This window comes from Salmonella sp. FC25216 (genome assembly GCF_057751355.1).
On record NZ_JBDGON010000002.1, the window covers coordinates 398,650 to 456,320 of the forward strand.

46 protein-coding genes and 7 pseudogenes (2 of these 53 only partly in view) are annotated in these 57,671 nt (G+C 48.9%); 35 read left to right on the forward strand and 18 right to left on the reverse strand.

The genetic code is table 11. The annotated features are described in order from the left end of the window. From AC3G3F_RS05325 to AC3G3F_RS05375, 11 genes are all read left to right on the forward strand, one after another. Positions 1-1,519, forward strand: partial view of a sugar phosphorylase gene (locus AC3G3F_RS05325; protein ID WP_023246473.1) — the 3' portion only. The gene continues 164 nt to the left of window position 1, outside the view; the window shows 1,519 of its 1,683 coding nt (coding positions 165-1,683); its start codon lies off the left edge, out of view; it ends in the stop codon at positions 1,517-1,519. Positions 1,520-1,532: 13 nt separating this feature from the next. Next, positions 1,533-2,825, forward strand: a complete 1,293-nt coding sequence (locus AC3G3F_RS05330) for an ABC transporter substrate-binding protein (protein WP_023246472.1) — start codon at positions 1,533-1,535, stop codon at positions 2,823-2,825. Positions 2,826-2,845: 20 nt separating this feature from the next. Further along, positions 2,846-3,727 carry a carbohydrate ABC transporter permease gene (locus AC3G3F_RS05335; protein WP_053511148.1) on the forward strand — a complete coding sequence of 294 codons (882 nt, stop codon included), beginning with the start codon at positions 2,846-2,848 and terminating at the stop codon, positions 3,725-3,727. Next, complete coding sequence (locus tag AC3G3F_RS05340) at positions 3,714-4,556, forward strand: carbohydrate ABC transporter permease (RefSeq protein WP_053511150.1); 843 nt, start codon at positions 3,714-3,716, stop codon at positions 4,554-4,556. Before AC3G3F_RS05335 ends, AC3G3F_RS05340 begins: the two co-directional genes overlap by 14 nt. 28 nt (positions 4,557-4,584) lie before the next feature. Then, positions 4,585-5,637 carry a D-guloside 3-dehydrogenase gene (ycjQ, locus tag AC3G3F_RS05345; RefSeq protein WP_063390487.1) on the forward strand — a complete coding sequence of 351 codons (1,053 nt, stop codon included), beginning with the start codon at positions 4,585-4,587 and terminating at the stop codon, positions 5,635-5,637. An 18-nt stretch (positions 5,638-5,655) separates the two neighbouring features. After that, positions 5,656-6,444 carry a 3-dehydro-D-guloside 4-epimerase gene (gene ycjR, locus AC3G3F_RS05350; protein ID WP_053511153.1) on the forward strand — a complete coding sequence of 263 codons (789 nt, stop codon included), beginning with the start codon at positions 5,656-5,658 and terminating at the stop codon, positions 6,442-6,444. Between the two features lie 10 nt (positions 6,445-6,454). Further along, on the forward strand, positions 6,455-7,510 hold the full coding sequence (ycjS, locus tag AC3G3F_RS05355; protein WP_488394590.1) for a D-glucoside 3-dehydrogenase: 1,056 nt from the start codon (positions 6,455-6,457) through the stop codon (positions 7,508-7,510). Next, on the forward strand, positions 7,507-9,777 hold the full coding sequence (locus AC3G3F_RS05360; protein WP_139816515.1) for a glycoside hydrolase family 65 protein: 2,271 nt from the start codon (positions 7,507-7,509) through the stop codon (positions 9,775-9,777). Before ycjS ends, AC3G3F_RS05360 begins: the two co-directional genes overlap by 4 nt. After that, positions 9,774-10,433, forward strand: coding sequence for a beta-phosphoglucomutase (gene pgmB / locus AC3G3F_RS05365; protein WP_053511155.1), 660 nt, complete (start codon positions 9,774-9,776; stop codon positions 10,431-10,433). Before AC3G3F_RS05360 ends, pgmB begins: the two co-directional genes overlap by 4 nt. Before the next feature lie 10 nt (positions 10,434-10,443). Further along, positions 10,444-11,523: an ABC transporter ATP-binding protein gene (locus tag AC3G3F_RS05370; protein ID WP_053511157.1), complete on the forward strand. Its 1,080-nt coding sequence runs from the start codon at positions 10,444-10,446 to the stop codon at positions 11,521-11,523. 75 nt (positions 11,524-11,598) lie between these two features. Continuing rightward, a complete protein-coding gene (locus tag AC3G3F_RS05375; RefSeq protein ID WP_023246462.1) occupies positions 11,599-12,504 on the forward strand; it encodes an OmpG family monomeric porin in 906 nt (301 codons plus the stop codon). Between the two features lie 30 nt (positions 12,505-12,534). On the opposite strand, the gene AC3G3F_RS05380 is transcribed toward AC3G3F_RS05375, so the two are convergent. Then, positions 12,535-13,545 (reverse strand): LacI family DNA-binding transcriptional regulator, encoded by a 1,011-nt coding sequence (locus AC3G3F_RS05380; protein ID WP_070801276.1) that lies wholly within the window; start codon positions 13,543-13,545, stop codon positions 12,535-12,537. Between the two features lie 151 nt (positions 13,546-13,696). Between AC3G3F_RS05380 and AC3G3F_RS05385 the strand changes: the two genes are divergently transcribed. From AC3G3F_RS05385 to tyrR, 3 genes are all read left to right on the forward strand, one after another. Continuing rightward, on the forward strand, positions 13,697-15,094 hold the full coding sequence (locus tag AC3G3F_RS05385) for a YcjX family GTP-binding protein (RefSeq protein WP_023246460.1): 1,398 nt from the start codon (positions 13,697-13,699) through the stop codon (positions 15,092-15,094). Further along, positions 15,091-16,152: a YcjF family protein gene (locus AC3G3F_RS05390; protein WP_053529024.1), complete on the forward strand. Its 1,062-nt coding sequence runs from the start codon at positions 15,091-15,093 to the stop codon at positions 16,150-16,152. Before AC3G3F_RS05385 ends, AC3G3F_RS05390 begins: the two co-directional genes overlap by 4 nt. 147 nt (positions 16,153-16,299) lie before the next feature. Further along, positions 16,300-17,841, forward strand: a complete 1,542-nt coding sequence (tyrR, locus tag AC3G3F_RS05395; RefSeq protein WP_053529025.1) for a transcriptional regulator TyrR — start codon at positions 16,300-16,302, stop codon at positions 17,839-17,841. Positions 17,842-17,922: 81 nt separating this feature from the next. On the opposite strand, the gene tpx is transcribed toward tyrR, so the two are convergent. After that, complete coding sequence (gene tpx / locus AC3G3F_RS05400) at positions 17,923-18,429, reverse strand: thiol peroxidase (protein ID WP_023246457.1); 507 nt, start codon at positions 18,427-18,429, stop codon at positions 17,923-17,925. A 115-nt stretch (positions 18,430-18,544) separates the two neighbouring features. Between tpx and ycjG the strand changes: the two genes are divergently transcribed. Then, complete coding sequence (gene ycjG / locus AC3G3F_RS05405; RefSeq protein ID WP_023246456.1) at positions 18,545-19,510, forward strand: L-Ala-D/L-Glu epimerase; 966 nt, start codon at positions 18,545-18,547, stop codon at positions 19,508-19,510. Here ycjG and mpaA read toward each other — a convergent pair. Next, positions 19,485-20,213, reverse strand: a complete 729-nt coding sequence (mpaA, locus tag AC3G3F_RS05410; RefSeq protein ID WP_023246455.1) for a murein tripeptide amidase MpaA — start codon at positions 20,211-20,213, stop codon at positions 19,485-19,487. The genes ycjG and mpaA overlap by 26 nt on opposite strands. A 398-nt stretch (positions 20,214-20,611) precedes the next feature. Here mpaA and AC3G3F_RS05415 point away from each other — a divergent pair, with 398 nt between their 5' ends. From AC3G3F_RS05415 to AC3G3F_RS05435, 5 genes and pseudogenes are all read left to right on the forward strand, one after another. Further along, positions 20,612-21,424 (forward strand): RICIN domain-containing protein, encoded by an 813-nt coding sequence (locus tag AC3G3F_RS05415; RefSeq protein ID WP_071891432.1) that lies wholly within the window; start codon positions 20,612-20,614, stop codon positions 21,422-21,424. A 16-nt stretch (positions 21,425-21,440) separates the two neighbouring features. Next, positions 21,441-22,268, forward strand: a complete 828-nt coding sequence (locus AC3G3F_RS05420; RefSeq protein ID WP_024149535.1) for a cytolethal distending toxin subunit B family protein — start codon at positions 21,441-21,443, stop codon at positions 22,266-22,268. After that, complete coding sequence (locus tag AC3G3F_RS05425) at positions 22,265-22,840, forward strand: RICIN domain-containing protein (RefSeq protein ID WP_023246452.1); 576 nt, start codon at positions 22,265-22,267, stop codon at positions 22,838-22,840. The genes AC3G3F_RS05420 and AC3G3F_RS05425 overlap by 4 nt, the downstream gene beginning before the upstream one ends. Positions 22,841-23,651: 811 nt before the next feature. Next, complete coding sequence (locus AC3G3F_RS05430) at positions 23,652-25,265, forward strand: peptide ABC transporter substrate-binding protein (protein ID WP_488394596.1); 1,614 nt, start codon at positions 23,652-23,654, stop codon at positions 25,263-25,265. 304 nt (positions 25,266-25,569) lie between these two features. Then, positions 25,570-26,440: pseudogene (locus AC3G3F_RS05435) on the forward strand (aldo/keto reductase). Between the two features lie 91 nt (positions 26,441-26,531). Here AC3G3F_RS05435 and AC3G3F_RS05440 read toward each other — a convergent pair. Beyond that, positions 26,532-26,741 (reverse strand): annotated as a pseudogene (locus tag AC3G3F_RS05440) (SDR family oxidoreductase); the annotation flags it as partial. Between AC3G3F_RS05440 and AC3G3F_RS05445 the strand changes: the two are divergent. From AC3G3F_RS05445 to AC3G3F_RS05455, 3 genes and pseudogenes are all read left to right on the forward strand, one after another. Next, positions 26,719-27,720 (forward strand): annotated as a pseudogene (locus AC3G3F_RS05445) (inverse autotransporter beta domain-containing protein); the annotation flags it as partial. The pseudogenes AC3G3F_RS05440 and AC3G3F_RS05445 overlap by 23 nt on opposite strands. A gap of 26 nt (positions 27,721-27,746) precedes the next feature. Beyond that, positions 27,747-28,572, forward strand: a pseudogene (locus tag AC3G3F_RS05450) (ZirS family two-partner secretion-like system exoprotein). 95 nt (positions 28,573-28,667) lie between these two features. Next, the gene (locus tag AC3G3F_RS05455) at positions 28,668-29,225 is read left to right on the forward strand and encodes a thiol peroxidase (RefSeq protein WP_023246446.1); all 558 of its coding nucleotides are present in this window, start codon (positions 28,668-28,670) and stop codon (positions 29,223-29,225) included. Positions 29,226-29,330: 105 nt separating this feature from the next. On the opposite strand, the gene AC3G3F_RS05460 is transcribed toward AC3G3F_RS05455, so the two are convergent. Beyond that, positions 29,331-29,678, reverse strand: coding sequence for an antibiotic biosynthesis monooxygenase family protein (locus AC3G3F_RS05460; RefSeq protein WP_023246445.1), 348 nt, complete (start codon positions 29,676-29,678; stop codon positions 29,331-29,333). Between the two features lie 26 nt (positions 29,679-29,704). Next, complete coding sequence (locus tag AC3G3F_RS05465) at positions 29,705-30,391, reverse strand: B3/B4 domain-containing protein (RefSeq protein WP_023246444.1); 687 nt, start codon at positions 30,389-30,391, stop codon at positions 29,705-29,707. Positions 30,392-30,434: 43 nt separating this feature from the next. On the opposite strand from AC3G3F_RS05465, the gene AC3G3F_RS05470 reads away from it, so the two are divergent. Then, positions 30,435-31,037 (forward strand): helix-turn-helix domain-containing protein, encoded by a 603-nt coding sequence (locus tag AC3G3F_RS05470; RefSeq protein WP_023246443.1) that lies wholly within the window; start codon positions 30,435-30,437, stop codon positions 31,035-31,037. 85 nt (positions 31,038-31,122) lie between these two features. On the opposite strand, the gene AC3G3F_RS05475 is transcribed toward AC3G3F_RS05470, so the two are convergent. After that, complete coding sequence (locus tag AC3G3F_RS05475; protein ID WP_053511180.1) at positions 31,123-32,154, reverse strand: mechanosensitive ion channel family protein; 1,032 nt, start codon at positions 32,152-32,154, stop codon at positions 31,123-31,125. 238 nt (positions 32,155-32,392) lie between these two features. Here AC3G3F_RS05475 and AC3G3F_RS05480 point away from each other — a divergent pair, with 238 nt between their 5' ends. Next, positions 32,393-32,647: a DUF2534 family protein gene (locus AC3G3F_RS05480; protein ID WP_023246441.1), complete on the forward strand. Its 255-nt coding sequence runs from the start codon at positions 32,393-32,395 to the stop codon at positions 32,645-32,647. 54 nt (positions 32,648-32,701) lie between these two features. Here the strand turns inward: AC3G3F_RS05480 and uspE are convergent, their stop codons facing one another. From uspE to ogt, 3 genes are all read right to left on the reverse strand, one after another. Next, on the reverse strand, positions 32,702-33,649 hold the full coding sequence (uspE, locus tag AC3G3F_RS05485) for a universal stress protein UspE (protein ID WP_001262140.1): 948 nt from the start codon (positions 33,647-33,649) through the stop codon (positions 32,702-32,704). Positions 33,650-33,800: 151 nt separating this feature from the next. After that, a complete protein-coding gene (gene fnr / locus AC3G3F_RS05490) occupies positions 33,801-34,553 on the reverse strand; it encodes a fumarate/nitrate reduction transcriptional regulator Fnr (RefSeq protein ID WP_000611914.1) in 753 nt (250 codons plus the stop codon). A gap of 195 nt (positions 34,554-34,748) precedes the next feature. Continuing rightward, entirely contained in the window at positions 34,749-35,264 is a 516-nt protein-coding gene (ogt, locus tag AC3G3F_RS05495; RefSeq protein WP_079796363.1) for a methylated-DNA--[protein]-cysteine S-methyltransferase, read from the reverse strand. 463 nt (positions 35,265-35,727) lie between these two features. Between ogt and smrA the strand changes: the two genes are divergently transcribed. From smrA to dbpA, 5 genes are all read left to right on the forward strand, one after another. After that, the gene (gene smrA / locus AC3G3F_RS05500) at positions 35,728-36,291 is read left to right on the forward strand and encodes a DNA endonuclease SmrA (RefSeq protein WP_079796364.1); all 564 of its coding nucleotides are present in this window, start codon (positions 35,728-35,730) and stop codon (positions 36,289-36,291) included. Positions 36,292-36,703: 412 nt separating this feature from the next. Beyond that, positions 36,704-37,861 (forward strand): methyl-accepting chemotaxis protein, encoded by a 1,158-nt coding sequence (locus AC3G3F_RS05505; protein WP_023246437.1) that lies wholly within the window; start codon positions 36,704-36,706, stop codon positions 37,859-37,861. 142 nt (positions 37,862-38,003) lie between these two features. Continuing rightward, positions 38,004-38,987 (forward strand): zinc transporter ZntB, encoded by a 984-nt coding sequence (gene zntB, locus AC3G3F_RS05510; protein WP_488394600.1) that lies wholly within the window; start codon positions 38,004-38,006, stop codon positions 38,985-38,987. A 275-nt stretch (positions 38,988-39,262) separates the two neighbouring features. Beyond that, positions 39,263-39,445, forward strand: a complete 183-nt coding sequence (gene ynaL, locus AC3G3F_RS05515) for a proline-rich small protein YnaL (protein WP_071891303.1) — start codon at positions 39,263-39,265, stop codon at positions 39,443-39,445. Positions 39,446-39,473: 28 nt separating this feature from the next. Continuing rightward, positions 39,474-40,847: an ATP-dependent RNA helicase DbpA gene (gene dbpA, locus AC3G3F_RS05520; protein WP_488394602.1), complete on the forward strand. Its 1,374-nt coding sequence runs from the start codon at positions 39,474-39,476 to the stop codon at positions 40,845-40,847. A 43-nt stretch (positions 40,848-40,890) separates the two neighbouring features. Here the strand turns inward: dbpA and ttcA are convergent, their stop codons facing one another. After that, entirely contained in the window at positions 40,891-41,826 is a 936-nt protein-coding gene (ttcA, locus tag AC3G3F_RS05525) for a tRNA 2-thiocytidine(32) synthetase TtcA (protein WP_080070200.1), read from the reverse strand. Positions 41,827-41,885: 59 nt separating this feature from the next. Then, positions 41,886-41,981, reverse strand: a pseudogene (locus AC3G3F_RS05530) (hypothetical protein); the annotation flags it as partial. 36 nt (positions 41,982-42,017) lie between these two features. Between AC3G3F_RS05530 and AC3G3F_RS05535 the strand changes: the two are divergent. Both AC3G3F_RS05535 and AC3G3F_RS05540 read left to right on the forward strand, forming a co-directional pair. After that, positions 42,018-42,125, forward strand: a pseudogene (locus AC3G3F_RS05535) (integrase core domain-containing protein); the annotation flags it as partial. Positions 42,126-42,562: 437 nt separating this feature from the next. After that, a complete protein-coding gene (locus tag AC3G3F_RS05540; protein ID WP_488394603.1) occupies positions 42,563-45,982 on the forward strand; it encodes a DUF4765 family protein in 3,420 nt (1,139 codons plus the stop codon). 123 nt (positions 45,983-46,105) lie between these two features. On the opposite strand, the gene AC3G3F_RS05545 is transcribed toward AC3G3F_RS05540, so the two are convergent. Next, entirely contained in the window at positions 46,106-48,574 is a 2,469-nt protein-coding gene (locus AC3G3F_RS05545) for an SET domain-containing protein-lysine N-methyltransferase (RefSeq protein WP_488394604.1), read from the reverse strand. Between the two features lie 301 nt (positions 48,575-48,875). Here AC3G3F_RS05545 and AC3G3F_RS05550 point away from each other — a divergent pair, with 301 nt between their 5' ends. Beyond that, positions 48,876-49,214, forward strand: coding sequence for an SMR family transporter (locus AC3G3F_RS05550; protein WP_023249463.1), 339 nt, complete (start codon positions 48,876-48,878; stop codon positions 49,212-49,214). A gap of 52 nt (positions 49,215-49,266) precedes the next feature. On the opposite strand, the gene uspF is transcribed toward AC3G3F_RS05550, so the two are convergent. From uspF to AC3G3F_RS05565, 3 genes and pseudogenes are all read right to left on the reverse strand, one after another. Next, entirely contained in the window at positions 49,267-49,701 is a 435-nt protein-coding gene (uspF, locus tag AC3G3F_RS05555; RefSeq protein ID WP_001082292.1) for a universal stress protein UspF, read from the reverse strand. 481 nt (positions 49,702-50,182) lie between these two features. Next, positions 50,183-53,707, reverse strand: a complete 3,525-nt coding sequence (nifJ, locus tag AC3G3F_RS05560) for a pyruvate:ferredoxin (flavodoxin) oxidoreductase (protein WP_053529037.1) — start codon at positions 53,705-53,707, stop codon at positions 50,183-50,185. A gap of 60 nt (positions 53,708-53,767) precedes the next feature. Then, a pseudogene (locus AC3G3F_RS05565) lies at positions 53,768-54,068 on the reverse strand (reverse transcriptase). Here AC3G3F_RS05565 and AC3G3F_RS05570 point away from each other — a divergent pair. Continuing rightward, on the forward strand, positions 53,984-54,250 hold the full coding sequence (locus AC3G3F_RS05570) for a putative hemolysin (RefSeq protein WP_001200680.1): 267 nt from the start codon (positions 53,984-53,986) through the stop codon (positions 54,248-54,250). The pseudogene AC3G3F_RS05565 and the gene AC3G3F_RS05570 sit on opposite strands and share 85 nt — an antisense overlap. A 43-nt stretch (positions 54,251-54,293) precedes the next feature. Here AC3G3F_RS05570 and hslJ read toward each other — a convergent pair whose 3' ends face one another. Both hslJ and ldhA read right to left on the reverse strand, forming a co-directional pair. Next, positions 54,294-54,704, reverse strand: a complete 411-nt coding sequence (gene hslJ / locus AC3G3F_RS05575; RefSeq protein WP_023249460.1) for a heat shock protein HslJ — start codon at positions 54,702-54,704, stop codon at positions 54,294-54,296. Positions 54,705-54,814: 110 nt separating this feature from the next. Then, the gene (gene ldhA / locus AC3G3F_RS05580) at positions 54,815-55,804 is read right to left on the reverse strand and encodes a D-lactate dehydrogenase (protein WP_023176388.1); all 990 of its coding nucleotides are present in this window, start codon (positions 55,802-55,804) and stop codon (positions 54,815-54,817) included. A gap of 266 nt (positions 55,805-56,070) precedes the next feature. On the opposite strand from ldhA, the gene AC3G3F_RS05585 reads away from it, so the two are divergent. Then, positions 56,071-57,671, forward strand: the 5' portion of a protein-coding gene (locus AC3G3F_RS05585) for a YdbH family protein (protein ID WP_488394607.1). It continues 1,036 nt past the right edge of the window; only the first 1,601 of its 2,637 coding nucleotides appear in the window; its start codon is at positions 56,071-56,073; its stop codon lies off the right edge, out of view.

The following is a 57,671-nucleotide window of genomic DNA, read 5'->3' on the forward strand; positions in this document are numbered from 1 at the left end:
CGATCAATTTCACAGCGACACATCCAAACCGTTGCCAACGCTTAATCAATTTCATCGACAATGGCTGGCGACCATTTTTTCTCATCTCCATTTATTACCTTTTTATCCGTGGTCTTCGGATGACGGTTTTTCAGTCGTAGATTATCATCAGGTCGCGCCTGAAACGGGCGAGTGGGAGGATATCAGGGCGCTTAGCCAGACCAGTCAACTTATGTTTGACTTTGTTTGCAATCATATGTCGGCCAAAAGTGAATGGTTTAACCATTATTTGCGACAAACACCAGGCTTTGAAAACTTTTTTATTGCCGTAGCACCATTAACCGATCTTAGCGCGGTAACCCGACCACGCGCCTTACCGCTGCTTACACCATTTACCCTGCAAGACAATTCTGTTCATCATCTATGGACTACCTTTAGCGATGACCAGATTGATCTCAATTATCGTTGCCCGGAAGTATTGCTGGCGATGGTCGACGTACTGCTGACTTATTTAGAGAAGGGCGCAGATTATATTCGTCTGGACGCGGTAGGGTTTATGTGGAAATCGCCCGGAACCTCCTGTATTCATCTTCCGCAAACGCATCTGCTGATTAAGCTATTTCGCGCCATTACTGAGGCCGTCGCGCCGGGCACGGTCATTATCACCGAGACCAATGTGCCGCATAAAGACAATATTGCGTACCTGGGGAACGGCGAGGATGAAGCGCATATGGTCTATCAATTTTCCCTGCCGCCGCTGGTGCTTCATGCTATCCACGGTCAGGATGTCCAGGCGCTGTGCTCATGGGCTCAATCCCTGACCCTACCTTCGGAAAATACCACCTGGTTCAATTTCCTGGCGTCTCATGACGGCATCGGGCTTAATCCATTGCGCGGTCTTCTGCCGGAAGATGAGATCCTGAAGCTGGTAGAGGACTTACAGCAAGAAGGCGCGCTAGTTAACTGGAAAAATAACCCGGATGGTAGCCGCAGCCCTTATGAAATAAACGTGACGTATATGGATGCGCTTAGCGATCGTGACAGTACTGACGATCAACGCCTCGCCAGGTTTATTCTGGCCCATGCTATTTTACTCTCTTTTCCAGGCGTGCCGGCAATATATATACAAAGTATTCTGGGTTCCCGTAATGATTATGACGGCGTGGAAAAACTGGGGTATAACCGGGCGATTAATAGAAAGAAATATCAGCGCGCGGAAATTGAAACCGAATTAAAGGATGAGACTACGTTAAGACACCGCGTCTATCATGCCTTATCCAGACTTATTGCCATTCGTCGTAACAATAAAGCGTTTCATCCGGAAAGCGAATTTTCCATTAAAAATTTATCACCTTGTGTTATGCAAATAGAGCGAGTGGCAAAAACAGGAGAGTCTGTTGTCGCTTTGTTTAATGTCAGCGATAACATAAATACTGTTAATAGTAAAAAGTTTTACGGTACTGATTTAATTAGCGAAACGAATCTCACTGGCGAGGTATTAACGCTACACCCCTGGCAGGTTCTGTGGATAAAAAAATAACAAGGAACATTTTATGCTCAAAACTAAAATTGTGCTGTTATCAGCACTGGTTTCCTGCGCCCTGATTTCAGGATGCAATGACGAGAAAAAATCGAATGTCTCTATTGAGTTTATGCACTCTTCGGTGGAGCAAGAGCGTCAGGCCGTTATTAGTGAACTTATTGCCCGCTTCGAAAAGGAAAACCCGGATATTACTGTAAAACAAGTTCCTGTTGAAGAAGATGCCTATAACACCAAAGTCATCACGCTGGCGCGAAGCGGCTCGCTGCCGGAGGTTATTGAGACCAGTCACGATTACGCCAAAGTGATGGATAAAGAGCAACTGATCGATCGTAACGCCGTGGCAAGTGTTATTCAGCATCTGGGGAAAAATACTTTCTATGACGGCGTGCTGCGCATTGTGCGCACTGAAGATGGTGCCGCATGGACCGGTGTTCCGGTCAGCGCCTGGATTGGCGGTATCTGGTATCGCAAAGATGTGCTGGCGAAAGCCGGGCTGGGAGAGCCGAAAAACTGGCAGCAGTTATTGAATGTTGCGCAGAAATTAAACGATCCCGCGCATAAGAAATACGGTATTGCGTTGCCGACGGCGGAAAGTGTATTGACAGAACAGTCCTTCTCGCAGTTCGCCTTATCCAACCAGGCCAACGTCTTTAACGCCGAAGGAAAGATTACTCTCGATACGCCGGAAATGTCCCAGGCGCTGGAGTATTACCGTTCCCTGGCGGACAACACTATGCCGGGCTCGAACGACATTATGGAAGTTAAAGATGCTTTTATGAATGGTACGGCGCCGATGGCGATTTACTCCACTTATATTCTCCCGGCGGTCATTAAAGAGGGCGATCCGCAGAATGTGGGCTTTGTTGTTCCCACTGAAAAAACGTCCGCGGTGTACGGCATGTTGACATCGCTGACGATTACCACGGGGCAGAAAAAAGAGGAGACGGAGGCAGCAGAAAAATTTGTCGCCTTTATGGAGCAGGCGGACAACATCGCCGATTGGGTGATGATGTCGCCGGGGGCGGCATTACCAGTGAATAAAGCCGTAGTAAATACGGCAACCTGGAAGGAGAACGCGGTGATCAAAGCGCTGGGCGACCTGCCTTACCAGTTGATTGCCGAGCTACCTAATATCCAGGTATTCGGCGCAGTAGGAGATAAGAACTTTACTCGTATGGGCGATGTCACCGGTTCGGGCGTGGTGAGCTCAATGGTGCATAACGTGACGGTGGGTAAGGCCAGTTTGTCTTCGACTATCAAGGAAAGCCAGCAAAAACTGGATGCCCTTGTTGAACAACGCTAACACGGACGTAGAAAGCTGTTATGAATAGGTTTTTTTCCGCTCGTTCCGATATGCCATTCGCGATGTTACTACTGGCGCCCAGTTTGTTGCTGCTGGGCGGGTTAGTCGCATGGCCGATGATATCGAATATCGAAATCAGTTTCTTGCGTTTGCCGCTAAATCCGCAGATTGCGTCTACTTTTGTCGGGTTAAGCAACTATATCAGCATCCTTTCCGATCCTGGCTTCTGGCATTCGTTATGGATGACAGTCTGGTACACCGCGCTGGTGGTGGCAGGCAGTACGGCGCTGGGGCTGGGCGTGGCGATGTTCTTCAACCGAGAGTTCCGTCTGCGTAAAACGGCGCGCTCACTGGTGATTCTTTCCTACGTAACGCCGTCAATCTCGTTGGTTTTTGCCTGGAAATACATGTTCAACAACGGCTACGGCATCGTGAACTATCTTGGCGTAGATCTGCTGCACCTCTACGAGCGCGCGCCGCTGTGGTTTGACAATCCAGGCAGCAGCTTCGTATTAGTGGTGTTGTTCGCGATCTGGCGTTATTTCCCGTATGCCTTTATTTCATTTCTGGCGATTTTGCAGACCATTGATAAATCGCTCTATGAAGCCGCGGAAATGGATGGCGCGAATGCCTGGCAACGCTTTTGCATCGTCACGCTGCCCGCCATCATGCCGGTATTAGCGACCGTTGTAACCCTGCGTACCATCTGGATGTTCTATATGTTCGCCGATGTTTATCTGCTGACCACGAAGGTCGATATTCTCGGCGTATATCTTTACAAAACAGCATTTGCATTTAATGACTTAGGAAAAGCGGCTGCGATCTCCGTCGTACTCTTCATCATCATTTTTGCTGTCATCTTGCTGACCAGAAAACGGGTGAATCTCAATGGCAACAAATAAACGTAAAGCTGGGCAGATCGGTTTTTATTGCGGATTGATCGTTTTTCTTATCATCACGCTTTTTCCTTTTTTTGTGATGCTGATGACGTCGTTTAAGAACGCAAAAGAAGCCATTTCATTACATCCGACGCTTTTCCCGCAGCACTGGACGCTGGAACACTATGTCGACATTTTTAACCCGCTGATTTTTCCGTTCGTCGACTACTTCCGCAACAGTATGGTGGTCTCGGTCGTGTCGTCGGTTGTCGCGGTATTTTTAGGTACGCTCGGGGCGTATGCATTGTCCCGCTTACGCTTTAAAGGGCGGATGACCATCAACGCCAGCTTTTATACCGTGTATATGTTTTCCGGCATTTTGCTGGTGGTGCCGCTGTTCAAAATTATCACCGCGCTTGGCATCTACGATACCGAAATGGCGCTCATTATCACCATGGTCACTCAGACCTTACCCACAGCGGTGTTCATGTTGAAAAGCTACTTCGACACCATCCCGGATGAGATCGAAGAAGCGGCGATGATGGATGGGCTGAATCGCCTGCAAATTATCTTTCGCATCACCGTGCCGCTGGCAATGTCAGGGTTGGTATCGGTCTTTGTCTATTGCTTCATGGTGGCCTGGAACGACTATCTTTTTGCGTCAATTTTTCTCTCCAGCGCCAGCAACTTCACGTTGCCGGTGGGTCTGAACACGCTGTTCAGTACGCCTGACTATATCTGGGGCCGCATGATGGCGGCGTCGTTGGTGACAGCATTACCAGTGGTGGTGATGTACGCGCTTTCCGAACGTTTTATTAAGAGTGGTTTGACCGCTGGCGGCGTGAAGGGCTGAAGCGGCCATTTTAAACAAGGAGTTATAGATGAAAAAGTTAATCGCCACACAACCGCGCGTGGCGGCGTTGGTGGAGTATGAAGATCGTACCATTTTAGCGAATGAAGTAAAAATTCGCGTACTGTACGGAGCGCCGAAGCATGGAACCGAGGTGGTCGATTTCCGCGCCGCCAGCCCGTTTATTGATGAAGACTTCAACCCTGAGTGGCAGATGTTTATGCCGAGACCGGAAGGCGCGCCGCGCGGCATCGAATTCGGTAAGTTCCAGCTCGGTAACATGGTGGTAGGCGACATTATTGAATGCGGGAGCGATGTAACCGAGTACGCCGTTGGCGATCGGGTATGTGGTTATGGCCCGTTGTCTGAGACGGTCATTATTAACGCGGTGAATAACTACAAACTGCGCAAGATGCCGGAAGGCGGCTCGTGGAAAAACGCGGTCTGCTATGACCCGGCCCAGTTCGCCATGAGCGGAGTTAGGGATGCCAACGTACGCGTGGGCGATTTTGTCGTCATTGTCGGTTTAGGCGCTATTGGACAAATCGCGGTACAACTGGCGAAAAAAGCCGGCGCCTCGGTGGTGATTGGTGTGGATCCTATTGCGCATCGCTGTGATATCGCACGCCGTCATGGCGCTGATTTCTGCCTCAACCCTGGCGGAACCGATGTCGGCATGGAGATCAAAAAACTGACCGCTAAGCAGGGCGCAGACGTGATCATCGAAACCAGCGGATATGCGGATGCGTTGCAGTCAGCACTGCGTGGCTTGGCCTACGGTGGGACTATTTCTTACGTGGCTTTCGCTAAACCGTTTGCGGCGGGGTTCAATCTGGGACGCGAAGCACATTTTAACAACGCCAAAATTGTTTTCGCTCGCGCCTGTAGCGAGCCGAATCCGGACCATCCGCGCTGGAATCGTAAGCGTATTGAAGAGACCTGCTGGGAACTGCTGATGAACGGTTATCTCGACTGCGAAGAAATCATTGACCCGGTCGTGACATTTGCCTCCAGCCCGGAAAGCTATATGGAGTATGTCGACAGGCATCCGGAAAAGAGCATCAAGATGGGCGTAACGTTTTAACTCAAGGGAATGTCGAAGATGAAAATTGGCACACAAAATCAGGCTTTCTTTCCGGAAAATATCCTGGAGAAATTTCGTTATATCAAACAGATGGGATTTGATGGTTTTGAGATAGACGGCAAATTGCTGGTCAATAATCTCGACGAAGTCAAAGCGGCCATTAAAGAAACAGGGCTGCCGGTGACAACGGCCTGTGGCGGCTACGATGGCTGGATTGGCGATTTCATTGAAGAGCGCCGCCTGAACGGCCTGAAGCAGATTGAGCGCATTCTGGAAGCGCTGGCGGATGTGGGCGGTCAGGGCATTATCGTTCCAGCCGCATGGGGAATGTTTACCTTCCGCCTGCCGCCAATGACCTCGCCACGCAGTCTGGAGGGCGACCGTAAAGCGGTAAGCGATTCGCTGCGTTACCTCGATAAAGTTGCTGAACGTACTGGCACTAACGTGTATCTGGAACCGCTCAACCGTTATCAGGATCATATGATTAACACCCTGGCCGACGCGCGCCGCTATATCGTCGAAAACGACCTGCAGCATGTGCAGATCATTGGCGATTTCTACCACATGAACATCGAAGAAGATGATATGGCGAAAGCGTTGCATGATAATCGCGATCTGTTAGGGCATGTTCATATTGCGGATAACCATCGTTATCAGCCGGGCACCGGCACGTTGAATTTTAGCGCGCTGTTTGAACAACTGCGTCAGGACAATTATCAGGGTTATGTCGTGTATGAAGGGCGCGTCAGGGCGGAAAATCTGCCGGAAGCGTACCGTAAGTCATTGGCCTGGCTGCGCGCGTGCTAAGAGGATCTCCGTGAAAAGTGCAATGACAAGCTCTCCGCTGCGGGTCGCCATTATCGGCGCAGGCCAGGTAGCGGACAAAGTTCATGCTTCGTACTACTACACCCGCGACGATCTGGAACTGGTGGCTGTCTGTGACAGCCGCCTGTCTCAGGCGCAAGCGCTGGCAGATAAATACGGTAGCGGTTCAGTCTGGGACGATCCGGAAAAAATGTTGCACGATGTTCAACCGGATATCGTCAGCATTTGTTCGCCAAATCGTTTTCATTATGAACACACCATGATGGCGTTAAAGGCGGGTTGTCATGTGATGTGTGAAAAGCCGCCGGCGATGACGCCGGAAGAAGCGCTGGAGATGTGCAATACGGCGCGGCGGGTGCAGAAAGTTTTGGCATATGATTTTCACCATCGCTTTGCGTTGGATACCCAACTGCTGCGTGAGCAGGTAATGTCCGGCACGCTCGGCGAGATTTATGTTACCAACGTCCGGGCATTGCGTCGCTGCGGCGTTCCAGGGTGGGGCGTATTTACTAACAAGGCATTGCAGGGCGGCGGGCCGTTGATCGACATCGGTATTCATATGCTGGATGCGGCGATGTATGTACTGGGGTTTCCGGCAGTAAAACGCGTTTGCGCGCACAGTTATCAGAAAATTGGTACGCGTAAGCACTGCGGCCAATTTGGCGAGTGGGACCCCGCGACTTATACCGTTGAGGATTCACTGTTCGGCACGATTGAATTCCACAACGGGGGCATCTTACGTCTCGAAACCGCCTTTGCTTTGAATATTCCGGAGCAATCCGTGATGAATGTGAACTTTTGCGGCGATATAGCCGGGGCAACGCTCTTTCCGGCACAGATATATAACGACCTGAATGGCGAATTAAATGTCCTGTTCAGGCGAGATACTGCGGACGACAATCGCCATCTTCGCAGCATGGAAGCCTTCGTTAATCATGTGCAGGGCAGGCTCGTCATGATTGCGGATGCGGAACAGGGATTCGTCATTCAACAACTGGTGGCAGCGTTGTATCACGCCGCTGAAACAGGAACGTGCGTGGAATTATGATAAAGCCTGCAATATTAACCGATCCGGGGTTTTGCCCGCATCGTCTGAATAAATATGCCACGCTCATGGCTTCAGGCAATGGGTATATAGGTGTTCGCGCCTGCCATGAAGAAGCGTATACGGTACAAACTCGCGGTATGTTTCTGGCGGGTCTCTATCATCGGGCTGGGAGCGGCGAGATAAATGAACTGGTCAATATCCCCGATGTGATTGGCGTCGACATCACATTGAATGGCGAAATTTTTTCGCTTTTGAGCGGAACGATCGAGCGCTGGCGTCGGGAAATCGACTTTGCCAGCGGTGAGTTGCGTCGATCCTTGATTTGGCGGGCGCCGAATGGGATGCGCTTTGCGATTGACAGCCGACGTTTCGTTTCCGCTGAGAAGTTATCGTTATTGGCGATGGAGATGACTATTACGCCATTGGACGCTGATGCCAGTATCGCCCTTTCCACCGGTATTGACGCCACGATGACTAATCATGGTCGTCAACATCTGGACGAGGCGCAGATCAGGGTTTTTGGCCAGCATTATCTGCAGGGGATCTACACCACTCAGGATGGACGCAACGATATTGCCATTTCCTCATACTGCTGCGTAAAAGGTGACGTGCAGCGTTGTTTCACGGCAAAAGATCGCCGTCTGATGCAGCATAACAACGCGCAGGTAAAAGCCGGCGAGCGGCTTGTGCTGGAAAAACTGACGTGGGTTAACTGGAGCTCCGAAAGGCGAAATTCGCTCGAAAGCTGGGGGCGTCAGTCTCTACGGCTGCTGGAAAACTGTGTCGGGCAGGGCTATGACGCGTTGTTGGCAGAGACAACGGCGAACTGGCATTCATGGTGGCGATGTCACCGTGTGAAGGTTGTCAGTACAGCATGTGACGATCAACAGATGCTTGATTTCGCGCTTTATCATTTACGCATCATGACGCCGGAGCACGATGAGCGGAGCAGTATTGCTGCGAAGGGACTCACCGGAGAAGGTTATAAAGGTCACGTTTTCTGGGATACCGAGGTGTTCCTGCTGCCATTCCATCTGCTTACCTCACCAGAAACCGCCAGGCGGCTGCTGCGCTACCGCTGGCATAATTTGCCTGGCGCACGCGAGAAGGCGAGGCGCAATGGCTGGCAGGGCGCTTTGTTCCCGTGGGAAAGCGCGCGCAGCGGAGAGGAAGAAACGCCGGAATTCGCGGCAATCAATATCCGTACCGGGTTACGGCAAAAAGTCGCCTCTGCGTTGGCGGAACATCACCTCGTCGCCGATATCGCCTGGGCGGTCATTCATTACTGGCACGCCACCCGCGATATCAACTTTATGTCCCGTGAGGGAATGGCGCTGTTAATGGAAACGGCTAAATTCTGGATGAGTCGCGCGATAGAGGTGAATGGTCGTCTGGAAATTCATAACGTTATTGGCCCCGATGAATATACCGAGCACGTCAATAACAATGCCTTTACCAATTATATGGCGCGCTACAATGTGGAACAGTCACTGGAGTTCGCCCGTTCACAGAAGTGCGCGGACGAGGCTTTTATTTACCGCGCCGAACATTTTTTACAACGTCTCTGGCTACCAGAGATTCAACCAGATGGCGTATTGCCACAGGATGATACGTTCCTCAGTAAGCCGGTTATCGATTTAGCGCAATATAAAGCGAAGGCGGGTAAACAAACCATTTTGCTGGATTACTCCCGCGCAGAAGTCAATGAGATGCAAATTCTTAAACAGGCGGATGTGGTGATGCTGGCTTATATGCTGCCGACGCTGTTTACGTCGCAGACATGTCTGGCAAATCTTCGTTTTTATGAGCCGCGTACTATCCATGACTCCTCTTTAAGTAAAGCGATTCATGGCATCGTGGCGGCCCGCTGTGGCGACCCCGTAATGGCGTATCAATTCTGGCGTGATGGGGCGCGTATCGATCTCGGCGATGACCCGCATAGCTGTGACGATGGCATTCATGCCGCCGCAACGGGGGCCATTTGGTTGGGGGCGATACAAGGGTTTGCCGGCCTTAGCGTCCGCCAGGGAGAATTGCATCTGGAGCCGACGTTGCCTGAAGTGTGGTCCGAATTATCCTTTCCGCTACAGTGGCAAGGCGTTGAACTCTTTATCACGATAAGCGCGGAAAGCATTCAGGTTAGCAGCACGCGCGCTGTCGAGATGTGGATCTGCGGCCAGCCGACGACGATTGACGGAGAGCAATGTTTCTCCCGACGCAACGTTATTTTACCTGTAATTGGGACCGCTACCAGGGAGGGTGAATGAAACCTCAGGCCATCATTTTTGATTTAGACGGTGTCATTACTGATACCGCGCATCTTCATTTTATGGCGTGGAAACAGATTGCCGATGAAATGGGCATAGCTATTGATGAAGTCTTCAATGACAGTTTAAAGGGCATTAGCCGGATGGCGTCATTGCGGCGTATTTTACGGCATGGCGGAAGAGAGGGGACATTGAGTGAGAGTGAATGCCTGCACTGGGCATCGCGTAAAAACGCAATTTATGTCAATTCGTTACGCCAGTTGACGCCCCATTCCGTTTTGCCAGGGATTCGGGAATTACTCAATACTCTGGCCGGGTTGCAGATCCCGACAGCGCTCGCCTCGATATCGCTTAATGCGCCCGCTATTTTACAGGCGCTTGATATTGAAGACCTTTTTGATTTTTGCGCCGATGCGTCGCAAATTACACGTTCAAAACCAGATCCGGAGATTTTTATTACCGCCTGTAAAGGGTTAGGCGTCGTACCGGAAAAATGTATCGGTATTGAAGACGCACAAGCGGGGATAACGGCGATTAACGCGTGTGGAATGCGATCCGTAGGTATTGGCGAATCACTCACGGGAGCGGGATTGCTTCTCCCTTCGACGGAATATCTGACGTGGTCGTGTTTATCGGCTTTCTGGCTGAATGCATAAAGGAATCAACATGGCACAACTTTCACTGCAACATATTCAAAAAATATATGATAACCAGGTTCAAGTGGTTAAAGATTTTAACCTGGAAATTGCTGATAAAGAATTCATTGTCTTTGTCGGTCCGTCCGGCTGCGGTAAATCCACCACGCTGCGGATGATTGCCGGTCTGGAGGAAATTAGCGCAGGTGATTTACTGATTGACGGCCAGCGGATGAATGACGTCCCGGCGAAGGCGCGCAATATTGCGATGGTTTTTCAGAACTATGCGCTATATCCGCATATGAACGTCTACGACAACATGGCTTTTGGGTTGAAAATGCAGAAGATCGCGCCATCGATTATTGCTGAACGCGTCAATTGGGCGGCGCAGATTCTGGGGCTGCGGGATTATCTGAAACGTAAACCTGGCGCCTTATCCGGCGGTCAGCGCCAGCGGGTGGCGCTGGGCCGGGCGATAGTCCGGGAAGCAGGCGTATTTCTGATGGACGAACCGCTCTCTAACCTGGATGCTAAATTGCGCGTTCAGATGCGTGCGGAAATTAGCAAGCTGCACCAAAAACTAAATACTACCATGATTTATGTCACGCATGATCAAACCGAAGCCATGACGATGGCGACGCGTATTGTCATTATGAAAGACGGTATTGTTCAGCAAGTTGGCGCTCCAAAAGTCGTCTATAACCATCCGGCGAATATGTTTGTGGCCGGATTTATTGGTTCCCCAGCGATGAATTTTATTCGTGGCGCGATTGACGGTAATAAGTTTGTTACCGAAACGCTTAAATTAACCATTGCTGAAGAACAATTACAGATATTAAAAGCGAAGGAATATGAACATAAAGCCGTGGTGATGGGAATTCGTCCGGAAGATATTCATCCGCAAACCAGTAGCGATAATAACGCCACTGCGAAAATTAGCGTTGCGGAACTTACCGGAGCGGAATTTATGTTGTACACCATAGTTGGGGGGCACGAGTTGGTGGTCCGTGCCGGAGCAATGAATGACTATTATGCAGGAGATAATATCACCATCCATTTTGATATGGCGAAATGCCATTTCTTTGATGCAGAAACTGAAGTCGCCATTTAACGATAAAACATCTCTGGGGGAGTTCGCTTCTCCAACTTTAGTGTCATTTTATTTATATTTTAACAAGGGATAAAAATGAAAACCTTACTGTCCTCTACTGCGCTAGTTATGTGCGCAGGAATGGCTTGCGCACAAGCTGCCGAAAAAAATGACTGGCATTTTAATATTGGTGCCATGTACGAAATAGAAAACGTCGAAGGTCAGGCGGAAGATATGGATGGACTGGGCGAACCTTCCATCTATTTTAATGCAGCAAATGGACCATGGAAAATTTCGCTGGCGTATTACCAGGAAGGTCCGGTCGATTATAGTGCAGGTAAACGTGGTACCTGGTTTGATCGTCCGGAGCTGGAAATTCGCTATCAATTACTGGAAAGCGACGACGTTAATTTTGGCTTGACCGGTGGTTTTCGTAATTATGGCTATCACTATGTAGATGAGCCCGGGAAAGATACCGCGAATATGCAGCGCTGGAAAGTACAACCAGACTGGGATATTAAACTCAGCGACGACTTACGTTTTGGTGGTTGGCTCGCTATGTATCAGTTTGTCAATGAGTTATCGATAACGGGTTATTCCGACAGCCGTGTAGAGAGCGAAACAGGTTTTACGTACAAGATCAATGATATGTTCTCGATGGTAACTAACTATTATCTTGAGCGTGGTTTTAATATAGATAAGTCGCGTAATAACGGCGAATTCTCTACTCAGGAAATCCGCGCTTACTTGCCGATCTCCTTAGGCAATACGACATTGACGCCCTATACTCGTATTGGGCTTGATCGCTGGACTAACTGGGACTGGCAGGATGATCCTGAGCGTGAAGGCCATGACTTCAACCGACTGGGATTATTATATGCATATGACTTCCAGAACGGCCTGTCAATGACGCTGGAATATGCCTTTGAATGTGAGGACCATGACGAAGGTGAGAGCGATAAATTCCACTATGCCGGGATAGGTATTAACTACGCCTTTTAATTGAACTGGGGCAGATTGATGCCCCAGTCTTTAAGCCAACGATCCTGTTAACGAAATGCGTGTCTTGACGGTAATATTTGTGACTGTTTTTTTTCCGGCAATCAGATCAAATAGTAAGCGGCAGCTTTCTTCACCTAATGCCTGCGTTGGCACGTCAATCCCGCCCGGCGGTGGCGTCAACATGAAGGAAAGCATCTCATTACTGTAACCAACAATGGCCAGTTGCTGAGGAATAGCGATATTTTTTTCGGCGGCCACGCGATATAAGCTCATGAGTTTCAGACTGTCGGTAGCAAATACGGCATCCGGCAACGGTTGTTGACTTAATAATTCTCTGGCGGCTAACAGCGCGCTTTCATGCGTATAACCACCGTCAATAATCCATTTTTCATGCAGAACGAGGTTATGTGCGGTAATACTGGTTTTATAACCATTAACCCGATCGATAGAAACGTGGAAATCGAGCGGCGCATGGAGGCAGGCAATACGGTGATGACCGTTATTAATTAAGGCGTTCGTTAACGCAATGCTGTCGCGAAAATTATCCGTATCAACCGAATAAACATGATTATATTGACCCTCAACCTTACCAATAACAACAACCGGGACATCATACTTATCCAGTTGTGCAAAAAAGGTTTCGTCTACGGGCGAGCTAAGCATAATGATGCCTTTAATCAATTTTTGTTTGATTTTACTTTCACACTTTTGCAGATCATCCTCAGTACTACGTGAAGTTTGTAATATCACGTCAAACCCTTCCTCTTCTGCTTTGGCGGTAATCGCATGTAACACTTCTGAGAAAAAAGGGTTCCCCGCCGTGGTTTTTGCTGAACGGGTGGAAATAACCATAATGGCGTCAAAACCGGACGTTGTCAGTGCCCGGGCAAGCTTATTTGGCTGATATTGTAATTCATCAATGGCGCGCAGGACTTTTTCGCGCGCTTCCGGTGAGATATTCGTCTGCTTATTGAGAACGCGCGACACCGTCGACTTTGAAACTCCCGCAACACGCGCGATATCATAAATAGTGGGGGACATATTCCTGAAAACTCCATCCAAGAGCGAATAGTGAACATCTTATGGAGTTCACTCGCGGATGACAACACAGGCGGTTGATAATCAACAACCTGCCCCCATTTCTATAAGCATACATTATAATTTTCTTCTCTTCAGGCTCAACAGGATGGCAATGAAGCGACTTAAAACTGAACTCAACGCGCTGGTCAACCGTGGGGTAGACAGGCATTTGCGTCTTGCCGTAACCGGGTTGAGCCGCAGCGGTAAAACGGCGTTTATCACGGCGATGGTTAACCAGTTGCTTAATGTTCACGCGGGGGCTCGCTTGCCATTGTTCAGCGCGGTACGCGAAGAACGTCTGCTTGGCGTAAAGCGCGTGCCTCAACGTGATTTTGGTATTCCCCGTTTTACCTACGACGAGGGGGTACTCCAGCTTTATGGCAATCCTCCCGCCTGGCCCACACCGACGCGCGGCGTCAGTGAGATTCGGCTGGCGTTGCGCTATCGCTCAAACGACTCTCTGCTGCGCCATTTTAAAGATACCTCAACATTGTATCTGGAGATCGTGGATTATCCTGGTGAATGGTTACTCGATCTGCCCATGCTGGCTCAGGATTATTTAAGCTGGTCCCGTCAGATGAACGGTTTGTTGCAAGGGCAACGGGCTGAGTGGGCCGCGAAATGGCGGCTGCTTTGCGAAGGACTCGATCCGCTGGCGCCCGCCGATGAAAACCGGCTGGCGGAGATTGCCGTCGCCTGGACGGACTATTTGCATCAGTGTAAATCGCAGGGATTGCATTTTATTCAACCTGGACGATTTGTTTTGCCGGGCGATATGGCGGGCGCGCCGGCGTTGCAGTTTTTCCCGTGGCCGGATGTGGACGCTTTCGGCGAGTCAAAACTGGCGCAGGCGGATAAACAAACCAACGCCGGAATGCTGCGCGAACGATTTAACTACTATTGTGAAAAAGTGGTCAAAGGATTCTACAAAAATCATTTTCTACGCTTTGATCGCCAGATTGTGCTGGTGGACTGTCTGCAACCGCTCAATAGCGGTCCGCAGGCGTTTAATGATATGCGTCTCGCCTTGACGCAGTTGATGCAAAGTTTTCACTATGGCCAGCGGACGCTGTTTCGCCGATTATTCTCACCGGTAATTGATAAATTGCTGTTTGCCGCGACGAAAGCCGACCATGTTACCCTTGATCAACATGCCAATATGGTAGCTTTACTCCAGCAGCTCATTCAGGACGCCTGGCAAAATGCCGCGTTTGAAGGCATTAGTATGGATTGCCTGGGGCTGGCTTCAGTGCAGGCAACCACCAGCGGCGTAATTGAGGTCAACGGTGAAAAAATCCCGGCTTTACGTGGAAACCGTTTGAGTGACGGCACGCCGTTAACGGTGTACCCCGGCGAAGTACCTTCCCGCTTGCCGGGTCAAGCATTTTGGGATAGTCAGGGTTTTCAGTTCGAAGCATTTCGCCCGCAGGTGATGGATGTTGATAAACCATTACCGCACATTCGTCTGGACGCTGCGCTGGAGTTTTTAATAGGAGATAAGCTGCGATGAGCGAACCGTTAAAACCGCGTATTGATTTTGCAGAACCGCTGAAGGAGGCACCTACGTCGGCCTTCAAAGCGCAGCAAACTTTCAGCGAAGCGGAGTCGCGCACATTTGCGCCTGCGGCTATCGATGAGCGCCCGGAAAATGAAGACGCGGCAGAAGCGGCGGTCGATGCCGCGCTGCGCCCCAAACGTAGCCTGTGGCGTAAAATGGTGATGGGAGGGCTGGCGCTGTTTGGCGCGAGCGTGGTAGGGCAAGGCGTACAGTGGACAATGAATGCCTGGCAAACCCAGGATTGGGTCGCTTTAGGCGGCTGTGCCGCAGGCGCGCTGATCATTGGCGCTGGCGTCGGATCGGTAGTCACAGAGTGGCGACGATTATGGCGATTGCGCCAACGGGCGCATGAGCGGGATGAGGCGCGTGAACTGTTACATAGCCATAGCGTCGGGAAAGGTCGCGCGTTTTGCGAAAAACTGGCGCAGCAGGCGGGGATTGATCAATCACACCCGGCATTACAACGTTGGTATGCCGCTATTCACGAAACGCAAAACGACAGGGAAATCGTCGGTCTGTATGCGCATCTGGTGCAGCCGGTGCTAGACGCGCAGGCGCGGCGTGAGATTAGCCGTTTTGCTGCAGAGTCGACTCTGATGATCGCCGTCAGCCCGTTAGCGCTGGTGGATATGGCGTTTATTGCCTGGCGTAACTTACGTCTGATTAACCGCATCGCAACGCTGTATGGCATTGAACTTGGTTATTACAGCCGTCTTCGTCTGTTCCGCCTGGTGTTGCTGAATATCGCGTTTGCGGGAGCCAGTGAGCTGGTGCGTGAAGTCGGTATGGACTGGATGTCTCAGGATCTGGCGGCACGCCTTTCCACGCGCGCGGCGCAGGGGATTGGCGCAGGGCTGCTTACGGCTCGGTTGGGAATAAAAGCGATGGAGTTATGTCGGCCATTGCCGTGGATCGACAACGATAAACCACGCCTCGGCGATTTTCGCCGTCAGCTTATCGGTCAGCTAAAAGAGACGCTACAGAAGAGTAAGCCGTCGCCTGAAAAATAGTCCTTCACAGGGCGCGGACTGCCTGGCTTTACGCCGCAGCGCCCATTTCTCCGTCATGCTGTCAATATTTGTTGACAGAATCCTTCCTGCCAGCCGAATAGTGGCTTATCATCTATTCAATGGTTCATTATTCAGGTGAAGGTTCCCATGCGTCTGGAAGTCTTTTGTGAAGACCGACTTGGTCTGACCCGCGAATTACTCGATTTACTGGTGTTACGTAGCATTGATTTACGCGGAATCGAGATTGATCCCATTGGGCGAATTTATCTTAATTTTGCTGAGCTGGAATTCACCGACTTTAGCCGCCTGATGGCTGAAATCCGCCGTATTTCCGGCGTAACGGATGTCCGTACCGTTCCCTGGATGCCGTCCGAACGTGAACATCTGGCCCTGAGCGCGTTGCTTGAGGCGTTGCCAGAGCCGGTGCTCTCATTGGATATGAAAAGTAAAGTGGAGATGGCGAACCCGGCGAGTTGTCAGCTCTTTGCTCAGAGTCAGGAGCGAATGCGACATCATACCGCCGCGCAATTAATCAACGGCTTCAATTTTCAGCGTTGGCTGGAAGGTAACCCGCAAAGTTCCCATAACGAACATGTGGTGATCAACGGGCAAAACTTCTTGATGGAGATTACGCCGGTACATTTACAAAACGAAAATGACGAATACGTGTTGACCGGGGCGGTAGTGATGCTGCGATCCACGATTCGTATGGGGCGGCAGCTACAGAATTTGTCCGTGCAGGATCTGAGCGCGTTTAGTCAGATTATTGCTGTGAGCGCAAAGATGAAACACGTCGTTGAGCAGGCGCGCAAACTGGCGATGCTCAGCGCGCCGCTGCTGATTACCGGCGATACGGGAACCGGCAAAGATCTTTTCGCCCATGCCTGTCATCAGGCAAGCCCTCGTTCAGCAAAACCGTATCTGGCGCTGAACTGCGCTTCGATCCCGGAAGATGCCGTAGAAAGCGAACTATTCGGTCATGCGCCGGAAGGTAAAAAAGGCTTCTTTGAACAGGCGAATGGCGGTTCGGTGCTGTTGGATGAAATTGGCGAAATGTCGCCGCGTATGCAGGCGAAGCTGCTACGTTTTCTCAACGATGGTACGTTCCGTCGCGTCGGCGAAGATCACGAAATTCATGTTGATGTCCGCGTTATCTGCGCCACGCAGAAAAATCTGGTGGAGCTGGTGCAAAAAGGACTGTTTCGCGAAGATCTCTATTATCGACTTAACGTTCTGACGCTTAATTTGCCGCCGTTGCGCGATTGTCCGCAGGATATTATGCCGTTGACGGAACTGTTCGTGGCGCGTTTTGCCGACGAACAGGGCGTTCCGCGACCGAAACTGTCTGCCGATCTGAGTACGGTACTCACTCGTTACGGCTGGCCGGGCAACGTACGCCAGCTTAAAAACGCGATTTATCGGGCGCTGACGCAACTGGAAGGATATGAGCTACGGCCGCAGGATATTCTGCTGCCTGATTACGACGCTGCGACGGTAGCCGTCGGCGAGGATGCGATGGAAGGCTCGCTGGATGATATTACCAGTCGTTTTGAACGTTCTGTTCTGACCCAGCTTTATCGTAGCTATCCGAGTACGCGTAAGCTGGCGAAACGGTTGGGGGTATCGCACACAGCCATCGCCAATAAGCTGCGTGAGTATGGTTTGAGCCAGAAGAAAGGTGAAGAGTAGAGAAAAGAAAGCCTCCGAATGGAGGCCTTCTTGTGACAAAAGAGCACCGCCTGTAGCACTGACAAGCGTAGTGCCATCGGGCTATGCCTTCAGGACGTTCAGCGCGGCGACATAATCCGGCTCGTGGGTGATTTCATCTACCAGTTGGCTGAAAATAACACTGTCGTTTTCGTCAATCACGATAACCGCGCGCGCCGCCAGCCCTTTCAGCGGACCGTCAGTGATTTCGACGCCGTAATTTTTCAGAAACTCGGTATTACGCAGAGTGGAAAGCGTAATTACGTTGCTCAGACCTTCCGCGCCGCAAAAACGCGACTGTGCAAAAGGCAGGTCAGCAGAAACGCACAATACGACGGTATTCTCCACTTCTGTGGCCAGTTGGTTAAACTTACGGACTGATGCTGCGCATACGCCAGTATCGATGCTTGGAAAAATATTAAGCACTTTGCGTTTGCCCGCATACTGGCTGAGTGAGACGTCAGACAGATCTTTTGCGACAAGAGTGAAAGCCTGTGCTTTGCTACCAGCCTGCGGAATAACGTTGGCAACAGTGACCGGGTTACCCTGGAAATGTACAGTCTGTGACATAATTATGTTCCTGTTTACTTATAGTTAACGTCGAAAACCAGTTTAAGTCATTATTCGTTAACACGGCAAATACTATTTGTGGCAAGCCGCGTCCGGCGCTATCTGAGAGGAAGAGATGAGAGCTGTTAAGGTATACGAGGAAACCTGGCCGTTACATACGCCTTTCGTTATTGCGCGTGGTAGCCGAAGCGAAGCGCACGTTGTTGTTGTCGAACTCGAAGACGAGGGCGTAAAAGGTGTCGGGGAATGTACGCCTTATCCACGCTATGGCGAAAGCGATGCCTCGGTTATGGCGCAAATCATGAGTATTGTGCCTCAGTTGGAAAATGGGCTAACCCGCGAAGCATTGCAGAAACTGTTACCGGCAGGCGCAGCACGCAACGCGGTGGATAGCGCCTTATGGGATTTGCAGGCTCGCCAGCGGCAGCAAAGCCTTGCCGAGTTGCTCGGTGTGACGCTGGACCCTGTTTTTACTACCGCGCAAACGGTAGTGATAGGCACGCCGGAACAGATGGCGGCCAGTGCGGCGGCATTATGGGAAAAAGGGGCGACGCTGCTGAAAATTAAACTGGATGCGCGTCTGATTAGCGAGCGTATGGTGGCGATCCGCGCGGCGGCGCCGGAGGCGACGCTCATTGTGGACGCCAATGAATCGTGGCGTCCGGAGGGGCTGGCGGCGCGTTGTCAGTTACTGGCGGATCTGAACGTCGCGATGCTGGAACAACCGCTGCCCGCACAGGATGACGCCGCTCTGGAGAATTTTATTCATCCGTTGCCCATCTGTGCGGATGAAAGCTGCCATACCCGCAGTAGTCTGAAAGCCCTGACGGGGCGCTACGATATGATCAACATCAAGCTGGATAAAACCGGCGGCCTGACCGAGGCGCTGGCGCTGGCAACAGAAGCGCGGGAACAAGGATTCGGCCTGATGCTGGGCTGTATGCTCTGTACATCAAGGGCGATTAGCGCCACGCTGCCGCTTATGCCGCAGGTGAGTTTCGCCGATCTTGATGGCCCAACATGGCTGGCGGTCGACGTTGAGCCCGCGCTGCGCTTTACGACGGGTCAACTCTATCTTTAGGATGCCAGCGCAGCAGATTTGACATGGCCGGCAGGTATTTTTCGCTGGCTTCATCGGCGGAAATAGGAGGAAACTCGGCGGTAATACAGTGTAGGTTGAGGTCGGCGCACCAGCTGCCAAATGAACCAGGCGTTTCATAGCCTACGCTGGTCACCAGCGGTAACGCAAAAGCATGAGCCAGCCACTCGCCTAGCTCGCTGCGACGAGGATCTTCAATGCAGGATAACGGATCGTGAAAAGAGACGACCCAGGCGGGTTGAAGTCGATGAATTAACTGACAAAGCGCCTGGGTTTCCGGTTCTGAGCCGGGATGGTTGCCGGTTAACAGCACGACATCACGTTCTTCCGTGCTGCTATTCCAGCGGTAAACTGTTTCACCCGCTTTCCAGTTGGCGGCGGGAAAGTTACGGTTTAAATCAATGCCATTCGCATTTGCTCTTAACCCCAGTTGGCAGCCATCAGGGTTAACGGCAAGTACGACATGATGACGGCGAAGCGATGGATTTAAGGTTCGTAACGCACAGGAAAGCGTAACCACGGAGGACGTTTCATCCCCGTGGGTGCCAGCCAGTATCAGGCCGCTTTCGCGATCGGCGGCGGGCGCCGGAAACCAGATTAGCGGCGCGCCAAGTCCTGAATGTCCGTAATGTTCAGTGCCTGGCGGAAATGCGCCGCGCTCGGCACGGGGGCGGGTGATAGTCATACGCGTTTCCCGAAGCTGAAACTATTGGGGTAATCGTCGTAGTGTTGTGTAAAACTCGCCGATTATCAAATGGTTTCTATTTACTATCTCATAGGGCGCTATATCAACTTTCTGCCGGATACAGACTGGCCGTAGTAAACATCATTTATTATGGTTTGCTGAGTGAACTAACGTTATTGCATTTTTATATATGATTTCAGTGACATAAAAAATTAACAATAGTTATTATATATGAATGATAGATTTGTTCAGATGTCTGGTCTGATATAAACATATTTAAATCTTATTTTATAATTGACAAGTTTAATTCTACTTATAAAATGTTAAATGCCGAATTAAATATTAACTATAAGATAATTAATGTTTAAAAAAACTCCATTTAATAATAAGGATAAGCAATGAAAAAAAGTAGTTGGCTAATCATTATTACAACTCTGACGGGATGTTCATCTTCTCCTCCTTTGGTTAGTGGTAATGAGTTTTATAAAATTTTTCCAGCACCTGGCGGTAATGGCCCTGTCCCTCCTGACCCGCAGGAGCCAGGATTGGCAATACCTGGCCCGGGAGGCGTCAATAAACAAACAACTTCCTCTAACGCACCTCTTCCAGTACCAAAAGATAATCCTAGTGTATCTATCATGAGTATGAGCGGGGCCGTACTGACAGTATGGGGACGCCATAGAAACTCATGGTTATGGGGTTACACGCCCTGGGATTCAAACAGTTTTGGTGAATTACGTAACTGGAAAATAATACCGGGAAAGACTCCGGGAACAGTGCGCTTCGTCAATCAGGGAACCGGAACATGCATGACATGGGGAGTTGGAATAAGCGGTGACGGTGGATTTATACACACCACTTGCGATCCACGCTCTGCTGTGTTCGATTTTCACTTAATTCCGACACTCAATGGCAATGTCTTTATTAAGTCAGTAGATCTCAATCGTTGTATTCGGGCAAGATTTTTAGACAGAACAGCAAGCTCCCCATATGCTTTTGAAATATTACAGGCAGAATGTCCAAAACCTGGGGAGAAAAATATTGAGTTGCAGTGGTCTATTAGTGAACCTCTGCGGTCTGCTCTTGCAGCTATTTCTAAGCCAGAAATTAGGCCAGCCCCTCCGCCACCCCCACTTGTTGATGGTTTAACAATAAATGATTCAGATTCAAATAATATATCAGCCACTCAAATTCAGCCTGTAATTTATTAAAAATGAGGTTGCAAAATTGAAAAATATACTACTTTTCTTCGTCTGTCTTCTTACCTTTCCAGCGCACGCTGCATTAACTGATTATAAAGTTGCCACATGGAATTTACAGGGGTCTTCTACAAGAAGCGAAAATAAATGGAATGTGAATGTACGGCAACTTATTAGTGGGGCTGGAGCTGTTGATATTTTAATGGTTCAGGAGGCTGGACGTCCACCAGCAAGTGCGGTTGATACTGGAAGAATTATTAATTCACCCGGTATTCCGGTTCGTGAACTTACATGGAATTTAGGAAGTAACAGTCGTCCCCAACAAGTTTTTATCTATTTCTCACAGCTTGATGTTTTTGCTGGACGCGTTAATCTTGCTATCGTAAGCCATCGTCGTGCAGATGAGGTTATCGTTCTTCCCCCTCCTTCGACAGCATCGCGTCCTATAATGGGAATAAGAATAGGTTCAGATGCGTTTTTCACTATTCACGCCCTGGCAAATAGGGGAGTAGATGCTCCAGCGGTTGTAAATAGTGTTTTTGAGTTTTTCCGTAATAGCCCAAGGCCGGATATGCAGGCTACAAACTGGATGATTGCGGGCGATTTCAATCGTAATCCAGATAACCTCAGAATGGCGATCGAAACTCCTGTAAGAAATAATACTGTCGTATTAGCACCTTCAGATCCTACGCAGCGCAGCGGAGGGATACTGGACTATGCTGTTGTAGGCAATGCGATTGCATTTATTCCGCCAGTGCTGAGGGCCGGATTATTATTCGGGGAAAGAGCGACTCAGATATCATCAGATCATTACCCGGTTGGTATTTTCTTACCACCTCCTGGAGAACCAAGATGAAAAAAAATATAATAATGCTATTTTTCTTTACAAGTATCCTGACTGGTTGTGGCTCATCGGTTAATAATGAGAGATTAGTTTCTCTGAATCCTGGAGAAGACATATCGGGTGCTGAAAATGGATCGTTGTTTAGTATTCGTAATATACAAAGTGGCTTTATGATAACTAATATTCTTGATCAACAGGGGCGGGAACAAAGTGGCTGGGAACTGATACAACAGGAAACACCAATAGAAGTATTGGCAACTACCCCTGGGGGGTGGATTCAATTTCATGACCCAATTACCAGACAGTGCCTTAATGCTATAAACGGTGTCGCTTTAACCAAAGGGACATGTGATTTAAAAAATCGAGAATCGTTATTTGTGTTAATACCATCTACCACAGGTGCGGTGCAAATTCAGTCTGTGCATTCGAAAACGTGTATTATTGATCAGGATAATACCGATCATTTTCTATTCGGTCGTTGTGTCGCTGATATCCAGAATCCACAACAAGTAGTCCCTGAAAAAAATCTTTGGATGCTCAATCCACCAGTCACTGCATCCTCCATGGCTCCCATCAATATATAGTTTTTATAAGTGAAAACTACTTGTGTGATTCCCCTTCGAAAGTAATTGTTCAACAAGTAGAAGGGGAGTTGCAGACGATAAAACTCCCGCTACATCCATGACAGATGTCACCACATTATATAGACGATGAACAGCTTTAAGTAAGCAAGAAAAAAAGGGACTCCTTGCGAAGTCCCAGCATAACGTTAATTGCCTGAGTCATTATTATATTGCTGCGGACTCTCGCTTTCACACTTAAAGCCATTTTCTTTATGTCATATGCAGCAAGGTTTAGACGTTGACTTAGATCACATATTAGCGAGCTAACTACTATAAAATCTTACACACCGCGATAGAGTGATGTGTGGAAGAATGAATGCGTCTGGTCGTCACATGTAAATATGCTTGAGTATCTTCGACACTGATAGAAGGTTCACCAAAAGCCAGAAAGACGAAGAGTTTGAAAACTTCTGCTAATCAAGACCCTATTTCGTTTTTTCAGCCTTGCGCGCTCTGCTATGCCAGGACTCCATGAGATGACGAGACGTGGAGTTTATGACGTTCTTACCATCTAGTTAAATAGAAAACAGTGACGGGGGAGCACTCAGTATTCGTCAGTCATTCGGTTGTGAAAGATAGCGGTCATGAGAGGTTCTGTCCAACAGGAATGAGCGAAGTCAAAAAAATATAGCCCAGCGGTATAAAGATCTGCGGAGCTTTTTTGATGGTATAGTGATTAACCCGAAGTGGGGTCGCTGTGTAAACACTGGATGAGATAAATCCTTATATTTCACTGTATTAGTAAAAATACTTTCTTCTTTGAGGAACTTCTATGAGGCATTCTGTTTCAGTAACCTGTTGTGCGCTGTTGGTTAGCAGCTTTTCCCTGGCATATGCTGCGGATGTTCCCGACGGAATGGTACTGGCAGAGAAACAAGAACTGGTGCGTCATATCAAAGATGAGCCAGCCTCATTAGATCCAGCGAAAGCCGTTGGGCTGCCTGAAATTCAGGTGATCCGCGATCTGTTTGAAGGGCTGGTTAACCAGAACGAAAAGGGTGAGATTATCCCAGGCGTCGCCAGCCAATGGAAGAGCAATGATAATCGTATCTGGACGTTTACGTTGCGGGATAATGCGCAATGGGCTGATGGAACGCCAGTGACCGCCCAGGATTTTGTCTATAGCTGGCAACGCCTGGTTGATCCCAAAACGCTTTCCCCCTTCGCCTGGTTTGCCGCTCTGGCTGGTATCACCAATGCGCAAGCCATTATCGATGGTAAAGCCACGCCTGACCAGCTTGGCGTCAGTGCTGTAGACGCGCACACTCTGCGTATTCAGCTTGATAAACCGTTACCCTGGTTTGCCAGTCTGACCGCCAATTTTGCCTTTTATCCGGTCCAAAAAGCGAATGTCGAAAGCGGCAAAGACTGGACAAAGCCGGGGAAACTGATCGGCAATGGCGCGTATGTGCTTAAAGAGCGCGTGGTAAATGAAAAACTGGTGGTCGTACCTAATACGTATTACTGGGATAACGCGAAAACGGTACTGCAAAAAGTGACATTTTTACCCATTAACCAGGAATCGGCTGCGACCAAACGTTACCTTGCCGGCGATATTGATATCACGGAATCTTTCCCTAAAAATCTGTACCAGAAATTATTGAAAGATATTCCCGGGCAAGTTTATACGCCGCCGCAATTAGGGACTTATTATTATGCGTTTAATACGCAGAAAGGGCCGACGGCGGATTCCCGTGTTCGTCTGGCGCTAAGTATGACCATCGATCGCCGTTTGATGGCGGAAAAAGTCTTAGGTACCGGTGAAAAACCGGCCTGGCATTTTACGCCGGATGTCACGGCAGGATTTACGCCAGACCTTTCGCCGTTTGAGCAAATGAGTCAGGAAGAACTTAACGCCCAGGCTAAAACATTACTTCGTGCAGCAGGCTACGGATCGCAGAAACCGCTTAAATTAACTCTGCTTTACAATACGTCAGAAAACCATCAGAAAATCGCTATTGCGGTGGCGTCAATGTGGAAGAAAAATCTGGGGGTGGACGTGAAATTGCAAAACCAGGAATGGAAAACGTATATCGACAGCCGGAATACCGGTAATTTTGATGTTATTCGCGCCTCCTGGGTTGGCGACTACAACGAACCGTCGACTTTCTTGTCCTTATTAACGTCCACACATACGGGGAATATTTCACGCTTTGCTAATCCGGCTTATGACAAAATCCTGATGCAGGCGACGATGGAAAATACTGCCGAAGCGCGTAACGCGGATTATAATGCAGCGGAGAAAATCCTGACGGAACAGGCACCTATAGCGCCTATTTATCAGTATACCAATGGACGGTTAATTAAACCGTGGGTAAAGGGATACCCCATTACTAACCCGGAAGATGTGGCTTATAGCCGTACAATATATATCGTGAAACACTGATCGGTACCGGCTACCTGATGATGTAAGGTGACCACAGCTAAACCCAAAGCTGGCGCGGCTTACAGCGCCAGTTTCTCCTTCAGAACAGCAACAGGTTTGCCTGTCGTTGCACTTTCCCAGCTTCCAGAAGTAGGCTAGCCAACGACCTTGTCCTTCACTGCTGGTTAAGCGTTTTGATGCAATAAAAAATATGTACAACTGTTATTAATGAACTTTTTGCATAAATATAATCGGATTTAATATACTCATTGTACCTGTATTTTTCTCCTGTAATGGCGTCTTTACGACGAAAGGGTGTTTTACCGTGGAATATTCAGAATTAAGTAACAACCTCAAAATGCCTATGGTTGGTTTTGGCGTTTTTAAGGTAACCGACAAAGAAGAATGTAAGCAGTCAGTGTTAAGTGCTATTCGCACCGGTTATCGCCTTATCGATACCGCCGCGGTATACGGCAATGAAGATGCCGTTGGTGACGCTGTTCGTGAAGCCATCGCGACAGGTCTGTGTACCCGTGAGGAGTTATTTATTACTTCTAAACTGTGGGTGCAAGATATGGCTAACTACGATATGGCCAAAGCAGGTATTGAAGCGTCGCTAAAAAAATCAGGGTTAGAATATTTTGATCTCTATTTACTGCATCAGGCAATGCGCGACTATTTCAGCGCGTGGCGTGCACTGGAAGATGCCTGGGAGGCGGGTAAACTGAGAGCCATTGGCGTATCCAATTTCTATGCTCATGTGTTAGCAAACTTCTGCGAAACCGTCAGAATTACGCCAATGGTAAACCAGGTCGAATTGCATCCATACTTTGCACAACCCTGCCGCGCTGGAAACCATGAAGCACTATAACGTTCAGCCTGAAGCCTGGGCACCGTTAGGCGGCGGGAGACATACACCGTATGAAAATGAAATGCTCCGAAGGATTGCCGATGCTCATCAAAAGACCGTCGCCCAGGTTGTCCTGCGTTGGAACGTGCAACGTGGTGTCACGGTCATTCCTAAATCCACTCGACAGGAACGTATTGAAGAGAACTTTGCCATCTGGGATTTCTCTCTGACGGATAACGAAATGGCTCAAATCAACGCTCTTGATTTAGGCTATGTTGGCGAAGCGGTGAAGCATTTTAATCCTGAATTTGTTCGCGGTTGTCTTGGCGTTAAAATCCATGACTGATCGCGGCGCTTGCTGATGTTTTCTCGCATTAGCCATTCATAATACCGGTTACCGGGGAATAGACGGCAACCGTGTGATATTCGCCTGGTCGTCAGGCACCGAAGGCACCATCGATGGTGTGCATTGCGCCGGTGACGAAAGAGGCTTCCGGGCCGGCCAGCCATGCCACCATTCCTGCCACTTCTTCAGGTTTCCCGTGTCGTTTGATCGCCATGAAACTGTACATCAGCTCTTTCATTGGGCCATCTTCCGGATTAATGTCGGTATCGATGGGGCCAGGCTGCACAACGTTTATCGTAATTTCCCATTTACGTGGCGGCGTTGGCGGGGAAGTCTATAAAGACAGTCTGGCCTTTTCCGGCAACTATTATTTCCCTCTTACCGGCTGGAAAACGTCAGCAGCGCATGAATTCCATGATGAGCGTCCGGCGTATGGTTTTGATCTGCGAACAAAAGGCATGTTCCCCGATTTTCCCTGGTTCAGCGGCGAGTTGACATATGAACAGTATTACGGGGATAAAGTTGATCTGTTGGGTAACGGTACGTTAAGCCGGAATCCCCGCGCCGCAGGTGCGGCTTTGGTCTGGAATCCTGTCCCTTTGCTTGAAGTCAGAGCAGGATATCGGGACGCCGGTAACGGCGGATCGCAGGCAGAGGGCGGTCTGAGAGTCAACTATTCCTTTGGTACGCCGTTACCTGAACAGCTTGATTACCGCAACGTTGGGGCGCCGTCAAACACGACAAATCGGCGTGCCTTTGTCGATCGCAATTACGATATCGTCATGGCGTATCGGGAGCAGGCCAGTAAAATCCGCATTACGGCAATGCCGGTGTCAGGCTTGTCCGGGACGCTGGTTACATTAATGGCGACGGTAGATAGCCGTTACCCGATCGAGAAGGTTGAGTGGTCGGGTGATGCGGAGCTTATCGCTGGACTTCAGCTTCAGGGGAGCCTGGGCAGCGACCTTATCCTCCCACAACTTTCGCTGACGGCAACTGATGAAGCCACCGGAAGCGTTACTGCGCCAGTCGTCGGAACAGAAATGCGAGCCAGAACGCTTTGTATAAACAATATGGACTGTACCGATGCGTTCAATTATCAGTGGGAAATCTCGGATGAAATGAAATCCTGGAAATCTGTACCGGGGGCGACAAAGGCCACCTGGCTTCTTCCTTATAGCCTTAACGGAGAATCGCTACAGAATAAATATATCCGCGTCAGAATTATTTCTGATCAGGAAAATGCTAAGGGTAATACCGCAACCTCTGATGCGAATTAATGTTTTAAAAAGGATCAACAGTGCGCATGTCGAAACATAATCTTATTATTTATAGCTTACTTCTGGCGGCTATGCCGATAAGCGTCTCGGCGGATTCGTCGACAACGTCCGCGGCAACCGTCGGGATGCTTTCTCCTCCTACGGCGCCGGGCGTTGGGCACAGACCTGGCTCGCCGCTGAGTGATTATGGGTTGGAATTGAATGGGTATTATGGGTATGTTGAATCATATATACCTATACCAGGCATGCTTTTAAAATCAAGAATGGTTGGGAGAGTCCGTGATCCTGATACTTAAAAATATCAAGCTAATGAAACGGCCACCACAGTATGTACGTATTATCGCGTTGAGAAAGATGATTCACAGCATGAGCTTCTACGTGAAAAACCATGTAAATATGCAATTGTTATCAGCGAAGATAATGTAGGTTCGAAGATAAGAATTGAGCATTATAACGAAACAGATATGGTCTCAGCACCAGGATATACGCCTGTGCCGATGGTTTCTGAACTCCATTCTATTGAAACAAAACGTATAGTTAAATTGAGTTCAGATTTATCTGTCATTAGTGCAGATAAATCTTTACTGATGCCAGGAGAGAGTGCTGTTGTGAAAATTATTGTTAAAGATATAAATAATAATCCCATAACTAATCTCAATCTCCAGTGTGGGCATATTCCAACAGGAAATTGGAATAGTCGGTGCGATATCAAAACCGGGGGTAATCCCGGAGAGTATATTCAGACGGTAACTTATAATGGAGGTTCAAATGGAGAGTTGAGATTAACATATAGATATTTTGGGGGAATAGATTAAAGATAAATTTACTATCTCCGGGATAATAAAAAAGTAGAGTGAAAATAGCAATGAATAGTGGGTTGGCTTTTATCTCACTTATCTTATTATGGATGTTCGCCTGGTTCTTTAGCAGATTGCTAAATAATTATTATGGCTAAAATAATACAAACGTTAAAAGGAGAAATTTTTATGACACCAGCAACAACACAAGATTATATCTTATTGGGTCAGGAGCACTCTGTGACCTTTGGCAAAACGCAACTGACGCTCAAACCCGGTATACTGGCTGAAGGTGAACCATTACCCTGCACAAAGGGACTGGTGAGCCATGATTTATTGCCGGGTTACTGTATCCCGGGTATAAAAAAACTGATTATTGTCGTCCCATCACTGGATACGCCAGTTTGTGAATGGCAGGTAAAAGAGTATAGTGACCGCCTTAAATCAGCGGGCAGTCACTCAAATCGGGCGGTGTATGTGTTGAGTATGGATACGCCATTTGCCCAGGCCCGTTTTATTCGCGATCATGATATTCATCCAGGCATAGTCTTTGTCTCTGACTACGCTTGCCGCCAGTTTTTGGATAATTCAGGACTGAAAATTAATGAGCTCAGTATTTTTGCCAGAGCGTTGATTGAGTGCGATGAAAATAATATGGTTACGCGTGTCATCGTACCGCGAGATATCACTCATATTCCTGCCTGCTAATAGTTTGTATGAACATAGCTCCTGCACGGTGAGCCGGATTATCGGCAGCTCCGGGGAGTAGACTTTTATATGCGCCTTCCTGTACTACGAAGGCGTAAACTCATACTATTGCATAACGCTATAAGGAACTGAAAATGACGCCAGCGGATGGGGCAGGTTAACGTTATGGCTCCCCTGAATTTCTGCAATAATCGTCTGGTAGCCGGAAAGCCACTTATGACTTTGAGATTTGGCTTGCTGGTGCTGTAAATTGTTTATCAAGAGCTCCATCGATTCGCGGGTCTGCCAGTAGTAATTGTTAATCACTCTTCCGCTGGCGGCATCGGTATAGCTTTCCATACCAATATAGCCATCAATAGACTGCGTATAGCGCTCAATCCAGCCATCCAGTTGATAAAACTCTTCGTCGTACTCTTTTTTTTCGAAAATAAAACTCGTCAGAAACAGCGACATAGTATTTCTCCTGTTACGCATATCAATCAAACACCCATCAACGTGGATTCAAAACGTAAACCCGGCATCATTTTTTCAAGGCCGTCAGTCAGCATGTTTCCTGCCGCGTACAATTCATCAACTGGCATTTCCGGCAAGCTTTCAAGGATAAACCACATCGTTTTATCTGAAGCGCTTAGTCGGGTACGTACTCCCTGACGCCAGTTCCAGCGCCGACAGGTGACGCCTCTGTCATCGCGCCAGATAACTTCGCCCGGTTCTGGCGACTCGGTGACGGGTTGTCCTTCTTTCAGGGTATCAAATGTTTCACTACCGTCAGCGAAAACCAGTCGTGGCGATCCACAATAAGCCGCGCTATTTTCGCCGCCTACCGGCACGGCATAGCGCAGGCTCACAGCGTTATAAAGATCAACTACCGGGTCCAGCGCCGCCATTGTTCCATCCTTCAACACGCGTTTTCGTAGCGCTTCTGCCGAGCAGGGGGTGCGCTTTGGTTTTGCGCCGAATGCTTTAAACACCGCATTCCAGGCGTCTATATGCGCCTGTCCCCACGCAGGCTGGCCGTTAAGTACGGTCTGGCAGGCCTCTTTTAACGCGATTTCTCCAACCTGCGCATCGCGAACCGGAGCGGCAATAACATTAATACTTAATGCACGAAAGCCGGGAGCGATAAGGGCCAGTTCCGGGCTGATTGACGGTAACATAGAAGACATCGCATAATCCTGTAATGACTATTTTATTCTATGATATCGACCAATGACCAAAAAAGTCAACTTATCGACTGCGGCAGGCGCCGACGTCAGCACAATAAACGAAGCTGTTTCCCAACGTATCAAACAATTTCGTAGCCAAAAAAAGATGTCGCTGGATGAGCTTGCGCGGCGTTCCTGCGTCAGTAAAGGAATGCTGGTGGAAATTGAAGGCTGTAAAGCCAATCCGAGCATTGCTCTGTTGTGTAAGATCGCGGCTGCAATGGGGGTGTCCGTGGCGGATTTTGTCAACGTCGCCAGCGAGCCGATAGTACATCTTATCGACCGGGATGCTATTCCGGTATTGTGGCGCGGCGAGAAAGGCGGCAGCGCGAAGCTGATGGCGGGAACCAGCGGGCCGGATATGCTGGAACTCTGGCAATGGATAATGCATCCTGGTGAACAGTTTGAATCGGCAGGACATCCGGCCGACACCTGTGAATTACTGTTTGTTAATCAGGGAACACTGACGTTAACGGTCGACGATAGACGCTTTATTATTCGGGAGGGCTGCTCCGCTGTAGCCAGAACCGATATGCCTCATGCCTACTTTAACGACACTAAGGAGGTGCTTGAATTTACCATGACAGTGAATGAAAAAAGCCGTTGATCACCGTGAGGAAGGCGCTAACAACCCGTCACCAGGACAGGGAAGCCTCGGCGCCCGATAAGCGTTATCGGGCGCCGACTATCTTTTATTTTATCGCAGGCGCGGCCTCTGGGTCATCGATATATAGCGTCTGGCTTGGGAAGGCGAAGTCAGCGCCGTTTTCCTGGACAATCGCAATAATTTTCAGGTAAACATCCTGCTGTACGGCAAGCCATTCCTGCCATACTGTCGTTTTGGTAAAGCAATACACCATAATATTCAGCGAAGAGTCGGCGAATTCATTAAAATAGACCAACAACGTCTGTTTCTGATCGATATCACTGTGCGCCTGCAGCATGTTTCTGATGGCATCCACGATGAGGCCAATTTTGTCGGCATCTTCGTAACGTAATCCAATAACTGTTTTAATTCGACGGTTGGTCATTCGTCCCGGGTTTTCAACACTAATGGATGAAAAGACGGAGTTCGGAACATACAGCGGGCGGTGGTCGAATGTGTTAATTCGGGTAATTCGCCAGCCGATTTCGGCGACTGTACCTTCGATATTTCTGTCAGGAGAGCGAATCCAGTCTCCGATACTGAAGGGGCGATCGAAATAGAGCATAATACCGGAGAAAAAATTGCTCAGGACATCTTTGCCCGCCATACCAACAGCGATACCGCCGATACCGCCAAAGGTCAGCAGACCGGACAGACTCATGCCAAAATGTTCGCCATACAGTAAGACAATCGCGACAATAATGGTAATTTTTATGACCCGCGCCAGGATACGGGTACTGGTGACATCTCTACCTTTATTGACCTGTGCTTTTTCAAACTGGTTAATAATCAGGAACAGTTTTATCGTCAGAATAAGCGCAATGAGCGAAGTGCAGATAAAATCAATGATCCCGGAAGAGATAAACCGCAAATTATAATCTTCAATAGCATTATTCAGGATGCTCCCAATGGTTCCAATTATAATCGCGTAAATAAAAAACTGCGCAGCATGGAACGTGAATCCTTTCTTCCACTGTACATTACGGCTCAGCCAAAATCTCACAACCAGTAACGCCATGCCGCAACTGAAAAGTATCGCCAGATTAAACGCGTTTTTGAGAAAAAATTCAGTGAACATTATTGTTTTCCGCTCCTTCCTACGATAACAGCTCAGAATGACCTGATTAACAGGTATTTTACCCAGGATAAACGCGCAGATCATCGATAAGTAAAAAGAAGAAGTAGTGCTATCAGCTTTAATTTCAGCGGCTTACTTTTTATGTAAATACAATGTCACGTTTTATGGGGCAGACATCGCGTGATTGTCATGGTATTGTTGCCATCAGGTAACAAAGTCATCTGTAAAGGACGATACTATGATCATGATGAAGCTGAAATCAGCGAAGGGGAAAAAATTTCTGTTATGCCTGCTGGTCGTGTTTATCGTTGCGGCCTCGGTGGTAACGCGCGCGACTATCGGCGGTGTGATTGAGCAATACCATATTCCGCTGTCCGAGTGGACAAGTTCCATGTATGCCATCCAGTCGGCAATGATTTTCGTTTACAGTCTGGTGTTCACTATTCTGCTGGCTATTCCTTTGGGGATCTATTTCCTCGGCGGAGATGAGTAACATTAATGAGGTATTGGCCGGATGGCAGCGCCATCCGGCAGGGCGGAAGAGGAATTAATCGTCCTCATCGTCCAGTTCAACCGGCGTCTGATACTCATCAGGCTTAATGACTAGCAGGTCGCAGCGCAGATGGTCAATGACCTGTTCTGCCGTGTTTCCCAGAAACGCGGCCGAGAGTCCGGTACGTCCAACAGTGCCAAGCACAACGATTCCCGCCTGGAGATGTTCGGCAAGATCCGGGATAACTTCTTCCGGCAAGCCTTTTTCCACATGTGTAACTTTCTCATCGATGCTGAATTTCTGGCGCAGCGCTTTCATCGCCAGTAAATGCTGGCCTCTGATGGCGTCGTTATACACGCTGGGATCAAATTCCGGCAGCTCAATGGCGATATTGATTGGCGTAACGGGGTAGGCGCCGACCAGGTGCACTTCGGTATGATTAACCTGCTCTGCCAACTGTAAGGTCTCTTTTACCAGCTTTTCGTTGAGAGCATTGTGATAGGGCTCTTCGCTTGCCAGGTTCACGGCGACCAGTGCTTTACCACCTTCTGGCCACGGCTGATCTTTGACCATCCACACGGGGCTTGGGCATTTGCGCAGTAAATGCCAGTCGGTAGGGGTGAAAATGACCGCTTCCAGTCGATCGTGCTGATGCGCCATTTTCAACACCAGATCGTGACTGCTGGCGATAACCTCCTGGATGATGGCCTCAAAGGGACGATTGTGCCAGACCACTTTAATTTCAATGGGGACACCGGCTTCAAGATAATATTTCGCCTGCTCACGTATCCAGGCTGTGCGTTGGCTTATTACACCCTGACGCATTGCGGTACGTTCGTCAGGAGAAAGCAGGGTGGTCATCTCATACGAGAAATCATAAATAGGCAGAAAAGCTTTAATTTTGCCGCCAATCCGTTGATGCAAATAAACTGCTCGCCGTAATGCGGGTTGATCGTCCTGGTTGGGATCGATGACCACCAGCATATTTTGATACATAGCCATACAGGGTCTCCTTACAACTGTCATCGCAGTTTGTAACTAAAGAGTAACTCAAATATGGTGAATGAAACAGAGGGAAGCGCTTCTGCCAGATCAATAAATCAGAAAAATTTAACGATATGGCAGAAGATGACATCAATGGTTTAGCTGATATTTAAGCGACGTTGCGTGTATGACCGGCCAGGGCCGCCAGCGCATCGCTGTTTTCAATAGTAATATACTTACCTTTCACCGCCAGCATACCGCTTTTCTGGAAACGGCCCAGCAGACGGCTAATGGTTTCGACCGTTAAGCCAAGGTAGTTGCCGATATCGCCACGGGTCATCGTCAGGCGGAATTCACGCGGTGAAAAACCACGCTGCGCAAAGCGACGGGACAGGTTGTAAATAAACGCGGCCAGACGTTCTTCGGCGTTTTTCTTCGACAATAACAGGATCATATCCTGATCGCCTTTAATTTCACCGCTCATCAGGCGCATCATTTGCTGACGCAGGTTAGGCATTTTTCCGGACAGGTCATCCAGCGTCTCAAAGGGGATTTCACATACCATAGAGGTTTCCAGCGCTTGCGCAAAGCTCGGATGATGACCGCTGCCAATGGCGTCAAAACCCACCAGGTCACCTGCTAAATGGAATCCAGTAATCTGTTCATCGCCTTGCTCGGTAATGGTGTAGCTTTTAATCGTTCCGGAGCGGATAGCATAGAGCGATTTCAGTTCATCACCTGCTTTAAACAGAGTTTGCCCTTTCTGAATGGGCTTTTTGCGCTCGATGATATTATCAAGCTGATCAAGCTCATGCTCGTTAAGTGTGAACGGGATGCAAAGCTGGCTGATACTGCAATCCTGGCAATGGATAGCACAACCGCCAGACTGAATGCGCCGTATAATTCGCTTTTCCGGGATCATAGGTCTGCTCAAGCCGTAATTGATATTTGTCAATTTTAACATCTTTTTGGTGAGCGCGTAAGTCTGAGCTATCCCGGAGAAGGAATAATTCAAGTATAAGTTTAATGAATGTTTGTATCTATTTGAAAATACGTAACTTATTTGTGGTTGCTTTACATGAAAGTGTGATCGATAAGGCACTTTTTGCCTGTATATTCATAATAAAAGATAGCCTTCATGGCGTAATAGCCACTCTTTTCGCTCTACGCCGCCAGCGTATCCGGTCATAGTGCCGTTACGCCCGATGACGCGATGACATGGAACGACAATACTGATTGGGTTCGCGCCATTTGCAGCACCGACTGCGCGTGCGGCGCCCGGACGTCCCAGTTGCTCCGCCAGTTGACCATAGTGCATCACCTGCCCGCAGGGGATAGTGCGCAAAGCCTGCCATACTTCTCGTTGAAAAGGCGTGCCCCCCGTGGCGGTCTCCAGGGTATCAATTACGGCGAGATTGCCTGCAAAATAATCTGCAAGTTTATCGCTGAGCCCACCGGGGTTAGTCGCAGAAATGCGTTCATAGCCTTCGTGACGGTAGTGTATGTCAAGCAGTTGCTCCATACGATCGCGGTACTGTTCCCACTCAACGGCCCGCAGTCGAAACTGCTCATCGCAAACCACCCATAACGGACCTAATGGCGTGGCTATCTTCTCTTCAAGTAATCTTAGCATCCGTTCTCTCACATCGTCTTAGTCTAACGTAAGAGACAAGATATCATGCCGGGAATACCCGCAACCATACTCCTTAAAAGATAGTCAGGGATAACACATTTAGCGACAGTAATATCGTTGGCGGAGAAAAATGGAGCCTGGCGACATCGTCCAGGCCCGAGAGGAGATATCGTGCGCTTTCCTTAACTATAGACACGCTATTTTTCGGTTGGCGTGTAACATATTTATAACTAATTTTTAAAGCGTTCGCTATTACTATGAGTGATTGATTACAATAAATCTTATCTCAAACTCACGGAGTTAACTGGAGTTAAAATATGACTTTATTAGCGTTAAAATACACTGAGGCGAGGCGGTTTATTTCATTACATTGTCGCTGTTATTGGAAATAACTGTAAACCGTTGTCGGTATAACAGGGCGCGGTTATGATAGCGGCTGTCGCAAAACGCTGGAGGATGAATCATGAACCTTGACGATAAAGCGCTGTTTCTTGACGCCATGGAGGATGTCCAGCCGCTGAAACGCTATACTGATGTACACTGGCAGCCAACGCGTAATCTTAAAACGCCCCAGCGTATCGACACGCTTCAGCTTGATAATTTCCTGACGACGGGATTTCTGGATATTCTGCCGCTGAATGAACCGCTGGAATTTCGTCGGGAAGGATTGCAGCAAGGTGTCATCGACAAATTACGCAGTGGGAAATACCCTCAGCAGGCCAGCCTCAATTTGCTACGCCAGCCGGTCGAAACGTGCCGCAAACTGCTGTTTCGTTTTATCCTGGAGGCGCAGAAGGAAGGCTTACGTAATGTCCTGATCATTCATGGTAAAGGGCGAGAGGCGAAGTCGCATGCCAATATCATCCGAAGCTATGTGGCTCGCTGGTTGACAGAGTTTGAGGATGTACAGGCTTATTGTTCGGCGCTGCCGCACCATGGCGGCGGCGGGGCATGTTATGTTGCGCTACGTAAAACGGTGCAGGCTAAACAGGATAACTGGGAGCGTCATGCGAAGCGCAGTCGGTAAATCGTTGCCGCTGGCGGACAGGACCGCCAGCGCAGGTTCGCGCAAACCCGGTTTCATGCCTGATATAACGCCTCATCCAAACGCTTAAGATTCTGCAAGAGAACGGGTTATAACCAGACTGTCCGCGGTAATAGCACGGAAAACATTAATTCGCTTATTTAAGCATCTATTAAAACGTACTCTTATCCAGCTTAACTGTTAAGCGGAAAATGGTGATAACGGCATCACTTGTTAATGAGGATGGATGAATATCCTGGTATAGCGAAGGTGTGTGAATTTATCTGTCGCACTAAGCGAAATGGCGATGGTCTGGTGTTGAATATGGAGAATGTGAAAGAAACGAATGGCAATACATATCTGAAATGCTATAAAAATAAAACCTGTCTCTTATCCTGGTTGTAGGCTATCAAAAATGTTAAGAAATGTTAGCATCAGGACATGTATTATTCTATTTATGGTATGTACGTTTCTATTGGTGGATGCTTTACAAATAACTTTTTTGAATGATCTTCGTATTTTAATTACGTTTAATATCATCTATCTTGCCTCAATATTACTGCTTTGGTGGTATATAACCTATTATCTGGTTGTACCTATTAATACCGTTAAGAAAAGTATTGAAGAGGTCACGGCAGGAAACTTGTCTATTCATATATCCGAATTTGGCAATAATTGCGCCGGGCGGCTGATTCCCGGTATTAATAGCCTGTCAGATAATATTTCCGCGCTGGTGAACGAAATCAGATCCTCTTCACAAACGGCAATGACGCTTTCTGAGCAACTGGCGGCGCGCAGTATGGCGCTATCCGTAAAGACGGAACAGCAGTCGGCCTCGTTAATTCAAACTGCCGCCAGTATGGATGAAATGGCGGCGAGCACCAAAAACAATGCGGATAATACCCGAATGGCGAGCATTCAGGCGGATTGTGCAACTCAATGCGCCCGTAAAGGCGGCGAATTAATGGTGCGGGTTGCAGAAAATATGCGTTCTATTACCGACTGTGCGTCGCAGATGACAGAGATTATTTCGTTGATTGACGGTATCGCATTTCAGACCAATATTCTGGCGCTTAACGCGGCGGTAGAGGCTGCGCGGGCGGGCGATCATGGAAAAGGTTTTTCCGTGGTGGCCGGGGAAGTGCGTAATCTGGCGCATCGTAGCGCCGAGGCGGCAAAAAGTATCAAAGCGCTTATCGACGTTACGCATGACAATGTTCGGCAGGGGGCTGCTATTGTGCAGGAAGCTGAAAAAAATATGGAGGAGATTGTCGGCGGCTCCGGGCAATTAAACTTGCTGATGAGTGAAATTTCCACCACCACACGGGAGCAGGAAAAAGGCATAAACCAGATAACTCTGGCGTTGAGTGATCTGGAAAGCGCAACCCATAGCAATGTTTTAATGGTTGAAGCGTTATCTGCTTCCTCGGATGTTTTGAAGGCGCAGGTGATCGAGTTACAGACTAAAACCAACAAATTTCGCTTGGGTCAGCCGGGTTACAGCGAACACGCGCTGTCGCGCCCTCATGCTTCGTCTCTCTCTACCATCACCAGTCGCGGTCAGTCCTGGTAATACATTTTTGGTAAGCGCCTGTTGCTAAGGTGCTTTTTTCGCACGTTCCCGTCATTCTTTTTGCGCAATGAGAAAATGAGAGATTGCTTAACCTTTCTCGAAAGCTAGACTAACGGCATGAGAGTCGTAACGTGGAGGCGCTGTGGAAGCCATTAAGGGATCGGATGTGAACGTGCCGGATGCCGTTTTCGCATGGCTATTGGATGGTCGTGGTGGAGTAAAACCGCTCGAAGATAATGATGTGATCGATAGCCAGCATCCCTGTTGGCTACATCTTAATTATACCCACCCGGACAGCGCCCGCTGGTTGGCTTCAACGCCTTTGCTCCCCAATAACGTGCGTGATGCGCTGGCAGGTGAAAGTTCGCGTCCGCGCGTAAGCCGTATGGGGGAAGGGACGCTCATTACGCTGCGTTGTATTAATGGCAGTACTGATGAACGCCCGGATCAATTGGTGGCAATACGTTTATATATGGATGAGCGGCTCATTGTGTCTACCCGTCAGCGAAAGGTTCTGGCGCTGGACGATGTGGTCAGTGATTTGCAGGAAGGCGCCGGGCCAGCAGATTGCGGTGGCTGGTTAGTCGATGTGTGCGATGCGTTAACCGATCATGCCAGTGAATTTATTGAACAACTGCACGATAAAATTATCGACCTGGAAGATAACCTTCTTGACCAGCAGATCCCGCCGCGTGGCTTCCTGGCGTTATTACGTAAGCAATTGATTGTCATGCGGCGCTATATGGCGCCGCAGCGCGACGTTTACGCCCGGCTTGCGAGCGAACGTTTGCCGTGGATGAGCGACGATCACCGGCGCAGAATGCAGGATATCGCCGACAGGCTGGGAAGAGGGCTGGATGAAATTGACGCTTGTATCGCGCGTACTGGGATCATGGCGGATGAAATTGCCCAGGTGATGCAGGAGTCTCTGGCGCGCAGAACTTATACCATGTCGCTTATGGCGATGGTTTTTCTGCCCAGCACTTTCTTAACGGGGTTATTTGGCGTCAACCTGGGCGGTATTCCCGGCGGCGGGTGGCGGTTCGGCTTTTCGCTGTTTTGTATTCTGTTAGTTGTCCTGATCGGTGGTGTTACTTTATGGTTGCATCGCAGTAAATGGTTGTAACATCAGCGCTTTTCAGACCGTTCTGGATGAAAAAAGGCCGAGAAATTTGAGCGAAGTCAATAAACCATCTACCTATTCGGGGCAATATCTCTCTCGCAGGTGAATGCAACGTCAAGCGATGGGCGTTGCGCTCCATATTGTCTTACTTCCTTTTTTGAATTACTGCATAGCACAATTGATTCGTACGACGCCGGCTTAGATTAGTCGGCTTTTTTTTGCTTGCAGGATATCAGCGTCTACCCTTTAAGAGTCTGATTGACATTCCGGAGGGTAATATGAGCTATCTTTTGACCTTATTGTATCAGCACTCGTCCTTGTCGGACCCGATTCCCACCGATCCTGTTCCCATTCCCGAACCGCTTCCTCGTCCTCAACCAATGCCCGATCCGCCGCCCGACGAAGAACCGATTAAAATGTCGCATCAAACGCCCGGATCTGCGAGGATACGCGCCTGCTGACTATAAGTCGTTACCGCGAGAGTAAATTGTGACCGCTTTTTCAACCCTGAATGTTCTGCCCGCCGCCCAGCTCAATAACCTTAATGAGCTGGGCTATCTTGAGATGACGCCTGTTCAGGCTGCGGCATTACCGGCCATTCTGGCGGGTAATGATGTGCGTGTGCAGGCAAAGACCGGTAGCGGTAAAACGGCGACCTTTGGTCTTGGACTCTTGCATCGAATTGACGTCAGCCTGTTTCAGACGCAGGCGTTGGTGCTGTGCCCGACGCGGGAGCTTGCGGACCAGGTTGCCGGAGAGCTGCGTCGTCTGGCCCGTTTTCTGCCAAATACCAAAATTCTGACCTTATGCGGCGGACAACCTTTTAGCGTGCAGCGCGACTCTCTTCAGCACGCGCCGCATATCATTGTCGCGACACCGGGGCGCCTGCTGGATCATTTACAAAAAGGAACCGTATCGCTGGATGCCCTGCATATCCTGGTAATGGATGAAGCGGACCGAATGCTGGACATGGGATTCAGTGATGCCATTGATGAGGTGATCCGCTTTGCGCCCGCGGCGCGCCAGACGTTGTTGTTTTCGGCGACCTGGCCTGAGGCTATCGCGGCGATTAGCAGTCGTGTACAGCAACAGCCAATGTGTATTGAAATCGATACGGTAGATGCGCTACCGGCTATCGAACAACAATTCTTCGAAACGTCTACGCATGAAAAAATTTCGCTGCTGCAAACGTTGCTTAGCCAACATCAGCCAGCCTCCTGTGTGGTGTTTTGCAATACCAAAAAAGATTGTCAGGCCGTTTGTGATGCGCTTAATGCGGCAGGGCAAAGCGCATTGGCGCTCCACGGCGATCTGGAACAACGCGACCGCGACCAGACGTTGGTACGTTTTTCGAATAGCAGCGCGCGCATTCTGGTTGCCACCGACGTTGCTGCGCGAGGGTTAGACATTAAATCGCTCGAACTGGTAGTTAACTATGAACTGGCCTGGGACCCCGAGGTTCATGTTCATCGTATTGGCCGTACGGCGCGCGCAGGAAGCAGCGGTCTGGCGATCAGTTTCTGCGCGCCGGAAGAGGCGCAGCGGGCGAATATTCTTTCAGAAATGTTGCAACTCAAGCTGAACTGGCTGAATGCGCCCGCCCAGCAGCCGTTGCTTCCTCTGGTCGCAGAGATGGCGACCCTATGTATTGACGGTGGTAAAAAAGCGAAAATGCGTCCGGGAGATATTTTGGGTGCGCTGACTGGCGATATTGGATTAGACGGGGCGGATATCGGCAAAATTAACGTGCATCCAATGCTCGTTTACGTCGCCGTACGTCAAGCGGTAGCGCAAAAAGCCTGGAAGCAGTTGCAAAACGGGAAGATCAAAGGCAAGTCATGCCGGGTACGACTATTAAAATGATCGATAGCATGGCGTCTCAGCGGAGTGCTGAGACGCCTGCAAATTATTTCACTTCGATAACATCAAGCCGCAACGCGTCTAAGGAAGTGTCATCTTCTTCCGGCTGCCAGCCAGCGGGCTGCAATGGAATCTCTTCACGATCGAACGCTAAATCGCCGCCGTCGACTACCTCGGAACCGTGAGCGATGCCTTTGAAATCGAACAGATTAGTGTCACAAAGGTGAGACGGCACGACATTCTGCATGGCGCTAAACATCGTCTCGATCCGTCCAGGATAGCGTTTATCCCAGTCGCGCAGCATGTCGGCAATCACCTGGCGTTGCAGGTTGGGTTGCGAACCGCACAGATTACAAGGAATGATAGGGAAGGCTTTGGCCTCAGCAAAACGGACAATATCTTTCTCGCGGCAGTAAGCCAGCGGGCGGATCACGATATGTTTGCCGTCATCGCTCATCAGCTTCGGCGGCATCCCTTTCATTTTTCCGCCATAGAACATATTCAGAAACAGGGTTTGCAGAATATCGTCGCGATGGTGGCCCAGGGCGATTTTGGTCGCGCCCAGTTCAGTCGCGGTACGATACAGGATACCGCGACGCAAACGCGAGCACAGCGAGCAGGTGGTTTTTCCTTCCGGAATCTTCTCTTTAACAATACCGTAAGTGTTTTCTTCAACTATTTTATATTCTACGCCCAACTGCTCAAGATAGGCTGGCAGGATATGCTCCGGGAAGCCCGGTTGTTTTTGATCAAGGTTGACGGCGACCAGTGAAAAATTGATCGGGGCGCTTTGCTGCAAATTACGTAAAATTTCCAGCATTGTATAGCTATCTTTACCGCCAGAAAGGCAAACCATAATGCGATCGCCTTCTTCAATCATATTGAAATCGGCAATCGCTTCGCCAACGTTACGGCGCAGACGTTTTTGCAACTTGTTCAGGTTGTACTGTTCTTTCTTTGTAACTTGATGATTATCTTGCATTATTTACTTTCTCAGGAACAAAAATGGGCATAATAAATGATGGCCGGCAGGCAAAGTATTTGCGTATGGTACGGATTACAGCGATGAATGCCAGCACGTTTTACAGCGGCGTTCCATCTGGTGCCCAGCCTGTTCACCGGGTAATGCGATTTCTGTAAGGCAAAATGGAGTTCGCCTGTTAAATAACGTTTCTCGACCAGTGGCGCAGAGAATATAATCATGAGAGATCTCATTCATCATTAAATGACATGACTCCGACGGGGTTTATCCGAAGTCTTCAGAAAGACGAAGATCTCTGATGTATCACTACACTGATTTTGGGCCAGGGTCAGTACCGCTTGATGAGTATGGTGATGTAAATGAATGTGTTAAAGTAGAGATAGTCATCTTTTCTTATAACTGGACTAATCTGATAGTTAATTTAATTGTGTGGACATTTTTCAATGGATGACTAAATTACTTTCATTGAATGTAATTTAATAGTTAACTATATAATCTATGGCTGTTTTCTCTTATATTTGTGATGTATATAACAAATCAGGCGGTTTATCTAATAGATAACTCAGTGGGTTGTATTTTTGTTGACTGTATGTTGGTTAAAGTACGCTTGCATAAACATAATGATATTTTTATTTAAAAACCAATCAACACTCTGTGTATTAACGTACTTCTAGTTAGATCTGATACCTGGCGTTTGTTCTTATTATATCATCCGCAATTTTTACAGGAGGGAATAATGCCCGTAACATTAGAACATGTATCTTCCAGAACGGTACAGCAGAAGTTAAATACAAAAGGTATCAGAACTTGGGACACCATACAGTACCTTTCAGCTTTGGATGGAGCGCATAAGGATACTGTTTTTCATGAACAAATATCTAATCTACCCGAAGAGTATATTCATCTGGATGAGATGGCCCGAGATGAAAAAGAATATAGCTTAAATATTTATGAGTTCTTTTTTGAGTCAACGTCTGAAATTATATGTGAAGATATTAAATCAACTTTAGATTTTTATTATTTGAATAGTCCAACATTTCGTCGGTTGGTTAATTATAGAGTCGATTATAGTATAAATAACGATATTGATACCAGTAAGTGTGAAGTAATAGTATCCCCAAATTATAGTTATGAAAATGCTGAAGGGAGTCGTGTGTATTTATCGTTGCCGTTTAATAAGAAAGGTTTTCCTATCGATCCTGAATCTAACGACTGTGATAATAATATATCATCAGAAAAAGTATTGTTAGATTTATTTTTGAAGCATATTTTATACGATGATTTGAAAGCGGATCATGATGTTACAAATATATATTCTAATGTTATTTATAAGGAAATTGATTCTACGGCTATGGCACATGCATCGTTGTGTTTTTCTCAGGCAGCGGTGAGCGATGGGCATGAGTTATTTAATATTGACAGCGTAACTACTCTACCTAAAAGTACTGAGCAAATCATATTTGAGGGAAAGGAAATACAAAAAGAAATTTTATCCTATTTTGAAAGGAGTAATAATTTTCAGCCAGTCACCGTTCATAAGATGGAGAGAAATATAAAAAATATCGCAGTAACGGGTTTATTACTATCATCCAGATTAACAATAGCAGACGGTAATGGGCTAAAAAATGATAATTCAGAAGACAAGAATAATTTTCCATCCAATAAAGAACAACTGAGATATGCAAGGGCTCTCCCGGAGGATCATTCCGCCCCAAATATGGAGCCTCATCCGTTAGGTAAGATGATAGATGAAATAGTCAAACATTCTTCATTTGCTGCAGGATTGCCACTTCTCGAAATGCTCAAAAAACTTGGAGATGAGCAGTTGATGAATGATTATAAAAGAGGCTATCATGAATTACTTGTATTTTCTCAAACAGGGCAGTGGACGCATGGTGGAAGAAGACTTGCTGCTGAATATATGTTCAAGGGCCTTATAATTCATTTGAATGAGATTGAAATACTTCTTAATAATGGAAGCAAGGTTTCTTTTGAGTATTTTGTAAAAGAACATATTGAACATCAATATAAAATATATGGGTTAATCGCTCGTGATATGCTGGTTCATCCTTTATATATTAGTTCCAGAATTTTAGCAACCAGACAAATTGCATCTGTCCTGGCAAATGAAAGCCATTATACGAAAGTACTAAATCAAAAATTTCCAGAGGTTTCGAGTTCAAACTTTGATACTTTCTATGGCAAGGAGGCTATTTTTACAGCATTAAATATTGTGAATTTTTACAGAAAAGAAAAAAGGATGTCCACATTTAACACTAAAAAGATGAAAGATCTTTTTAAGCGAGTTCAATTAGTAATACATCATTTATCCAGGAATGGTGGTGATAAAATATTGCTTAGTCCTGATGGCATAAAATATAATTTTAGCATCATGCGTAATATTATTCATTTGTGTACAAAGATAACTGGTCCAGTTAATGATAAAAAAATAAATGCCCTATCAAGAAAAATTGTGGTTAATAATGAATTTTCCAGACATATTAAGTCTTTGTTTCCCAGAGGGAACGGATTTTTAGAGCTTTTAATGAAGGCCGCTATCGATACACAACTAAATTGGGCGGAAAAATATTATAGAGCAGAGACACATGTCAAAGATCATATGCAAGACTGTGATCTATTAGGGTTAATGAATATAAATAAAATGTTGCGAGATACAGTTGTTGGGCTTATTCATGAGATTAGCGATATTGTACAATCGAGTTGGCTGACAGCAGAAGAACAACATGAAAAACAGGTTCAGTCTCTCGAAGCGTTCAAAAGGAAAGTCTCATCCATGGATGGCGGACAAGCTTTCGTGTATGGTTTTAATAAAGTCATTCAGGAGGGGCTATGGGGATTAATTGAATTGAGTTTTGATGTTGATGATACCGCTCATCATCGAACAGTTTCCTCACTAAGTCCAGCATCAAGATCAGGGCTTCATTTTTTAGGAACTATCTGGAATATTGTAATGAGTTTTGTCCCCGGTTTTAATGCGCTAGCTGGTACCAGCAGTATTCTCAATCGGGCTATTGTGGAAAACTCTGCTGATGTATGTGGATACATTCAGGATGTTATACGTATTGGTATGGAGGCTGCTCCTGTTGCAGAAGCGAAGTTTACAGAAAGGGCGTCGAATGCAAAATATACTGGTCTCCGCTTTGTTGAAAGTAAGATAGAGACTGGTGTAATAAAAGCGCCGATTCAAAAAGGTAGTAATTATAAAGTTATAGAGTCAATAGAAAATATTGATTTTATTTATCAAAAGAGCAATCGGAAAATTCTTGAGTTAAATCCTGAGGGAAGTGATGGACTCTATCGCGCTACAGGGTTTGATAAAGAAACGCATGGTTATTATAAACAGTCAGGAGAAGGCTTTTACAGAAAGCAAAAATCATTTCTACCGTCGTCCGCGGAAAATCCGAATACAATAAGATATAATGACAGAGAAATAGTTTTGACTAAAGACCCTGCATCAGAAATTTATCAGGGAACCTTTTCTGATACCGGGAAAAATGCGGGTATTACCTTTTACAGAAGTTCTGACGGTAAATTTTATCAGGTGTCAGGACTGAAAGGGGGAGGGCCTATACGACATGTTGATAAACCTTATTCGGAGTTGAGAGAAGGAGATATTGGTTATGATGAGGATCTTCTGGATATTTCCGATGATTCACCACTACTGGAGGACATGCTGCCTTCCCTGTCAGAAGAATTATATCCTACATCAGAAGAAAATGTGCAAAGTGTCTATAAAAAACTCCAGAGTGGGGATACTGCAGCAGGTGAGATTGAAGTTGTATTATGCAGGGGGACAACTGGCCCGCAGGCTGAAAATATTGTTAAGTTTAAAACAGCAGGAGGTGTGGAGGGGCCCGATCCAAATATATTGCCTGTCTCTGTAGAAACCGCCAGGGAGCAGGTTCGGAGTGGAAGAGTGGTACCTGAATTTACAACAGATCTTAGTGTTGCAGATAGATTTAGCAGGGAGCATCATCTTATTATCGTTAAGACAAAAGTGAAATATCTTACGCGAGGCAGTACAAGTGAAAGCGGTTGGGTTATGCCACATACTGCACCAGTGGAACCTGTTGGTATCATTGACCGGACGTATGGTCATGCAGAAAATATCGGACAGGCAAACGCTTCTAAGTAAGCAGAGCCTCAGAACCAGGATGGACATCATAAATGGTGACCGGAAGGGCAGACAGCACTTCCGGGTATATGTCTGTTGAAAAACAGCTTGTACAGAATGGCTACAGGTCAGGATGATGTATTTCTATCCCTCTTCCGGTGAAGGTGGTTCCTCCTTAACCTGCGCGGAGCGTAGTGCTTCACCTGACTCAAAATGCCGGTAGTCTGGTCCGTAATCAAACCACAGTTCTTCCCCGGCGCTGATGTCGCGTGTGGTGACGTAAAAGTGAATATTCTTCCCGACAAGCACCGCGCTGACGTTCTGTCTTGCTTCTGTCTCCGCTGTCCGGTGGGTAAATGCCGGACTGTTAATCAGGCTGAGGATATTTCCTTCCGGCCAGGCGGACACCAGGCGCTCCTGGCTTCGCGTGGCAAAATAATAATTACCGGCTTCCTTCCCATATTCTTTTTCGTATTCACACCGTATCTTTTCACTGTCCAGCAGGCGGCCGGAGTAGGGGCCCAGTACGGTAAACGCCGCCAGATCGATTCGCGCGTAGACTGTGCGCCCCCTGTAACCGTCGCTGTCATCAAGGGGAATAGCGACGGACATCATGGCATTCATTCGCGCATCATGCTTTCCTTCATTTTGCAGAAACCAGCGAATATCCTGATTAATTCTGGCTTTGGTCTGCCGGGATAACAGGTTAAAAAGAGGCCCCCACCGTGTAACCTGTAAGGTTTCAATCCTGCCTTCCGCCTGGGTCATCACCGATATCGCCGGGTCACGCCAGTGCCGCAGAATGGGTAAGTTATTGTTTATCTGGTGTGTTCGCCAGGTAACGTCATCTTCCTCTTCCTTGATCTGTTTTGCCGGCGGGGCTGAGATATCCTCTTTGGTCGAGGGAGGCGACCGTTTTTCCCCGCTGTGCTCCGGGGGCGCAGTCATGCTGACGGCTATCTCATCGCCTGTGGTTGTTGCTGCGGATGTTGATGCCTGTGGGCTGTCACTCGTGACGGTTGAGGGCGGCGACGGACGTGATGTGCCTCTGGATGGCATCTCACTGTCTGTCGGTGCCAGATACTTTCTTGCGCTTATATAAGATATCCCCCGGGCCTGCGCCCATGTGGCCCATCCACCTGATGTCCGGCGTTCCTCCGGTGACATGTTCAACCATGCCAGAAGTTGCGCCTCTGTAATGGGGGAGCCCCTCTCCCTGGGAGGTTGTAGCCGTACCACCACCTGGGGCTTCAGTCCTGTCTTTGTCAGATAGGCACTCGCACTATTAATGTCTATGCCCTGTGCCTGCGCCCACGTCATCCACCCGCCTGCCTCGCGTTTCGCCTCCAGTGGCAGGTCCTGCCACGCTCGAATCTGCTGATTTGTAATAGGGGTACCTCTTTCCCCGGGCGGTTTCAGGCGCTCTGTACCAAAGGGGGTCAGCCCGCGGTTGGTCAGAAAGATTCCTGCACTTCCGATGGTTATCCCCTGTGCCTGTGCCCACCTTATCCAGCCGCCTGTCTCGCGTTTCGCCTCCAGTGGCAGGTCCTTCCACGCTCGAATCTGCTGATTTGTAATAGGGGTACCTCTTTCCCCGGGCGGTTGTAGTCGTATTGCCCCCCGGGGCGTCAGTCCAGTGTTTGTCAGGCAGGCACTGGCACTGTCGATGTTTATCCCCTGTGCCTGTGCCCACCTTATCCAGCCGCCTGCCTCGCGTTTCGCTTCCTGTGGCAGGTCCTGCCACGCTCGAATCTGCATATTTATAATAGGGGTACCTCTCTCCCCGGGCGGTTGTAGCCGTATTGCCCCCTTGGGCGTCAGTCCAGTGTTTGTCAGGCAGACACCGGCACTACCGATGTTTATCCCCTGTGACTGTGCCCACCTTATCCAGCCGCCTGCCTCGCGTTTCGCTTCCTGTGGCAGATCCCGCCACACCTGAATCTGTGCGTTAGTAATGGAAGAACCTCTCTCCCCGGGCGGCTGTAGTCGTATTGCCCCCTTTGGCCTTAGTCCAGTGTTTGTCAGGCAGGCACCGGCACTGCCGATGTTTATCCCCTGTGACTGCGCCCATACTTTCCAGCCGCCTGCCTCGCGTTTCGCTTCCTGTGGCAGGTCCCGCCATGTCTGAATTTGCAGATTTGTAATAGGGGAACCTTTTGGGCGTGCTTCGACGCTCCCTCCTGTCCCTGTTACGGTAGCTGTCTGGTTGTCATCACTGACTGAGGACCGTGGGCTGTCAACAGCCTCTTTCTGGTGTTGTGTCGAATGCCATTCCTGGTCGCTCAGGTGAAGTGTGACGGAGGGAAAGTCGCTATTTTTACCGGAGGCAATCATGCAGATGGTTTCACCGGTACCGAGTATTCGCTCTGCGGTGAAGTTAGCCTGCCGTCCCGGAGATGCCAGCGCCTTCAGTCTTAAAAAGTGCTTCAGCCTGTCCGGTGGGGACATTCCTTCATCCGGCTGATAAAAAGCGCGAAAGCACTGTGCAGCTTCATCCTGAGCAGACAGAGCGAACCAGTCCCTGATACTGCTCCACATCCCGCTGAAATCGGGGACTGATGTGCTGCCAGGTGTTGGTGAACGAAAATGAATGACTGCTCCAATCCCCCGCATAGGACCTCCTGCTGATGCTTAGCTGGTTTTAGTGTTCTACCATTGTTTATTATTATTTTCTTTTAAATTATGACCATCAGGACTACTTCGATACGGCCCGGTCGGGCTCAACAAAAAAGGAGTGTCTGGTCACTATTTGATGTTTTTCGACCGCTAATTTGCAGAGCATAGATGAAGCAAGTTGAAGACTTTTCCCGGTGGCAAATATGGGGCAAAATAGCGAACAAGAGGGAAAAAATGGTCACCAGGATTACTTAAAATATCATCATCGCCTAAAAATACCGAAACGAAGAAGAAATGTATGACTAAAGAAGCTGTAATCTTCCTTTTTATCGCCATCGTGGTAGAAGTTATCGCTACGATCTCATTAAAATTATCGGATAGTTTTACACGTCTTGTACCGAGCCTCGTTACCATTATCGGATATTGTATTGCGTTTTGGTGTCTCACCATCCCAATGCGAACCATCCCTGCTGGTATCATTTATGCCATCTGGTCTGGGGTAGGGATTGTACTTATTGGATTGATGGGATGGTTATTTCTGGGCCAAAAACTGGATATGCCGGCAATCGTTGGTATGTTGCTTATCATCTGCGGCGTAATTGTGATCAATCTGTTTTCAAAAAGCGTAAGTCACTAGGCGATGATGATGGTTGATTTGAGCCCGCACTCTATTATGCGGGCTCGGACTTTTAGCGTACAACCAGTACGGAGCACTCCGCATGACGCACAACGGCTGCGGCGTTGGAGCCCAGCAAATAGGTGGTAATATCCGGGCGATGCGAGGCGATAATCACCATATCGGCCGGTAATTTTTTCGCCATTTCCAGAATTTTATCTTTAGGAGAGCCTTCAGCAACGTGAGCCTGTACGCGGTCAGCGGGAAGGTTAAATTTCTTGATAATCGCTTCCAGTTGAGATTTGGCTTCGGCTTTCAGATCGTCCATTGCGGGGAGCTCCGCGGAATAAGCGAGCCCTAGTGAAGCGTAATAAGGCAAAGACGGGATTACAGTCAAAAAGTGCACCTTAGCGTCGTCAATCTTTGCTTCTGCTTCGACATGCGCAATTACGCGTTGAGTTAATTCTGAATCTGAAATATCGATGGGTACAAGAATCGTTCTGTTCATAAAACCTCCTGTTTAAGTATCCTCTGAAATTCTACTCCCTAATGGCACTTTATGTACAATGACATACGTCACATTTTAGGTGCTGCTCCACGGTGGTCTGAGGGGGCTATCAACAAGGGATGATGGCGTAATATAAAGAGTATTCCCTGTAAATAATCAGCGGGTTGACGCTAAGACTCTATTTCCTCCTTGCCGGGAAAGACCTAAAAAGAGATGTTACCGTTTAATTCAATAATTAATGAAATAATTCGTAGTGAAATAAATATAATTGATACGAATGCTTTCAGGTATATTATATGAAATAAAAATTATACAATATCATTCGGTTTCGATATTCTACGTCTGTTATATGCCTTTATTGTCACATATTCATTTTGTCGTTGGGCCATTGCGTTAACCTTTGCTTTCCAGCGTATAAATTGACAAGCCCGAACGGATGTTCGGGCTTTTTTTGTGTCCAGGTTAATCCTTAGAATATTTTTTAATCTGCGCCGGGTTTTTCCGCTTTTCCTGCAAGCAATGCAAGAAAGTCATAGCGTTTTTGCAGATCCATCGCGGCATCTTGCCATAATTGTTCAGCCACTTCAGGCTGTTGCGCATTCAGGCGACGGAAACGCTGTTCATTCAGCAACGTTTCCGCCAGTGCATCTGACGGTGGTCGGGAATCCAGTGCCAGCGGCGGCTTGCCTTCATCCGCACGGCGGGGATCGAAGCGGTATAACGGCCAGAAACCGGTAGCCGTTAACTGGCGCATCTGATCGTGGCTCAGCGCCAGATCGTAGCCATGCTCCTCACAGGGGCTGTAGGCAATGATCAGCGACGGGCCTGGCCAGGCTTCAGCCTCCTGGATGGCTTTCACCGTCTGGTTTAATTGTGCGCCCAGCGAAATTTGTGCGACATAAACATGACCATACATCATCATGCTGACGCCAAGGTCTTTACGGGCTTTACGTTTGCCATGTTCGCCAAACTTAGTGACGGCGCCAAGCGGCGTCGCCTTCGACGCCTGGCCACCAGTATTGGAATAACACTGCGTATCCAGAACCAGGATATTGACGTTTTCCGTCAGGCTTAACACATGATCCAAACCGCCAAAGCCGATGTCGTATGCCCAACCATCGCCGCCAATCAGCCAGATTGATTTTTCCACCAGCGCATCAGCATCCTTTAACAGTTCATCTGCGCCTGCAACCGATTTCAGATGTTGGCGCAATGCGGCGACCTGTTCACGCCGAATATCAGGCGTCGCTTCCGTATGCAGCGCCTCGTTTAATTCCGCGGGAATGCGATCGGCGAATTGCGCCAGTAAACGCATAACGCGCGCCCGATGCTGATCCACGCTCAGACGGAAACCAAGACCAAATTCCGCGTTATCTTCAAATAACGAGTTCGCCCACGCCGGGCCGCGTCCGTTGGCATCGGTGGTATAAGGCGTGGAGGGTAAGTTACCGCCGTAAATAGAGGAACATCCCGTGGCGTTAGCGATTAACATTCTGTCGCCATATAACTGAGTCAGCAGTTTAATATACGGCGTTTCACCGCAACCGGAACAGGCGCCGGAATATTCAAACAGCGGCGTAATGAGCTGCGACGTGCGGATATCAATCCGTTCCAGTTTGCTGCGATCGATTTCTGGTAAGTCGAGGAAGAAGTCATAATTCACTTTTTCTTCTTCCACATGCTCAAGGCGCGACATCATGTTAATCGCCTTGATCTGTGGATTTTGCCGATCTTTAGCCGGGCAGACCTCTACGCATAAATTACAGCCAGTACAGTCTTCTGGCGCGACCTGCAGCACATATTTCTGGCCGCGCATATCGCGGGACTTCACGTCCAGCGAATGCAGGCTGGCCGGCGCGTTCTCCATCGCCTGAGGGGAAACGACTTTCGCACGAATCGCCGAGTGAGGGCAGGCGGCGACGCAGTGATTACATTGTGTACACAGTTCCTCTTTCCAGACAGGAATCTCTTCGGCGATATTGCGTTTTTCCCAGCGGGTGGTGCCCATCGGCCATGTTCCGTCCGGCGGCAGGGCGGAAACAGGCAGTGCGTCGCCAAGACCCGCCAACATGGCGGCGGTAACGGTTTTTACGAAATCCGGCGCGGCGTCGGAGACGACCGGCGGGCGATGTGCGCTGTGGGAATTGACCGCCTGCAACGGCACTTCCGCCAGCGACGCTTGTGCCAGAGCCAACGCCTGCCAGTTACGCTCAACCAGATCCTGACCTTTGCTGCTATAGCTTTTGGCAATCGCGCCCTGCAACTCAACCAGAGCGTTATTGCCAGGAAGAATATGCGTCAGGTGGAAGAAAGCCATCTGCATGACGGTATTGATGCGTGCGCCAAGTCCGCATTCGCGGGCGATTTTCGCCGCGTTAACCACGTAAAAACGCGCCTTTTTCTGATTCAACACCGCCTGAACTTCTTGCGGCAGACGCGACCAGACCTCGTCGGCGCTGTACGGCGTGTTAAGCAGGAAGATACCGCCTGGCTTCAGACGCTCCGCCATCTGGTATTTATCGATAAATTGTAATTGATGGCAGCCGACAAAATCCGCTTGGGCAATTAAGTAAGCGGAACGAATTGGTTTTTCGCTGACGCGCAGGTGCGATACCGTGAGCCCGCCAGCTTTTTTAGAGTCATAAACGAAATAACCTTGCGCATACCACGGCGTAGAATTACCGATAATTTTAATATTATTTTTCGTGGCCGATACGCTGCCGTCGCTTCCCAGACCGTAAAATAACGCTTCCAGTTTAGCGCTACCGGGCAGGGTATTTTCCGGTAATGGCAGCGAGAGGTTAGTGACGTCGTCATAAATACCCACCGTAAACCGTGGTTTGGGTTTCGCGCGGCTGAGTTCATTAAAGACCGCCAGTACGCACGCCGGGCCGAACTCTTTGGATGATAGCCCATAACGGCCGCCAATGGTGCGCGGCAACGTTTCGCGCTCGCCATTATTAAAGGCCTCCGCCAGTGCGGTCATCACGTCCAGATAAAGCGGCTCAGCCTGCGCGCCAGGCTCTTTGGTACGATCCAGCACGGCGATAGCGCGAACGGTTTCCGGCAATGCCTGTAACAAATGTTTGGCCGAGAAGGGGCGGAACAGACGGACTTTCAGGACGCCGACCTTTTCTCCGCGGACAAGTAACGCATCCACGACCTCTTCGCAGGTGCCGAGGGCGGACCCCATCACAATGATGACGCGTTCAGCCAGGGGATGGCCATAATATTCAAATGGCTGGTACTGGCGCCCCGTAGCATCGCCAAATGCCTTCATCGCCTGTTCTACGTGATCATAAACGGCGTTGTACCACGGATTGGTCGCTTCGCGAGACTGGAAGTACGTGTCCGGATTCGCTGATGTTCCTCGAATCACCGGATGTTCCGGATTCAGAGCACGGGCGCGGTGGGCGTCAATCTCCGCCTGCGGCATCAGGTTCAGAATAGTTTCATCCGTTAGCGGTATAATTTTGTTGATTTCATGCGATGTACGGAAACCATCAAAGAAATGAATAAACGGAACGCGGCTTTTCAGCGTAGCCCTGTGTGCGATCAGCGCAAAGTCCTGCGCTTCCTGAACACTGGCGGCGCATAACATCGCGCAGCCTGTCTGGCGAACCGCCATCACATCAGAATGGTCGCCAAAAATAGAGAGCGCGTGTGTGGCGACGGTGCGCGCGGCAACGTGCAGTACAAACGGCGTGAGCTGCCCGGCCAGTTTATACAGCGTTGGAATCATCAGCAGCAGTCCCTGCGATGATGTAAATGACGTAGAGAGCGAACCGGTTTGTAACGCGCCGTGAACGGCGGCGATCGCGCCGCCTTCCGACTGCATCTCTACCACACGCGGCGTATCGCCCCAGACATTTTTAAGCCCATTACCGGCCCAGGCATCTGCTTGTTCAGCCATTGTCGAACTGGGCGTAATCGGGTAAATGGCGATAACTTCGCTGGTACGGAACGCCACCGACGCTACCGCGCCATTACCGTCAATTGTTTGCATATGACACCCTTACATTGCGCAAAAAAGAGGGACACGCCTAATCGTGAGCGCGTCCTGTAGTTATCCTTTTATTTTAGCAAAGCCCTTCAAGCCCCATTTTCGCTTTTGTGTCCCTGGCGGGAGGAGAATGGCGGTTTCTTGCCGAAAAGGCGCAAAAAAATTGCCAATAAATGTTAATGAAGCGCATAAATGCGTGCTTTGCCTCTCGACGCGTCAGTTTCTGCTGCCTATTATTTAGGGCGGTGTCGTTGGGATAAATAAACAGAGGGGAGAGAAATGCGCGCAGCGTTTTGGGTGGGATGTGCCGCGTTATTATTATCGGCTTGCAGTAGCGAACCTGTTCAGCAGGCAACTGCGGCACATGTTTCGCCAGGGATGAAAGCGGCGATGTCCAGCGCCGGAGAGGCGAATTGCGCTATGATTGGCGGCTCGCTTTCAGCGGCCCGGCAGCTTGATGGTTCAGTGATTGGTATGTGCGCGCTTCCCAACGGCAAACGTTGTAGCGAGCAGTCGCTTGCCGCTGGAAGCTGTGGGAGTTATTAAGCGCGGCGTTTCGCCTGGCGCGTATAACTTTTCACTTAATGGCTTAATGCGCTAAATCCGCCAGTTTATACATTAGCGTTGTTTCTGCCGTCGCCAGCGTTAATTGGTTTGCGGTTAAATCGACCTGCGCGCCTTTGCTGAAGACCTCGCTGATGGTGCCGTCCAGCGCATTAAGCTGCGGATCGGCGCACATCATTCGGGTCATCGCTAAATTTTTCACTTTTAATTCGCCGTCCGACAATTTTCCTTCGCCGGTGAATTGATTGCACATTTTGCCGGATACCGTCATGTCCTCGCCAAAGCTGAGCTCCGGGCCGGTGACCGTTTTACCGTTTACGCTTTCCAGAACAAATCGGTGGTGCTCCAGTTGTTCGCGTTTGACGGACACTTTTCCACTGCTCACACACCCCGTCATTATGATACTCAGGGCGACCAGCGTGACGATTTTCTTCATTGATACTCTCTGTAATCTGATAGTTAACACTGACTATAGTAATGATATGACCGGATAGATCTTCAGGGGTTATCCGAAAATGCTCCCCTGAGCGTAGGGGAGCGACAGGATTAGAACAGCGCGTTCGGGCAGGCTTCGCCCTTCTCAAGCTGGCTTAAGTTTTGTAACGTGGTTTCAGAGATGCTGATCAGCGCTTCTGCGGTCAGGAATGCCTGGTGCCCCGTAAACAGTACGTTATGGCAGGCCGACAGACGGCGGAAAACATCATCCTGGATAACATCGTTTGACTTATCTTCAAAGAACAGGTCGCGTTCGTTTTCATACACATCCATCCCCAGCGAGCCGATTTTCTGATTTTTCAGAGCTTCGATAGCCGCCTGGGAATCAATCAGCGCGCCACGACTGGTATTAATGACCATAACGCCATTTTTCATTTGATCGAATGCCGCATGGTTCAGCAAATGGTAGTTTTCCGGCGTGAGCGGGCAGTGCAGGGAAATAACGTCCGATTCGGCAAACAACGTTTGCAGATCCACATACTCTACGCCGAGGTCAAGCGCGGCGGCGCTGGGGTAGGGATCAAACGCCAGTAGACGCATTCCGAAGCCTTTCAGGATACGCAGCGCGGCGACGCCGATTTTACCGGTACCAATGACGCCAGCGGTTTTACCGTGCATGGTAAATCCGGTGAGTCCCTCAAGGGAAAAGTTAGCGTCGCGGGTGCGTTGATAAGCGCGGTGAATACGACGGTTCAATGTCATCATCATGCCAACCGCATGTTCGGCGACGGCTTCCGGAGAATAAGCCGGCACGCGCACCACCTGCAAACCGAGCTCTTTAGCGGCATCCAGGTCGACATTATTAAATCCGGCGCAACGCAGCGCGATGTATTTCACGCCGTGTTTTTTCAGCTCTTCCAGTACCGGGCGGCTCCCGTCGTCATTAACAAAGATACAAACCGCTTCGCATCCATTGGCGGTTTTCGCCGTTTTCTCCGTCAGCAGAAAATCAAAAAACTCCAGTTCAAAACCGAATGCTTCGTTCACCTGTTGTAGGTATTTCTTGTCATACTGTTTGGTACTATAGACGGCAAGTTTCATATGACCTTCTCCAGTGATGTTAGAATCACACAAATACGATTAAAATTATTTTACAAAAAATAAAAAATAATTGATAGCAATACATATAATGAATAATTTTAGGCTATCCTTCTCCAGGATACCTCAAATAGCAGGAGGGTGGCCCTGCAACGCGCATAACGCATCACTCGTTTTCAACATGAACTATTAGGCTATGTACGGGCAATCATGCCAAAATAAAGAGATAGCCGACTTAATTCTTCGTTAAATCAGGAAATTATTGGCCCATGAAGGGTAAATATAAAGCCGCCCTTGCGCTACTGTTACTGCTGATTCTTGTGCCGCTAACGCTGCTGATGACCCTGGGGCTGTGGGTTCCCACCCTGGCGGGAATTTGGCTACCCGTCGGCACTCGTATCGCCCTGGAAGAAAGTCCGCGCCTGACGCGTCATGGGGTAGTGATTCCCGATCTTCGCTATCTGGTCAATGATTGTCCGTTAGCCAATGTTACCCATGCGGAACTGACGCATCCCAGCCGTTGGTTGCTGAACATCAAAAGCCTTGAACTGGATGCCGCGTGCCTGGCGAAACTACCAGCCTCGGAAGCATCTCCCGCCGCGCCGCGTACGCTGGCGCAGTGGCAGTCAATGCTGCCCAATACCTGGATTAACATTGATAATGTCATTCTCGCACCCTGGCCGGAATGGCAGGGCAAGCTGGCGATCGCCATGACGCCGGTCATTCAGCAGATACGTTATCAGGGCGAAAAAGTAAAATTTCAAGGGCAGCTACGCGGTCAGGCGTTGACGGTGAGCGAACTGGAGATCGCCGCACTGGCGAACCAACCTCCCGTTAGCCTGGCGGGTGAGTTTACGTTGCCGCTGGTACCGGATGGCCTGCCGGTCAGCGGTCATGCGGCGGTGACGTTGCGTTTGCCGCAGAAACCGTCGCTGGTGGATGCGGAACTGGAGTGGCGTGATAACGCCGGACAGCTTATCGTGATGGCGCGAGGCAATCCTGACCCGATTCTCGATCTCCCCTGGGCGTTGACGCGTCAGCGGCTTACCATCAGCGATGGCCGCTGGAACTGGCCATACCAGGGATTCCCCCTGAGCGGGCGTCTGGCTTTTAATATCGATAACTGGCAGGCAGGGCCGGGTAATGCGCGGATCAGCGGTCGCCTGAATATTCTGACCCAGGGCGATGCCGGTAAAGCGAACGCTGTACTGACCATCGGGCCGGGGAAACTCAGCATGGATAGCAGTGCGATGCCTTTACAGCTTATCGGCGAGGCTAAACAGAAGGATTTAATCTTTTATGCCGTGTTGCCAGCCATGCTCCGCGGCAGTCTGGCGGACCCGCAGCTCACCTTTGCGCCAGGCGCATTGCTGCGCTCGCGCGGACGGGTGATTGACGCGTTAGATATTGATGAAATTCGTTGGCCGCTGGCGGGCGTCAAGGTGACGCAGCACGGCGTTGATGGCCGGTTACAGGCTATTTTACGAGCGCACGAAAATGAAATGGGCGATTTCGTTCTTCATCTTGATGGCCAGGCGAATGATTTTCTCCCCGATGCTGGTCGCTGGCGGTGGCGCTATTGGGGGCAAGGAAGCTTTACGCCAATGCGCGCCCGTTGGGATATCGCCGGACAGGGGGAATGGCGTGATAACACCATCAGGCTGACCAGCCTGTCTACCGGCTTTGATCAGTTGCAATATGGTGCAATGACCGTCACATCGCCAAGACTGGCGCTGGATAAACCTATTGTCTGGGTTCGCGATGCCGCAACGCCGTCGCTACAGGGCGCGCTGTCACTGGAGGCGGGGAAAACCGTATTTACCAGCGGGAGCGTGCTGCCGCCTTCTACCGTTAATTTTAGCATCGAAGG

Bases quoted from the DNA above. Each gene is read 5' to 3' on its own strand.
- AC3G3F_RS05330 (WP_023246472.1), top strand. From the start codon at position 1,533: ATGCTCAAAACTAAAATTGTGCTGTTATCAGCACTGGTTTCCTGCGCC.
- AC3G3F_RS05335 (WP_053511148.1), top strand. From the start codon at position 2,846: ATGAATAGGTTTTTTTCCGCTCGTTCCGATATGCCATTCGCGATGTTA.
- AC3G3F_RS05340 (WP_053511150.1), top strand. From the start codon at position 3,714: ATGGCAACAAATAAACGTAAAGCTGGGCAGATCGGTTTTTATTGCGGA.
- ycjQ (WP_063390487.1), top strand. From the start codon at position 4,585: ATGAAAAAGTTAATCGCCACACAACCGCGCGTGGCGGCGTTGGTGGAG.
- ycjR (WP_053511153.1), top strand. From the start codon at position 5,656: ATGAAAATTGGCACACAAAATCAGGCTTTCTTTCCGGAAAATATCCTG.
- AC3G3F_RS05360 (WP_139816515.1), top strand. From the start codon at position 7,507: ATGATAAAGCCTGCAATATTAACCGATCCGGGGTTTTGCCCGCATCGT.
- pgmB (WP_053511155.1), top strand. From the start codon at position 9,774: ATGAAACCTCAGGCCATCATTTTTGATTTAGACGGTGTCATTACTGAT.
- AC3G3F_RS05370 (WP_053511157.1), top strand. From the start codon at position 10,444: ATGGCACAACTTTCACTGCAACATATTCAAAAAATATATGATAACCAG.
- AC3G3F_RS05375 (WP_023246462.1), top strand. From the start codon at position 11,599: ATGAAAACCTTACTGTCCTCTACTGCGCTAGTTATGTGCGCAGGAATG.
- AC3G3F_RS05380 (WP_070801276.1), bottom strand. From the start codon at position 13,545: ATGTCCCCCACTATTTATGATATCGCGCGTGTTGCGGGAGTTTCAAAG.
- AC3G3F_RS05385 (WP_023246460.1), top strand. From the start codon at position 13,697: ATGAAGCGACTTAAAACTGAACTCAACGCGCTGGTCAACCGTGGGGTA.
- AC3G3F_RS05390 (WP_053529024.1), top strand. From the start codon at position 15,091: ATGAGCGAACCGTTAAAACCGCGTATTGATTTTGCAGAACCGCTGAAG.
- tyrR (WP_053529025.1), top strand. From the start codon at position 16,300: ATGCGTCTGGAAGTCTTTTGTGAAGACCGACTTGGTCTGACCCGCGAA.
- tpx (WP_023246457.1), bottom strand. From the start codon at position 18,429: ATGTCACAGACTGTACATTTCCAGGGTAACCCGGTCACTGTTGCCAAC.
- ycjG (WP_023246456.1), top strand. From the start codon at position 18,545: ATGAGAGCTGTTAAGGTATACGAGGAAACCTGGCCGTTACATACGCCT.
- mpaA (WP_023246455.1), bottom strand. From the start codon at position 20,213: ATGACTATCACCCGCCCCCGTGCCGAGCGCGGCGCATTTCCGCCAGGC.
- AC3G3F_RS05415 (WP_071891432.1), top strand. From the start codon at position 20,612: ATGAAAAAAAGTAGTTGGCTAATCATTATTACAACTCTGACGGGATGT.
- AC3G3F_RS05425 (WP_023246452.1), top strand. From the start codon at position 22,265: ATGAAAAAAAATATAATAATGCTATTTTTCTTTACAAGTATCCTGACT.
- AC3G3F_RS05430 (WP_488394596.1), top strand. From the start codon at position 23,652: ATGAGGCATTCTGTTTCAGTAACCTGTTGTGCGCTGTTGGTTAGCAGC.
- AC3G3F_RS05455 (WP_023246446.1), top strand. From the start codon at position 28,668: ATGGCTAAAATAATACAAACGTTAAAAGGAGAAATTTTTATGACACCA.
- AC3G3F_RS05460 (WP_023246445.1), bottom strand. From the start codon at position 29,678: ATGTCGCTGTTTCTGACGAGTTTTATTTTCGAAAAAAAAGAGTACGAC.
- AC3G3F_RS05465 (WP_023246444.1), bottom strand. From the start codon at position 30,391: ATGTCTTCTATGTTACCGTCAATCAGCCCGGAACTGGCCCTTATCGCT.
- AC3G3F_RS05470 (WP_023246443.1), top strand. From the start codon at position 30,435: ATGACCAAAAAAGTCAACTTATCGACTGCGGCAGGCGCCGACGTCAGC.
- AC3G3F_RS05475 (WP_053511180.1), bottom strand. From the start codon at position 32,154: ATGTTCACTGAATTTTTTCTCAAAAACGCGTTTAATCTGGCGATACTT.
- AC3G3F_RS05480 (WP_023246441.1), top strand. From the start codon at position 32,393: ATGATCATGATGAAGCTGAAATCAGCGAAGGGGAAAAAATTTCTGTTA.
- uspE (WP_001262140.1), bottom strand. From the start codon at position 33,649: ATGGCTATGTATCAAAATATGCTGGTGGTCATCGATCCCAACCAGGAC.
- fnr (WP_000611914.1), bottom strand. From the start codon at position 34,553: ATGATCCCGGAAAAGCGAATTATACGGCGCATTCAGTCTGGCGGTTGT.
- ogt (WP_079796363.1), bottom strand. From the start codon at position 35,264: ATGCTAAGATTACTTGAAGAGAAGATAGCCACGCCATTAGGTCCGTTA.
- smrA (WP_079796364.1), top strand. From the start codon at position 35,728: ATGAACCTTGACGATAAAGCGCTGTTTCTTGACGCCATGGAGGATGTC.
- AC3G3F_RS05505 (WP_023246437.1), top strand. From the start codon at position 36,704: ATGTTAAGAAATGTTAGCATCAGGACATGTATTATTCTATTTATGGTA.
- ynaL (WP_071891303.1), top strand. From the start codon at position 39,263: ATGAGCTATCTTTTGACCTTATTGTATCAGCACTCGTCCTTGTCGGAC.
- ttcA (WP_080070200.1), bottom strand. From the start codon at position 41,826: ATGCAAGATAATCATCAAGTTACAAAGAAAGAACAGTACAACCTGAAC.
- AC3G3F_RS05540 (WP_488394603.1), top strand. From the start codon at position 42,563: ATGCCCGTAACATTAGAACATGTATCTTCCAGAACGGTACAGCAGAAG.
- AC3G3F_RS05545 (WP_488394604.1), bottom strand. From the start codon at position 48,574: ATGCGGGGGATTGGAGCAGTCATTCATTTTCGTTCACCAACACCTGGC.
- AC3G3F_RS05550 (WP_023249463.1), top strand. From the start codon at position 48,876: ATGACTAAAGAAGCTGTAATCTTCCTTTTTATCGCCATCGTGGTAGAA.
- uspF (WP_001082292.1), bottom strand. From the start codon at position 49,701: ATGAACAGAACGATTCTTGTACCCATCGATATTTCAGATTCAGAATTA.
- nifJ (WP_053529037.1), bottom strand. From the start codon at position 53,707: ATGCAAACAATTGACGGTAATGGCGCGGTAGCGTCGGTGGCGTTCCGT.
- AC3G3F_RS05570 (WP_001200680.1), top strand. From the start codon at position 53,984: ATGCGCGCAGCGTTTTGGGTGGGATGTGCCGCGTTATTATTATCGGCT.
- hslJ (WP_023249460.1), bottom strand. From the start codon at position 54,704: ATGAAGAAAATCGTCACGCTGGTCGCCCTGAGTATCATAATGACGGGG.
- ldhA (WP_023176388.1), bottom strand. From the start codon at position 55,804: ATGAAACTTGCCGTCTATAGTACCAAACAGTATGACAAGAAATACCTA.